Source organism: Paraburkholderia sp. JHI2823, from assembly GCF_038900695.1.
In the GTDB taxonomy this organism is placed as follows: Bacteria; Pseudomonadota; Gammaproteobacteria; order Burkholderiales; family Burkholderiaceae; genus Paraburkholderia; species Paraburkholderia mimosarum.
The window spans coordinates 1-57,127 of the sequence record NZ_JAYMRY010000029.1; the positions used below are offsets into that span (position 1 = coordinate 1).

Consider the following 57,127-nt stretch of genomic DNA (forward strand, 5'->3'; position numbering starts at 1 on the left):
CGATACGATCCGTGCAGACCCGCGGCGCTTTCGCATTCCTCTGTCAAAACCGCATGCCCGCACGACAACCGCCGGCAGTTCCGCCGCCGCTGCCGCCAACTGCTCCACAGAACAGACCGCAGCCGGAAAGGCTCACGGCCAGCAGGCAACACAGGGCGGCGAGGCCGAGCCGGCGCGCGGTCGGTCGTTTGGACGAGGGGCGTCGTTTCATCATGGAGGGCGAAGAAAAGAGCGAACCAGGGGAGGGCCCCAGCGGGTGACCTCACCCTACGCCTCGACCGCCGCGTGTGTCATCGGACGAATCCCTGTTTTCTGTGTGCGCTCATTCATCCCGCATCGTTTGCCCGTCTGTCAAGGTGTGATCGATTGGCGACGCGCCCGCCCGGCGCGCGCGGTCTTCCAGGTCTTACCCTGATAGAATGCGTGAGCCGCAACGTAGTGGATCGCTGATGAAATTGCTTGATGCTCTCGTCGAACAACGGATTGCCGCCGCAGCCGCGCGCGGCGAACTCGACGACCTGCCCGGCGCCGGGGCGCCGCTGGAACTCGACGACGACCTGCTCGTGCCCGAAGAAGTGCGCATAGCCCACCGCATCCTGAAGAACGCGGGGTTCGTGCCGCCCGCAGTCGAACAGCTGCGAGCCTTGCGCGACCTCGAGGACGAATTCGCCACTGTGGGTGACAAGGCCGCGCGTTGCCGTCTGCGCGCTCGCATGCTCGCGCTCGACATGGCGCTCGAATCGCTGCGCGGCGGGCCCATGGTCGTGCCGCAGGAATACCGCCGCCGCATTGCGGAGCGCCTGTCCGAGCGCGTTGCCGGCGAGCCCGTGTCCCCGGGGCTGGCGGCGGGGGCGGCGTGACGGGCACGCGCGTCCCGCCCGAGGCGCCGCAAAGCGAGCGCAATGAGGCACACGCGGCGGCCTCGTCGGATGACTCGGTTCCCGCCGATGCATCCCTGGCCACGCCCCAGCCCGATTGCGGCACACGCGACCGCCATTTCATGCGCCTCGCGCAGGCCGCCGCCGATGAGGCGCGCGCAGCCGGCGAAGTGCCCGTAGGCGCAGTGCTCGTGTGCGGCGACAAAGTCATCGCCTCGGGCTTCAATCATCCGATCAGCGCGCACGATCCTTCCGCGCACGCCGAAATGGCAGCCCTGCGCGCAGGCGCTCAGGCGCTGGGTAACTACCGCTTGCCCGGCTGCGAACTCTATGTGACCCTTGAACCGTGCCTGATGTGCGCCGGCGCGATCATGCATGCGCGCATCGCGCGGGTGGTGTTCGGCGCCCACGACCCGAAAACGGGCGCGTGCGGCAGCGTGGTCGATGCTTTTGCCAACGAGCAACTGAATCATCATACGAACGTTACGGGCGGCGTGCTGGCGGACGAGTGCGGCGAGGCGCTGCGCGCGTTCTTCGCCGAGCGCCGCCGCGCGAGCCGCGAGGCGCGCCGGGCGGCGCGCGCGCAGGCCGAGGAAGCGCTGACGCGCACCGGTGCCGCCGGTGCGGACGAATCTCCGGGCTGAATCGCATTCACATGACCATTCATCGCACCATCGACCTGATTGCACCTTCCGGTTATCCGAACGATTCCGATGCGGTGCATCGTGCGCTTGCGCGGTTGCGGGCGCAGGGCCATCGCGTCGATGGCGTGCAGGCTACGGAACGGCGCTATCAGCGCTTCGCCGGGACTGACGGCCAGCGCGCCGCGGAGTTGAACCGGCTCGCCGACCCGTCGCGCGACCTGCCCGACATCGTGCTCGCCGTGCGCGGCGGCTATGGCGCGGTGCGCATCCTTCACGGTCTCGACTACGAAGGGCTGCAGCGGCGCTTGACCGATCAGCCCATCGCGTTCGTGGGGCATAGCGACTTCACTGCCATCCAGCTCGCGCTGCTCGCGCGCGCCGGGCTGACGACTTTCGGCGGCCCGATGCTCGTGAGCGACTTTGGCGCGGAGAGTGTCAGCAAGTTCACGATGCATCATTTTTGGGAGACGCTATCCAGGCCGACGTACACGCTGAAGGTGAAGGCGCCCCAGACGCATTCGACGAACGTATCGGGCACCCTTTGGGGCGGCAATCTGGCCGTACTGACTTCGCTGATCGGCACGCCCTATATGCCGGTGGTCGAAGGCGGCATCCTGTTCGTCGAGGACGTCAACGAGCAGCCTTTCCGCATCGAACGGATGATTTATCAGCTGCACCTGGCCGGTATCCTTGCGCGCCAGCAGGCGCTCATCCTCGGCGATTTCTCGGGCCACAAGGAATTCGACTACGACAACGGCTACGATCTGCGCGAAATGGTCGAGCAGGTGCGCGCCGTGGCCGGCATCCCGGTGATTACGGGCCTGCCATTCGGCCATATTCCGGATATGGTCACGCTGCCGATGGGCGCGCCCGGGCAGTTGATTTCCACGCCGCACGGCTTCGAGTTGACCGTCAGCGGCTATCCGCATCTGGGTTGATTGCAGGCAGGTTCAAGCGCTTTCGGGCGCTTTTTTCATTGAGATTCGTGCAACTAACGGCCAAGTCTGCCCGCGATCGACCTGTGCAAGTAGCGAAGCCGTCGCGGGAAATTGTTGACAAAAAACTCGGCCAAATTGGGGCGTCGAATCACCATGCGGGTGCTCAATTCCCAGATATGAAGCGGCATTCACCGATACGAGGCATCTGTAGGCCAAAGCGTCCGTGGGGATCTTCCCCAGGTTCGCCGATAAAATTGTTGACAATATTTATGTCCAATCTAGGATACCCAACATAGAGATATGAGCCATGCGAAAGACCGATATCGCCGCCGAAGCAACTGGCATGAAGCCCGAGACGGTCGCCGCGCGAATCCGCGCTGCGATTCTCGAGCACCGGCTGCCGCCCGGCGCGAAGTTGACAGAAGCGCAGTTGTGCGAAGTATTCGGCGTGAAGCGCGGCCCGATCCGGCAGGCGCTCGCGCTGCTGGCGAAGGACCATCTCGTGGACCTGGAGCCCAATCGCGGTGCGTTCGTCGCGAGCCCATCGCTGCAGGAAGTGCACGAGGTGTTCGAAATGCGGCGGATCATCGAGTTGGCCGTGGTGGGGCGCATCTGCAGCGCACAGCACGGCAACCGTCGCCTGAAGAGCATCGGCGAGACGATCCGGCGTGAGCGCAAAGCCTTCGAGAGTCGCGACTTCCCCACGTGGATTCGGCTCTCGGGCGAGTTCCACACGTCGCTCGCCACGCTTACGGGCAACACGGTGCTGTGCGATTGCCTGAACGGCCTCGTGGCGCGCTCGACGCTCATTTCGGCGCTCTACGAATCGCCGGGACGCAGCCCTTGTTCGTTCGACGATCACGAAGCGATTCTGGCCGCGCTCGAAGCCGGCGACGAGAAGAAGGCGGTCGATCTCATGGTGCGCCATTTGCAAGGCGTCGAGCTCCGCATGCTCGACCGCCCGGCGGGCGCATCGGTGGATCTGCAGGAAGTGTTCAGCACGCGTGAGCCAACGGCACTCGCACGCTGATCGGCCGCGAGGCCGGCAAGAAAGCGAATTGCAGTAAAGCGCGGCGGGCCACGACGAGGCCCGCCGCGGCTGAAAAGGATGGAGTGGGGCGCATGCACGGCATGCGCACGGCCTGGGCAGGCACGGTGTTGCAAGGGCGCGCGCAAGCGGCGACCGGCGCAGTGAGAGCCGCAGGCTGGACCATTCGGGGATATCGCGGCGGCCGCGCCCAGCGCCGGTTCGCACGCGTTTCGAGGCGTTCAGGCGTCTTTTTTCCGTCGGCGTATCCATCCCAAGGAGCGGATCATGGCTCAGTTCAGCGCATCACCAGGCAGCCCGGCAGTGCCCAACTTCGAATCCCCCGAAAGCAGCGAGTCCGCGGACCACCCGCGCTTGCCGGCCGGCTACAGCGAGCGGCTCTACAATCACGACCTCGCGCCTCTCAAGGAACAGACCTGGGGCGCGTACAACATCTTCGCGTTCTGGATGTCCGACGTGCACAGCGTCGGCGGCTATGTGTTCGCGGGCAGTCTCTTCGCGCTCGGCCTCACGAGCTGGCAGGTACTCATTGCGCTGCTCGTCGGCATCTCCATAGTCAACGTGCTCTGCAACCTCATCGCAAGGCCGAGCCAGCGGCACGGCGTGCCCTATCCGGTGGCGTGCCGCGGCACTTTCGGCGTGCTCGGCGCGAACGTTCCCGCCGTGATCCGCGGCCTGATCGCCGTGGCGTGGTACGGCATCCAGACCTATCTCGCTTCGAGCGCGCTCGTCATCGTCGTGCTGAAGTTCGTCCCGCAACTGATGCCGTACGCCGATGTCCACAAGCACGGCATGCTCGGGCTTTCGGCGATCGGCTGGGCCGGCTTCATGACGCTCTGGGTGCTTCAGGCGTTCGTGTTCTGGAACGGCATGGAGACCATCAAGAAGTTCATCGACTTCGCGGGGCCCGCGGTTTATGTGGTGATGTTCGCGCTCGCGGGCTATATGGTGTATCGCGCGGGCTGGCAGAACATCGGCCTGAATCTCGGCGGCGTGAAGTATCACGGTGCCGAAGTGATTCCAGTGATGATCACCGCGATCTCGCTCGTGGTGTCGTATTTCTCCGGGCCGATGCTCAATTTCGGCGACTTCTCGCGCTATGGCAAGTCGCTCAAGAGCGTCCACAGGGGCAACTTCTGGGGGCTGCCGGTCAACTTCCTCGCGTTCTCGCTCGTCACGGTCATCACGACTTCTGCCACGCTGCCTGTATTCGGAGAACTGATTACCGATCCGGTGGAGACGGTGGGCCGCATCGATCATCCCACCGCCGTGATTCTCGGCGCGCTCACGTTCACGATTGCGACCATCGGCATCAACATCGTCGCGAACTTCGTCTCGCCCGCGTTCGACTTTTCCAACGTGGCGCCGCGCCTGATCAGCTGGCGCGCGGGCGGCATGCTCGCCGCCGTGGCGTCGATCTTCATCACGCCCTGGAACCTCTTCAACAATCCGGCTGTGATCCACTACACGCTCGACGTGCTCGGCGCGTTCATCGGGCCTTTGTACGGTGTCCTGATCGTCGACTTCTATCTCGTGAAGCGCGGCCGTCTTGCCGTGGACGACCTCTACACGGTGTCGCCGAATGGCGCGTACTGGTACCGCAACGGCGTGAACTGGCGCGCGGTGGCGGCGCTGCTGCCCGCCGCGGTGATTGCGGTTCTTTGCGTCATGGTGCCTTCGTTCAGCGGTGCCGCCAACTTCTCGTGGTTCGTCGGCGCGGCGCTCGGGGCGTTGTTCTATCGCGCCGCGACCTTCGGCGAGCGCGCTCGCGCCAACGCATGAGCGGCATGCGATATCGGGCATCGACGAAGGAACCGACATGCGTATCAAACTGATCAATCCCAATACCACCCAGCGCATGACCGCCGCGATGGAGCAGTGCGCGCGCGCGATCATCGCACCGGGCACCGAGCTCGTGGCGGTGAGCCCGACGATGGGCCCGCCATCGATCGAAGGCTATTACGACGAGGCGCTCGCGACCCCCGGCCTGCTCGCCGAAGTGGAGGCGGGCGAGCGCGAAGGCTTCGACGGCTACGTCATCGCGTGCTTCGGCGACCCGGGCCTCTACGCGGCGCGCGAACTGGCGCGCGGCCCGGTGGTCGGCATCGCCGAAGCCGCGATGCATGCAGCGAGCGTGCTGGCGCCGGGCTTCTCGGTCGTCACGACGCTCTCGCGCACACGTGCAATGGCCTGGCATCTTGCGGAGCGCTATGGCATGACGCGCTTTTGCCGCAACGTTCGCGCCATCGACGTCGCCGTGCTCGAACTCGATGAGCCGGGCTCGGCTGCGCGCCGTGCGATCGTCGACGAGTGCCGCCGCGCGCTCGAAGAAGACGGCGCCGACGCGATCGTGCTCGGCTGCGCGGGGATGACGAGCTTGTGTGCGCAAGTGGAGGAGGCGTTGGGCGTGCCGGTGATCGACGGCGTGACGGCCGCCGTGAAGTGGGTGGAGGCGCTGGTCGCGCTGCGCCTCACGACGGCCAAGCGCGGCGACTTCGCGCGGCCGCTCGCCAAGCGCTACGACGGCGACTTCGCGCGCTTCAGCCCCGGCACGCCTGCGCCTGTCACGGAAACGCCGCCGCCGGTGCGGCCGCTGCGTTACGGGTAAACGCGCAACGCGTGCAGGCCGGCGCGGCCGGCCGGTCCCACGACCGGCTGGCCGGCACATACACCTCGCTTGACCCGTACTATCCGGGCGTGCGTATGGGCGCGTACCGGTGATTTCGCTACACTGGTCCAGTCCTGTCAGCAGGCTGCGCGGACGTTGCGCCGTGCCTCGTGCGCTTCGCGGCGCCTCGCCGTTGCGCGGAATTTCCGGTTCATCCTCTCTTCGATTGATTCGACCAGCATGCCACTCGATCCCCACTATCCCCGCGATCTGATCGGTTATGGCCGCCATCCCGTGCAGGCCAACTGGCCCGGCCGGGCGCGCGTCGCGGTGCAGTTCGTGCTCAACTATGAAGAGGGCGGCGAAAACTGCGTGCTCCATGGCGACCCCGCCTCCGAGCAATTCCTCTCCGAGATCGTGGGCGCCGCTGCTTATCCGGCGCGCCACATGAGCATGGAGTCGATCTACGAATACGGCTCGCGAGCCGGCGTATGGCGCATCCTGCGCGAGTTCGAGAAGCGCGGCCTGCCGCTCACCGTGTTCGGCGTGGGCATGGCGATCGAGCGTCACCCCGAGGTCGCGCGCGCGTTCGTCGAACTGGGTCACGAGATCGCCTGTCATGGCTATCGCTGGATTCACTACCAGGACGCGTCGCCCGCACGGGAAGCCGAGCACATGAGGCTTGGCATGGAAGCGATCGAGCGCGTGACGGGCGTGCGTCCGCTCGGCTGGTACACGGGCCGCGACAGTCCGAATACACACAGGCTGGTCGCCGAATACGGCGGCTTCCTTTACGACTCCGACTACTACGGCGACGACCTGCCGTTCTGGATGGACGTGGAAGTCACGGGCGGCAAGACCATGCCGCAACTGATCGTGCCTTACACGCTCGATACGAACGACATGCGGTTCGCCACGCCGCAAGGCTTCAACACGGCGGACCACTTTTTCACATACCTGCGCGACGCATTCGACGTGCTGTATGAGGAAGGCGACGAAGCGCCGAAGATGATGTCGATCGGCATGCACTGCCGCCTGCTCGGACGCCCCGGGCGCTTTCGCGCACTGCAGCGCTTTCTCGACCACATCGAAAAACACGAGCACGTGTGGGTCACGCGCCGCGTGGACATCGCGCATCACTGGCGCGAACATCACCCCTATCAACCGCAGCAGAACGACCACCGCGGGGCCGCCGCATGAAGGCCATGCACTACACCCTCGACCAGCTCAATCAAGCTTCGACCGATGCCTTCGTGGCGGCGCTTTCGGGCATCTTCGAGCACTCGCCCTGGGTAGCCGCCGCGGCCGCGCAACAGCGTCCGTTTGCGAGCATCGACGCGTTGCATCGCACGATGTCGCAGGCCGTGGAAACTTCGGGCGAAGCAAAACAGCTCGCGCTCATCAACGCCCACCCGGAGCTTGCGGGCAAGGCCGCCGTGCGCGGCGAGCTGACCGCCGAATCCACTCGCGAGCAGAGCGGCGCGGGCCTTGACCAGTGTACGCAGGAAGAATTCGACAAGCTGCTCGCGCTCAACGGCGCGTATCGCGAGAAGTTCGGATTCCCATTCATTCTCGCGGTGCGCGGCTATGACCGCCACGGCATCATCGCGAATTTCGAGACACGCATGAACAACAGCCGCGCGGATGAGATGCGCGCGAGCCTCGACCAGATTTACCGCATTGCGCGATTCAGGCTGAATGAACTGATCGACGCGTGACGTGGCGATGCGCCCCCCGGTTTTTCGCGCGAGGGCGCAGCGCCGTTTTTGACCTGCATAAAAGACATGAAGGAAGACAACGATGGCACTCCCGACTCTCGACCCCAATGCGCCTGATTTCACGCGTCGTTTCGTGAATCTCGCGGACCCGCGTCTGGGCGCGCAGGCGCTAGAGGCGAGCGACGACTTCTTCGCGCCTAAGGAGCGCATGCTCAGTCCGGAGCCGGCCGTCTTCATTCCGGGCAAGTACGACGAGCACGGCAAGTGGATGGACGGCTGGGAAACGCGTCGCAAGCGCACGACCGGGTATGACTGGTGCGTCGTGAAGCTCGCGCGCCCCGGCGTCATCAAGGGCCTCGACATCGATACGAGCCACTTCACGGGCAACTACCCGCCGGCGGCATCGGTGGAAGGTGCGTACGTGGCCGAAGGCGCACCCGGCGCCGCGACGCAATGGACGGAAATCGTTCCTTCGACTTCGCTCAACGGCAACAGCCATCACTACGTGGAAGTGTCGAGCGAGAAGCCGTACACGCACCTGCGCGTGAACATCTATCCCGATGGCGGCATCGCGCGCCTGCGCGTGTATGGCCAGCCGCAGGTGGACTGGGCGGGCGCGAGCCGCACCGAACTCTTCGACCTCGCCGCGATGGAAAACGGCGCGTACCTCGTAGCGGCGAACAACCAGCACTTCGGCCTCGCTTCCACGCTGCTCATGCCGGGCCGCGGCGTGAACATGGGCGACGGCTGGGAAACGCGCCGCCGCCGCGAGCCTGGCAACGACTGGGCGATCATCGCGCTCGCGCAGCCGGGCATCATCAGGAAGATCGAAGTGGACACGGCGCACTTCAAGGGCAACTACCCCGACCGATGCTCGTTCCAGGCGGCGCGCGTGACGGGCGGCACGGACAGCTCGCTCGTGACCCAGGCGATGTTCTGGCCGATGCTGCTGGACGAGCAGAAGCTGCAGATGGACAAGCAGCACTACTACGAAAGCGAGCTCGCGGCGCTCGGCCCTGTTACGCACGTGCGCTTCAACATCATCCCGGACGGCGGCGTGTCGCGCGTGCGTCTGTGGGGCACGCTCGCGTGATTTGCTGACGAGGCCACCATGAGTGAAACCAGGACCACGCTCACCATCGAACCGCTGACGAGCGAGGCATTCGCGCCGTTCGGCGACGTGATCGAGCTCGCGGGCGCGAAGCAGATCCCGATCAATCTCGGCACGACGATCCGTTTTCACGATCTCGCGAAGATCGACGTCACGGACGAGGGCGGACGACCGCTCGTGAACCTCTTTCGCGGGCAGCCGCGCGAGCTGCCGTTCGAAGTGAGGATGCTCGAGCGGCATCCGCTGGGCAGCCAGGCGTTCGTGCCGCTCAACGACAAGCCGTATCTCGTGGTGGTCGCCCCGGCGGGCGAGCTGGACGTCACGAAGATTCGCGCATTCGTTTCGCGCGGCTGGCAGGGCGTGAACTACGCGAAGGGCGTTTGGCATCATCCGCTGATCGCGTTGGGGGAGGTGAGCGATTTCATCGTCGTCGATCGCGGCGGCGACGGGCTCAACCTCAACGAGCAGGATTTGCCGGAGTCGCTCTGGTTGACGCAAGAGGCGATGAAGGCTGCGATGCGCTGAGTCGCGAAGTTATGCAGCAGTACGAAGGAGCCACGGTTGGGACCGTGGCTTTTTTGCGTTCGGCGTGCGAAGCGCAGCGGCGGGTGCGTAGGGCGTAGGGCAGCTTTGTCGTAGCGCTGCTCGCACTGCGCTTCATGGGAGGATGAGGCGCCTGGATGCCTTGTTCGGGCTGAGTCAGTGAAGTGGTCGCGCGGGTGTGCACCCCAAGAGGTTGCCGCTGGGATCACGATCTGTCCTCGTGCAGAGCGTGCGCTCGCTACGAGTCAATGCCTTGCGCAACACCTGCTTGAAGGGCGCACGCTTTCGCCTTCGTTGCATCTCGTGGCCGGACACCCGATTTCACCGGGAGCCCGGTGCAGGCCTGCGATTTGCCGCGCGATCCACGCGATCCACGCGACGCAGACGCCGCAAAAAGAGAAAGGACCCGAAGCGCATCGCACTTCGGGTCCCTCCGCTCATCTCAGAGCCCACGCAGCGCGATTCGCTCCGCGCGCGGCCATCTACATCACTGCTTCGCTCCGCCCTGGAACCAGGCGGCAATTTTCATGCGCTCATCGTCGGTCATGTGCGTGACGTTGCCAAGCGGCATCGCCTTGAGCGTCACGGCCTGCTGATACAGCCGCTGGGCGTTCTGCGAGATCTCGTCGGGCGTATCGAACATCACGCCGGCGGGTGCCGCGCCCATCATAGTCGGGTGGGCCGAGTGGCAAGCCGCGCAGCGCTGCTGCAGGATCGGCTGGATGTCGGCCACCTTGAGCGACGGTGCGTTGGCCGCTTCGGCCTGCGGCACGACCGGGCGGGGCAGCGTCCACACCAGCGCGACGAACATCAGCGCCACGCCGCCGATCGGCAGATACCACAGCTGCTGGCCGCGGTGACGCATCACGAAGAACTGGCGAATCAGCGCGCCGGCCAGCATGATCACCACGAGCACGGCCCAGTTCCAGGCGTGGGCATAGGTCATCGCGTAGTGGTTGGAGAGCATGGCGAACACCACGGGCAACGTGAAATACGTGTTGTGCACCGAACGCTGCTTGCCGCGCTTGCCGTAGATCGGGTTCGGCACTTCGCCCTTAAGCATCGCCGCGACCATCTTGCGCTGGCCGGGGATGATGACGAAGAACACGTTGGCCGACATGATCGTCGCGAGCATTGCGCCCATGATGAGATACGCGGCGCGGCCCGAGAAGATGTGGCATGCGAGGTAGGCGGCGATCACGACGTAGACGCCCACGCATACGCCGAGCAGCTTGTCCCGCGTGCCGAGCAGGCGGCACAGCGAGTCGTAGACGATCCAGCCTGCGGCGAGGAAGCCGAGCGCCGCGAAGATCGCCACCACGGGCCCCATGTCGAGCACGTTCTTGTCGATCAGATACGTGTTCGGCGCCATGAGGTAGAGCACCGTGAAGAGCGACGCGCCCGAGAGCCATGTCGTGTACGACGGCCACTTCGACCAGTGCAGGTCGTCGGGCATTTCGGGCGGCGCGACGGTGTACTTCTGCATGTTGTAGAAGCCGCCGCCATGCACGTGCCACAGCTCGCCGAACACGCCGCGGCGGCGCTGGTTCGGGTCCGTTGGCGGTTTGAGGCTGTTGTCGAGCGCGACGAAATAGAACGACTCGCCAATCCAGGCGATCGCCGCGATGACGTGGAACCAGCGCAACGCGAGGTTCAGCCAGTCGGTAATAAAGCCTTCCATGAAACGCCTCCACTCCTGATGCGATGCGCGCGCGCCCTGGCGCTTGCGCTAACTGCGGGGTATGAGCGCGTCGCGCAGCCCGCGGCCGCTGGGCGACCCGTGCGCTGGCGCGCTACCGTTGTTGTTCGTATGACCTTGGCGGGCTCGATGAATCAGGCTTGATGATCGCCCGGCATGCCCTGTGATTGCTCGTCGTGCCGTGCGCCCGTAGATCGGTCAGCTGCCCCGATAGGTGCTGTACGACCACGGCGAAACGAGCAGCGGCACGTGGTAGTGCGAGCCGGTGTCGGCGATGCCGAAACGCAGCACGACGCGGTCTACGAAGCGCGGCTCGGGCAGGTTCGCGCCGAGCGCGGCGAAATAGTCGCCCGCATGGAACACGAGTTCGTATTCGCCTTTCGCGAGCGCTTCGCCTTCCAGCAGCGGTGCGTCGCAGCGGCCGTCGTGATTGGTGGTGACGGTCTTGAGCGCGCGTCGCGCGTCGCCCGAGAGCGCAAAGAGCTCGACCTTGATGCCCGCGCCCGGACGGCCGTTGGCGGTGTCGAGCACGTGGGTAGTCAGCTTGCCCATTCGCAGTTTTCCTTGTGAGTGCCTGGTGCGATTGCGAGGTTTCAGCGGCGGCTCTCGATCCCATGATGCATTGCGGCGGATCGAGGCTCCACGTCAGTGGCTACATACCCGTCGGCGGATCGAACCGAGCGCCGTGAACGCATTTTAAGAACGATCGCAACCGGCGCGCGCGAGCGATAGGAAAGATAAAGCGTCGCGCATGAGGGTGCGCCCTGGGTGCTGCCTCGGTGTGCTTCGCATTGCTCCCCGCATTTGCACGCGCCATGCAGGCATCGTAGCGACGTCAAAAATCGACCTTTATATGTTCTGCGTAAAGGTGGGTATCGCAGCGGCGAGAATTGCCACGACTATTTTGGCTACGGATCGTTGAGGCCATGCGCAGCGCGTGCTGCGCGTCCCGAAGACGGCGGTGGACGCCGGGTAACCGGGCCAGCGGCGTTCTTCCCGGGACGCGTCGGCACGGGAGCCTGGGCGACCGGCGGTGCCGGCGGGCGCGGCGAGGGCGTCGGGTTCATACGCCGCGCGCGAGCCAAATCGAGTGAAAATGGCTCGCGTTGGCACGACAACGGAGCGATCAAGGACGATGGAACGCACACTCGCGCAAGGGCAGGATCCGCAAGACCCGCAACGCCGGGCAAAGACGTTGCTGGTGAAGAACGCCGACATGCTGGTGACGATGGACGGCGCCCGCCGCGAGATCCGCGGCGGCGGCATCTACGCCGAAGGCAACCGCATCGTCGCCGTGGGCCCGACGGCCGAACTGCCCGCCACGGCCGACGAGGTCATCGACGCGAGCGGCCATCTCGTGACGCCCGGGCTCGTCAACACGCATCACCACATGTACCAGAGCCTCACGCGGGCCGTGCCCGCGGCGCAGGATGCCGAGCTGTTCGGCTGGCTCACGAATCTCTACCGGGTGTGGGCGAACCTCACGCCCGAGATGATCGAAGTCTCCACGCTCACGGCGATGGCGGAACTGCTGCTCTCGGGCTGCACGACGTCCAGCGATCATCTGTACATCTACCCGAACGGCAGCCGGCTCGACGACAGCATTCGCGCGGCGCAACGCATCGGCATGCGTTTTCACGCGAGCCGCGGCAGCATGAGCGTCGGCCGCAAGGACGGCGGTCTGCCGCCCGATTCCGTGGTCGAGTGCGAGGACGCGATTCTCGCCGATACACAACGCCTCATCGAGACCTGGCACGACGAGGGCCGGTACGCGATGCTGCGCATCGTGGTGGCGCCGTGCTCGCCGTTTTCGGTGAGCCGCGACTTGATGCGCGAATCGGCGGTGCTCGCGCGGCATTACGGCGTGTCGATGCATACGCACCTTGCCGAGAATGCCAACGACATTGCATACAGCCGCGAAAAGTTCGGCATGACGCCCGCAGAATACGCCGAGGACCTCGGCTGGGTAGGGCGCGACGTGTGGCATGCGCACTGCGTGCAGCTCGACGACCACGGCATCGGCCTGTTTGGCCGCACCGGCACGGGCGTCGCGCATTGCCCCTGCTCGAACATGCGGCTTGCATCGGGTATCGCGCCCGTGAAGAAGATGCGGCTCGCGGGCGTGCCGGTGGGGCTCGGCGTGGATGGCTCGGCGTCGAACGACGGCGCGCAGATGGTGGCCGAAGCGCGCCAGGCGATGCTGCTCGCGCGCGTGGGCTTCGGCCCGGATGCGATGACGGCGCGCGAGGCGCTCGAAATCGCCACGCTGGGCGGCGCGCGGGTGCTCGGCCGCGATGACATCGGCGCACTCGCACCCGGCATGGCGGCCGACTTCGTGGCTTTCGACCTGCGCCAGCCGCTCTTCGCGGGGGCGCTGCACGACCCGGTTGCAGCGCTCGTGTTTTGCGCGCCTTCGCAGGTGGCGTTGAGCGTGATCGGCGGGCGCGTCGTCGTGAAAGACGGCGTGTTGCAGACGGTGGAGCTCGGGCCGGTGATCGAGCGGCACAACCGGCTCGCGGCCCAACTCGTGCAAATGGCGCGCTGAAGGCGGGCTAGCGGGATCAGGCGGGATCAGGCGGGATCAGGCGGGATCAGGCGGGAACAAAACGCAGCGGCGGCGCGCCAGGACGCTCGCCGCCGCGCGGCGCACGGGACTGTCGGATAGGCTCAGGCGGCCGCTGCAACGCGCGGCCGTGGTCCTCAAGGCTTGTCGATCAGCGTTTTCGTCGCTTCGGCGACGAGGCCGCGCAACCAGCGCACTTCGTCCGAGTAATGACAGCGTTCGTGCCACAACTGGTAGTACTGCATCGGCGGGAAGTCGAGCGGCGCGGGCACGACCGTGAGCGGCAGGAAGCGCGCATAGTGGTCGGCGAAGAGGCGCGTGGTCGTGAAGATCAGGTCCGACTTGATGAGCACGTAGGGCGCGAGATTGAAGTACGGCAGCGTGACGACCACGTGGCGCTTGAGGCGCTCGCGCGCGAGGTGCACGTCGATGGCGCCGCGCTGGCCCACGGAATAGGGCGTGGGCGCGAGGTGCGGCGCGTTGAGGTACTGGTCGAGCGTGAGCGCGCCGCGCTTGGCGAACGGGTGCGTATTGCTCATCAGGCAGACGATCTGGTCGACGAACAGGTTCGAGAGGTGCAACTGCTCCGGCGGCTCGGGCCAGTTGCCGATGACGATATCGAGCTTGCCTTCCTCGAGCGCGAGTTCGTAGTCGAACGCGGGGCCGAGCGAGTGGAATTCGAGCGTCGCGTTGGGCGCGGCCTGGCGAAAGCGCTCGACGACGGTCGGCACGAACAGGACGTTCAGATAGTCGGGGCAGCCGATCCGGTAACAGCGGATGGACGTGGCCGGATCGAAATTGTGCTGCTGGAAGCGGATGCGCTCGATCTCGCGCAGCGCGTTCTGTACGGGTTCGAGCAGGCGCAGGCCATACTCGGTCGGCACCATGCCGGACTTGCCGCGCACGAGGAGCGGGTCGCCCGTGATGTCGCGCAGGCGCCGCAGCGCCGCGCTGATGGCGGGCTGGGACTGATTGAGCTTGACGGCGGCGCGTGTCACGCTGCGCTCCATCAGGAGCGTGTGCAAGACGCGCAAGAGGTAAGTGTCGATCGCCTCGCGTTGCTGACTCATGAATTCTCCGATTATATGTTCGGGCTGATCGATAAGGCTTGGGGGTATATCGTTTTTAATATGGACAAAAAGTGGCGTCAAGCGAGGCTTATCCCGAGCGGGCTGCGCAGCGCGGCACTCGCCGCGGCAACGGCGAATTTTGTCGGCTCGACGTTGGCTGGGCTAACAGGTATCGTCACCCCCGCGCGGCGGTGCACGACGCCCGTGCGAGGCAGCACGATTCAAACGGCTTTCAGGCAGCAATAACGGACAACGGCGGAACTTTCATGGGCGATTCTCCTTCACGTCAGGCAACGGGCATGCATGACGACGTGCGAGCCCCGGGCGTGCCGCGCCTCGCGCTTGCCGGCATCACGAAGCAGTACCCGGCGGTGCGCGCGAACGACGACGTCACGCTCTCGGTCGCGCCTGGAGAGATCCACGCCTTGCTCGGCGAGAACGGCGCGGGCAAGAGCACGCTCATGAAGATCGTCTACGGCGCGGTGCGGCCGGACGCGGGCGAGATCCGCTGGGAAGGCGAGGCCGTCGAAATCGCGAGTCCGGCCGCGGCGCGCAAGCTCGGCATCGGCATGGTGTTCCAGCATTTTTCGTTGTTCGAAACGCTGACGGTGGGCGAGAACATCGCGCTCTCGCTCGACGAGCCGTTCGACCTGAAAACGCTCGGCAAGCGCATTCGCGAGGTGTCGGTGCAATACGGCCTCGACATCGATCCGCAGCGCCATGTGCACAGCCTCACGGTGGGCGAGCGTCAGCGTGTGGAGATCGTGCGCTGCCTGCTGCAGAACCCGCGTCTTCTGATCATGGACGAGCCGACTTCGGTGCTCACGCCGCAGGCGGTGCGCAAGCTGTTCGGCACGCTGCGCCGCCTCGCATCGGAAGGCTGCAGCATTCTCTATATCAGCCACAAGCTCGATGAGATCCAGGAGCTGTGCGACACGGCCACCGTGCTGCGCGGCGGCAAGGTCACGGGCAACGTGATTCCTCGCGAGGAGACGCATGCGTCGCTCGCGCGGCTGATGGTCGGACGCGAGCTGCCCGACTACACGCGCCGCGCCCACACGCCCGGCGACGTGCTGCTCGAAGTCAAGCATCTGTCGATGCCGAGCGACGATCCGTTCGGCACGTCGCTCGCCGACGTTTCGTTCGGCGTGCATGCGGGCGAAATCCTCGGCATTGCGGGGGTTTCGGGCAACGGCCAGGCGGAATTGCTCGCCGCGCTCTCCGGCGAGGCGCAGGCGAGCCGCCACGGCGCGCCAGCCGATACGGTCAAGATTTGCGGCAAGCCCGCGGGACGCCTTTCGGCGGGCGCGCGTCGCAAGCTCGGTTTTGCGTTCGTGCCGGAAGAGCGGCTTGGGCGTGGCGCGGTGCCGGCCATGTCGCTTGCCGAAAACGCCTTGCTCACGGCGCATCGCGAAGGGATGGTGCGTTCCGGGTGGCTCAGGACCGGCGCGATGCGCGCGTTCGCCGAGCGTTGCATCGGCGCGTTCGACGTGCGCTGCGGCGGTCCCGATGCGCTCGCGCAAAGCCTCTCGGGCGGCAACCTGCAGAAGTACATCGTAGGGCGCGAAATTCTCCAGGCGCCGAAGGTGCTCGTGGTCGCGCAGCCCACGTGGGGCGTGGACGTGGGCGCGGCGGCCTTCATCCGCCAACAACTGCTCGATCTTTCGGCGCGCGGCGTGGCGATACTCGTGATCTCGGAGGAACTGGAAGAACTCTTCGACATCTGCGATCGCATTGCGGTGCTCGCGGGCGGGCGCCTTTCTCCCGCGCGTTTGACAGGCGAGACGAACGCCGAAGAAATTGGCCGCTGGATGGCGGGCCTCTTCGGGGAGCGCGCCAATCATGGCGACGGCGGTGGCCGCCCGGACGGCGAGCCCCCGGCGCAGACCGTAGCGAACGCCTGACGCGCGGCCGCAACAACGCGCTCCAGCCACACGGGGCGCGCGCAACATCCACCCCGAGACTGATCACCCACTTCTTCACCATGATCCTCCCGTACCGACTCGAAGCCCGCACGACGCCGTCACGCACGGTGCGCATCGCCGTGCCGTTGATCGCGGCGCTGCTGACGCTCGCCATCGGCTTCCTGATCTTCGGCCTCGTGGGCCGCGATCCCGTGCAGGCAATGCACGCGTTCTTCATCGAGCCGCTTTCGACCATCAATGGGTGGTCCGAACTGTTGCTCAAGGCCTCGCCCTTGTGCCTGATCGCGCTCGGTCTCGCGGCGGGCTATCGCGCCAACGTCTGGAACATCGGCGCGGAAGGGCAAATGGTGCTGGGCGGCATCGCGGCGAGCGGCGTGGCGATCTACTTCGATCAAGCAACGGGCTGGTGGATCCTGTTCCTCATGATGCTCGCGGGCGTGCTGGGCGGCATGGCCTGGGCGGCGATTCCCGCCTGGCTCAAGAGCCGTTTCAACACCAACGAAATTCTCACGAGCCTGATGCTCACCTATGTCGCCACGCAGTTGCTGATCTGGCTCGTGAGCGGCCCATGGCGCGATCCGAACGGCATGAACTTTCCGCTCTCCGAAATGTTCAGCGGCGACGCACTTTATCCGACCTTCGGCGGCGACTGGCGCATCCACTGGCTGCGCGGCACGCGGCTGAACGCATCGATTTTCCTCACGCTCGCGGCGATTCCGCTCGTCTGGCTCTTCATGCGCCGCAGCTTCGCGGGCTATCGCATGAGCGTGGGCGGGCTCGCGCCGCTCGCCGCGCGCTACGCGGGCTTCTCGGAGAAAAAGACGATCTGGACATCGCTGCTGCTTTCCGGGGGGCTCGCGGGTCTCGCGGGCATGGGCGAGATTGCCGGTCCCATCGGCCAGCTGCAGGCGACGTGGTCGCCGGGCTACGGTTTCACGGCGATCATCGTCGTGTTCGTGGGGCGTCTGCATCCGGTCGGCATCGTGCTCGCGAGCCTGTTGATGGCGCTGCTCTATCTGGGCGGCGAAGCCGTGCAGACTTCGCTGCAATTGCCGCAGGCGCTTTCCGGGGTGTTCCAGGGGCTGCTGCTGTTCTGCCTGCTCGGCGCGGACCTCTTCGTGAACTATCGCGTGCGCCGCCGCCATCCGGTCGCCGCCGCGAACTGACCAGCCCATCCAGAGAAAAACGACACGGGTCTAACGACATGGATATCCAGCAAGCCAGCTCGCTCGCATCGAGCGCCGTCACTGCCGCCATCCCGCTCATGTTCGCGGGCGTGGGCGAGCTCGTGACCGAGAAGTCGGGCGTCCTCAATCTCGGCGTGGAAGGCATGATGCTGATGGGCGCCGTTACGGGCTACGCGGTCACGACGATTACGGGCAGTCCGTGGCTCGGTCTGCTCGCGGGCATGGCGGCGGGCGTCGTGATGTCGTTGCTGTTCGGCTTTCTCGTCCTCACCATGCTCGCCAACCAGGTTGCCACGGGACTCTCGCTCACGATCTTCGGCGTCGGGCTTTCGGCATACGTGGGCAAGCCCTATACCTCGGCCGCCGCGTCGGCCACCATCGCAGCGTGGCCGATTCCGGGGCTCTCGCAACTGCCCGTGGTCGGGCAGGCGTTCTTCAGCCTCACGCCCGTCGATTACCTCGCGTTCATCATGTTCGCCGTGGTCGCGTGGTTCCTCTATCGCACGCGCGCCGGACTCGTGCTGCGCTCGGTGGGCGAGTCGCCGCAAGTCGCGCATTCGGTGGGCTTTCCCGTGATCGGCGTGCGCTATGGCGCAACGGCCTTCGGCGGCGCGATGGCCGGCCTCGCGGGCAGCTACTACTCGGTCGTGCAGCTGCATTTGTGGCAGGAGCAGATCACGGCGGGGCGCGGCTGGATCGCGCTCGCGCTCGTGGTGTTCGCGACGTGGCGGCCGGGGCGCCTGCTGATCGGCGCGCTGCTCTTCGGCGCGGTCACGGGCGCGCAGTTTTACGCGCAGGCCGTGGGGGTGCCGGTGCCCACGCAGTTTCTTGCCATGCTGCCGTACGTCGCGACGATCGTCGTGCTCGTGCTCATTTCGCGCAATCCGAACACGATCCGCCTGAACGCGCCGGCCTCGCTCGGCAAACCGTTCTTTGGGGCCGCCTAGGTGGCGCCGCCCAGGTGGGGCCGCCTGAGCGACGGACGTCATCCGCAATGCTGACCAACACGCGTCGAACGCTCGCAGTTATCCCATCCACGACAGGAGAATCCTCGATGAAAAAAACCATCCTGACCGCTTTCGCCGTCGCCGCCACGTGCGGCATGGCGGCCCTCGTGCCCGCGGCCCAGGCCGCCGACGCGCCGGGCGTCGCGTTCGTCTATCTCGGCAATCCGGGCGATGCCGGCTGGACCTTCGCGCACGATCAGGGGTCGAAGGCCGCCGAGCAGAAGTTCGGCAACAGGATCAAGATCACGCGCGTGGAAAACGTGCCGGAATCGGCGGATTCGGAGCGCGTGTTCCGTGATCTCGCCAGCAAGGGCAACAAGATCATCTTCGGCACGAGCTTCGGCTATCAGGACTTTCAGCTGAAGGTCGCGAAGGACTTCCCGGACACCGTGTTCCTGCACGCCACGGGCTACAAGAAGGCGCCGAACTTCGGCACCTACGACGTGCGCATGTATCAGGGCGCGTATCTCGCGGGCGTCGCGGCAGGCTACGCGACGAAGACCAACACGCTCGGCTTCGTGGCGTCGGTGCCGATTCCCGAGGTGGTGCGCAACATCAACGCGTACACGCTCGGCGCGCGCTCGGTGAACCCGAAGGTGCACACCAAGGTCATCTGGATCAATAGCTGGTTCGATCCGGGCAAGGAGAAGCAGGCCGCCGAAACGCTGATCGGCCAGGGCGCCGACGTGCTGCTGCAAAACACCGATTCGAGCGCCACGCTCGCCACCGCCGAAGAGAAGAAGGTCCACGCGTTCGGCTGGGATTCGAACATGAAGAAGTTCGGTCCGCACGCGCATCTCGGCTCGGTCGAAGCGAACTGGGGCGTCTATTACGTCGCCGCGATCCAGCAGGTGCTGGACGGCAAGTGGAAGAACGATCCCGTGTGGTGGGGCATCCCGCAAAAAGCCGTCGATCTCGGCGACGTCAACACGAGCGAGCTTTCGGCCGATGCGCAAAAGGCCGTCGCCGCGAAGCGCGAAGCGATCGCGGGCGGCAAGTGGGACGTCTTCACGGGCCCGATCAAGGACCAGACGGGCGCGGTGAAGGTGCCGGCCGGCAAGACGCTGACCGATCCGGAACTGCAGCGCCTGAACTGGTACGTCGAAGGCGTCGACGGCTCGCTGCCGAAGTAAGCGTGTCTCCGGCGCTCGCGCCGCCTGCCGGCGCGGCGCGAGTCTCTTCGTCGGATGATTGCAGCGTCTGCACGCAACGCGGCTGCGCGAGCCTCACGGGCAACGCGCAGCCGTTTTGCTTTCGGGCCGCCTTCAGTCGTCGATGCGGATGCCGACCTTGATCGTGACCTGCCAGTGCGAGATCTGGTCGTTTTCGATCAGTCCGCGCGTTTCCACGACTTCGAACCAGTGCAGGTAGCGCAGCGTCTTCGACGCGCGCGCAATGGCGCAGCGGATCGCGTCGTCGCTGGATACCGTGGACGAGCCGGTAAGCTCGATCTGCTTGTAGACGTGGTCGCTCATGGCAGTGTCTCCTCGGAGGCCGCGCGGCTAGGGCGCGTCAATCGAGTATAGGTAACGCGCCACGATCCGGACGCAACATGGCCGTGTCCGGGGCCGGTTATCATGGCGCCTCGCACGAAGTCGGGCCTCGCCGTGCGCTTGCGACGAGGCGCGCGACGATTGGAGCAGACGAGGCAGGAGACGAAAAAGATGGACGAGCAGGTATTGGGCTTTTGCGGACCGGGACTGATGGGGGCGCCGATGATCCGCCATTTGCTACGCGCGGGGCACGCGGTTCGCGTGTGGAATCGCACGCCGGCGAAGGCCGAGGCGTTGGTTGCCGAAGGCGCGCAGGTGGCCGCGACGCCCGCCGAACTCGCGCGCGCCGCCGATGTGGTGCTGCTTTGCGTCGCGGATGCGGCAGCCGTCGAATCCGTGGTTTTCGGCGAAGAGGGCCTGCTGACCGATGCCCCCGGCAAAGGCGTGCGCGTGCGTCGTATCGTCGATCATTCGAGCATCCCGCCCGACGCGACGCGCAGGCTCGCCGAGCGCGCGGCGGCATATGGCGTAGGCTGGATCGACGCCCCGGTGTCGGGCGGCGTGGCGGGCGCGCAGAACGGCACGCTAGCGGTCATGGCGGGCGGTGCCATGGCGGACGTCGATGCCGTCACGCCGATCCTTTCCGCCTACGCAGCGCGCGTCACGCATATGGGCGCCGCCGGCGCGGGCCAGACCACGAAGCTGTGCAACCAGGCGATCGTCACGGCCACGGTCGCCGCGATTGCCGAGGCAGTCAGCCTTGCGCGCCGCAGCGGCATCGACGCGGCGAAGCTGCCCGAGGCGCTCGCGGGCGGCTGGGCCGATTCGACGCTCTTGCGCACGTTCGTGCCGCGCATGACGCAGGACGGGCTCGAGCCCATCGGCGCGCTCAAGACATTCCAGAAAGACGTAGACACGGTCGCCGCGGCCGCCGCGCAAACCGGCACGCCGATGCCCGTCTCCGGCACGGTCCAGCAATTGCTGCGTCTCGCGGCAGCGATGGGTCTTGCCCAGGCCGACTTCTCAGGTTTCATCGACGTGCTGCAGACGCCTCGCAAAGGCGAGGCCTGAGGCCATCGAGTCGCAGCGGGCGATGCGGCCCCGGTTGTAACGAACGCCGCTGAGCCGGCCTCATTCGGCGCCGCTTGCTGTGTCACGCTCGCGAGGCGGGGCCCTTCGCGCTTATGCGATCCGCACCGGTTTCGCGCGCCGTGCCGGTGCTCGCGAGGTACCGCCGTGCGGCCCTTATTGCTGGTCATTGCATGGTCCTCATGCGGCTGGAACTTGCGCGTGAAGTGGCATAACCTGCTAAAATTACAGGTTTTTCGTCGATCTACTTACCGGGACGCGCTGTGCTCTCTACCGCCAACATCACCATGCAATTCGGGCCGAAGCCCTTGTTCGAGAATATCTCGGTCAAATTCGGCGAAGGCAACCGCTATGGCCTGATCGGCGCGAACGGTTGCGGCAAGTCCACGTTCATGAAGATCCTGGGCGGCGACCTCGAGCAGAGCTCGGGCAACGTGATCCTCGAACCGAACGTGCGTCTGGGCAAGCTGCGCCAGGACCAGTTCGCGTACGAAGACGTGCGTGTGCTCGACGTCGTCATGATGGGCCACACCGAGATGTGGGCCGCGATGACCGAGCGCGACGCGATCTATGCGAACCCCGAAGCGACGGACGACGACTACATGCACGCCGCCGAGCTGGAGGCGAAGTTCGCCGAATACGACGGCTACACAGCCGAAGCGCGTGCGGGCGAACTGCTGCTCGGCATCGGCATCGGCACGGAATTCCACAATGGCCCGATGAGCGGCGTGGCGCCGGGCTGGAAGCTGCGCGTGCTGCTCGCGCAGGCGCTGTTCTCGAAGCCGGACGTGCTGCTGCTCGACGAACCGACCAACAACCTCGACATCAACTCGATCCGCTGGCTGGAAGATGTTCTGAACGAGTACAACTCGACGATGATCATCATTTCCCACGATCGCCACTTCCTGAACCAGGTCTGCACGCACATGGCGGACATGGACTACGGCACGCTCAAGGTCTGGCCGGGCAACTACGACGACTACATGCTGGCGTCGGCGCAGGCGCGCGAGCGCCAGCAGGCCGCGAACCAGAAGGCGAAGGAGCGCGTGGCCGACCTGCAGGACTTCGTGCGCCGCTTCTCGGCCAACAAGTCGAAGGCGCGTCAGGCCACCAGCCGCCTGAAGATGATCGACAAGATCAAGATCGAGGAATTCAAGCCCTCGTCGCGCCAGAACCCGTTCATCCGCTTCGAGTTCGAGAAGAAGCTGCACAACATCGCCGTGGTCGCGGAAGAGATCACGAAGACGTACGAGCGCCGCATCTTCAACAAATTCAGCATCAGCGTCCAGCCGGGCGAGCGTATCGCGATCATCGGCGAGAACGGCGCGGGCAAGACCACGCTGCTGCGTTCGCTGCTGGGCAACCTGCCGCTCGATAACGGCTCGGTGAAGTGGGCCGAGAACGCGAACGTGGGCTACATGCCGCAGGACACGTACGAAGAGTTCCCGAACGACGTCACGCTGATGGAGTGGATCGACCAGTACCGCCAGGAAGGCGACGACGAGCAGTCGGTGCGCGGCACGCTGGGTCGTCTGCTCTTCAACGCGGACGACATCCGCAAGTCGGTCAAGGTGCTGTCGGGCGGCGAGAAGGGTCGCATGATCTGGGGCAAGCTGATGCTCGGCCGCCACAATGTGCTGCTCATGGACGAGCCCACGAACCACATGGACATGGAATCGATCGAATCGCTGCAGATCGCGCTCGAAAAGTTCGAGGGCACGCTCGTGTTCGTGTCCCACGACCGCGAGTTCGTGAACGGTCTCGCCAACCGCATCATCGAGGTGAGGACGGACGGTACGATCAAGGACTACAGCGGCAACTACGAGGATTTCCTGGCGAGCCAGGGCTTGCATTGAGTTTCGATCGGCCTGATCGAGGCGTGAAACGAAAACGGGCGGCGCGTGAGCGTCGCCCGTTTTGTTCTTGAGGCCAGGCGGTGCGTGTTTCTATCGGCTTTACGTAAGCGTCAACCACGCTAGAATGCAGGATCGCCGCGGCAAGACCGCGCTGAAACTGCGAACGCTGAACACGAATACGGAGACAGAAGCCCATGAACCACTACACGCAGTTCTACATCAACGGCCAATGGGTCGCGCCGCACGGCAAGGGCACGATCGACGTGATCGACTCGGGCACCGAAGCGGTCATGGGCCGCATTCCCGAAGGCGTCGAAGCCGACGCCGAGGCGGCCGTCGCCGCCGCGCGCGCCGCCTTCGACGGCTGGGCGGCGACGCCCGCGGCCGAGCGCGGGGCCTTGCTGCAGAAAATCGCCGACAACCTCAAGGCCCGCACCGACGAACTCGCGCAAATCATCGCAGGCGAAGTAGGCATGCCGCTCAAGCTCGCGCGCGCCATTCAGGTGGGCGGCCCCGTGTACAACTGGGGCGCTTATGCGAAGCTCGCGAGCGCGTTCCAGTACGAGGAGCGCGTCGGCAATTCGCTCGTCGTGCGCGAGCCGGTGGGCGTCGTCGCGGCCATCACGCCGTGGAACTATCCGCTCAACCAGATCACGCTGAAGGTCGCCGCGGCGCTCGCCGCAGGCTGCACCGTCGTGCTCAAGCCTTCGGAGATCGCGCCGCTCAACGCGTTCGTGCTCGCCGAGGCGATTCACGAAGCCGGCCTGCCCGCAGGCGTGTTCAACCTGGTGACGGGCTATGGCCCGGTGGTCGGCGAACTCCTCGCACGCCATCCTGACGTCGACATGGTGTCGTTCACGGGCTCGACGCGCGCGGGCAAGCGCGTGTCGGAAGTGGCGTCGGCCACCGTCAAGCGCGTGGCGCTGGAACTGGGTGGCAAGTCGGCCGCCGTCGTGCTCGACGACGCGGACCTTGCAGCCGCCGTCAAGGGCACGGTGGCCGCGTGCTTTCTCAACTCGGGGCAAACCTGCTCGGCGCACACGCGCATGATCGTGCCCGAGTCGCGCTACGAAGAAGCGCGCGACCTTGCGAAGCAGGCCGCCGAGGCGTTCACGGTGGGCGATCCGCGCGACGAGAAGGCGAAGCTGGGCCCGCTCGCCTCGAAAGCGCAGCAGCAGCGCGTGCAGCAGTACATCGAGCGCGGCCTGGCCGACGGCGCCGAGCTCGTCACGGGCGGTCCCGGCATGCCGGAAGGCGTGACCCAGGGCTTCTTCGTGAAGCCGACCGTATTCGGCCGGGTACCGCGCGATGCGGCCATCGCGCAGGAAGAGATCTTCGGGCCGGTGCTCACGATTCTCACGGCGAAGGACGAGGACGACGCCGTGGCGATTGCCAACGACTCGCTCTACGGCCTCGGCGGCGCGGTCTGGGCCGGCAGCGACGAGCGCGCGGTGCGCGTGGCGCGCCGCATCCGCACGGGCCAGATCGACATCAACGGCGGCACCTGGAACATGGCCGCGCCGTTCGGCGGCTTCAAGCAGTCGGGACACGGCCGCGAGAACGGCGCGTATGGCCTGGAGGAGTACCTCGAATACAAGTCGATGCAATTCAAGGTCCCGAAATCCTGATGAGGCATCTCGTCGCGCCATCGCAAATCTTTTAGTGCGACGTGTTGATAAAAGTCATGAACGCGGATTCCCTTGCGGGTGTCCGCGTTTTTTGCTTGATGTTTGTCAATGTCATATATGGGGTACGCGCGACCATAAGCGCTTTGTCATCGACAGAGCACAACATGTTTCCTGCACACTCCTTCGCGCCGCTTCAGATCCGCGGCCGTCAACTCCTGCCAGTCGTGCAGGGCGGCATGGGCGTCGGCATCTCGGCGCACCGGCTGGCCGGCAGTGTCGCGCGCGAAGGTGCGCTCGGCACGATCGCGAGCATCGACCTGCGCCACCATCACAGCGACCTCATCGACATGTGCCGCGCCGACCCGCGGCATGAAACGCTCGCTCGCGCGAACCTCATCGCGCTCGGCCGCGAGATCGCGCAGGCGCGCAAGCTTGCCGGCGGCAACGGCATGATCGCCGTGAACGTCATGAAGGCGGTGAACGCGCATGCCGACTACGTGCAGGCCGCGTGCGAGCATGGCGCCGACGCCATCGTGATGGGTGCGGGCCTGCCGCTCGATCTGCCGGATCTCACGGCGGGCGTGGATATCGCGCTCGTGCCGATCCTTTCCGATGCGCGCGGCGTCGCGCTCGTGCTCAAGAAGTGGATGAAGAAGGGCCGCTTGCCCGACGCCATCGTGATCGAGCATCCCGCCCACGCGGGCGGCCACCTCGGCGTGACCGACATTGCCGACATGGGCAACGGGCGCTTCGCGTTCGCGCAGATTTTCGAGGAGCTCGAAGGCGTGTACACCACGCTCGGCATTACGCGGCGCGACGTGCCGCTCGTCGTGGCGGGCGGCATCAACAGCCACGAGGCGGTGCGCAAGTGGCTCGAGGCGGGCGCCAACGGCGTGCAGGTGGGCACGCCGTTCGCCGTGACCGAGGAGGGCGACGCTCACCCCGAGTTCAAGCGTGTGCTCGCCGATGCGAAGCCCGAAGACATCGTCGAGTTCGTGAGCGTAACGGGGCTGCCCGCGCGCGCCGTCAAAACGCCGTGGCTCGAACGTTACCTGCGCAACGAATCGCGCATTCGCGCCAAGATCGGCTCGCTCAAGCTCGCGTGCCCGACGGGCCTCGAATGCCTTTCGGCTTGCGGGCTGCGCGACGGCATCGAAAAGTTCGGGCACTTCTGCATCGACACGCGCCTTGCCGCGGCGTTGCGCGGCGACGTGTCGAACGGCCTGTTCTTCCGCGGCCGCGAGGCGTTGCCGTTCGGCAATGCGATCCGCAGCGTCCGTGACCTGCTGGAGCTGCTCCTGACGGGCGTTGCGCGGCCTGCGGCCGCACAGCGGGCGGCCTTTGCGCTGGCTTGAGCACGTGTCGAAACTGCGTCGGACCCCGTCTCCTGACGCCAGGTACGCCTCACGGAGGTCGGACTAACAGATAAGGGGAAGCCAACTCTCTCCCGAACGCCGGCTCGACCGGCGTTTTGTCTTTCAGGCGCGGTCTTTCTGGAAGCGCATGGCGGTGCCTTCGCGCTCGATGCGCTCCCACACGGCGCGTTTTTCCTCGTCGCTCAGGAACACCCAGTTGGAGACTTCCCCAGCGGTGCGGCCGCAGCCTTTGCAGATGTCGTCGAAGAGGGTCGAGCACACGCCGATGCAGGGGCTGTCGGGGAGGTCGTGGAGATTGGATGCCATTGAGGAGCCTTGGGGCGCGCCGATGCGCTCGGCGCGCCGGCTTCTGGACGAAACGCCGCTATGTTAACCGATACGGGGCGAGGCAGCCCTGCGCTCACTTTCGACGTGCCGCGACGATGCATGACGAATCCACCGCGCGACTGCAAGCCGACGGCAAGCCGATAGCAAGCTGGAGCGCGCGAGCCGGGGCGGGCTGCCCGGCACGTCGCGCGCATGCGCCACCGAAGCGGTTTTCTATGGACACGGCCCGTGAAACGGCTAAAATTGCGCGCGATTTACCGTCCGCGCGCGGATCGCCGAGATTTGACGGCCCATGTTCCGTTTGCGCGACACGTCGGCGTTTTTTTTCTTGCCGGGCATGTTTGATGGTAGGTTCGTGAAGTTCAGGGGAGTCGCGCATACGTGACACGATGCGCGGCGCGAGGCGAGGCAGCGGCCGGCGGAAACCGGTCAGGATCGGAGAACGGGATGAAGAAAGGAGTTGTGGCGCAACTGGCCGTGCTCGCACTGTGCGCGGCGCCGTGGATGACGTCGGTGGCGAAGGACACGCAGCTGAACGTGTACAACTGGTCCGATTACATCGCCAAGGACACGATTCCGAACTTCACCAAGCAGACCGGCGTTCAGGTCAAGTACGACAACTACGACAGCGACGACACTCTCCAGGCCAAGCTGCTCGCGGGCAACTCGGGCTACGACATCGTCGTGCCGACCAGCAACTACGCGGGCAAGCAGATCGCCGCCGGCATCTTCTCCCCGCTCGACAAGTCGAAGATCCCCAACCTCAAGTATCTCGATCCGCAACTGATGGCGCTCGTCGCCGGCGCGGATCCGGGCAACAAGTACGCGGTGCCCTGGGCGTACGGCACGACCGGCCTCGCCTATAACGTCACGAAGGCGCAGCAGATCCTCGGCAAGAACGTGCCGCTCGACAACTGGGACATTCTCTTCAAGCCCGAGAACATCTCGAAGCTGAAGGCCTGCGGCGTGTCCGTGCTCGACGCGCCGGACCAGATGTTCGCGGCCGCGCTGCACTACATCGGCAAGGATCCGCTCTCGACGAATCCGGACGACTATCGCGCGGCACTCGCGATGATGAAGAAGATCCGCCCGTACATCACGCAGTTCAACTCGTCGGGCTACATCAACGACCTCGTGGGCGGCGACATCTGCTTCGCCTACGGCTGGTCGGGCGACGTCGTAATCGCGAAGCACCGCGCGATCGACGCGAAGAAGCCCTACAAGATCGAGTACTTCATCCCGAAGGGCGGCGCGCCGATCTGGTTTGACGTGATGACCATCCCGAAGGATGCGCAGCACAAGGAAGCCGCGCACGAGTGGATCAACTACATCGAGACGCCGCAAGTCCACGCGGCGATCACGAACGCGGTCTATTACCCGAGTGCGAACGCGGAAGCGCGCAAGTACGTCGACAAGGACATCGCCAACGATCCGGCCGTGTACCCGCCGCCCGAAGTCCTGAAGACGCTGTTCCTGCTCAAGCCGCTGCCGCCTGAGATCCAGCGTCTGCAGACGCGTCTGTGGACCGAGTTCAAGTCGGGCCGCTGACACGGCAGTGTGCGGTAATTCCCGTTTTACCCCGAGCCCTCGGCAAGCTGCCGGGGGCTTTGTTCGTCAACGCCGTCCAGCATATGCGCAGAAACAGGCAGGGCAGAGAGAATCATGAGTGACCAGTCGAGCGCGCCGGCAGCCGCCGGTGCGCTGCCTTCGGGCTTCGCCGCGGCAAATCCGGCCGCGGACAACTTCGTGCAGATCGTCGATGTCGTCAAGAAGTTCGGCGAGACGACGGCCGTCAAGGGCGTCAATCTGTCGGTGAAAAAGGGCGAGCTGTTCGCGCTGCTCGGCAGTTCGGGCTGCGGCAAGTCCACCTTGCTGCGCATGCTAGCGGGTCTCGAAACCGTCACGTCGGGCAAGATCCTGATCGACGGCGAGGATCTCGCCTCGATGCCGCCGTACCGCCGCCCGGTCAACATGATGTTCCAGTCGTACGCGCTCTTTCCGCACATGACGGTGGAGGCGAACGTCGGTTTCGGGTTGCGCCAGGAAGGCGTGAAAAAAGGCGAGCTGAAAGACCGCGTGGCCGCAGTCCTCGAACTCGTGCAGATGACACGCTTCGCGAAGCGCAAGCCGCATCAGCTTTCGGGTGGTCAGCAGCAGCGCGTGGCGCTCGCGCGTTCGCTCGTCAAGCGCCCCAAGCTGCTCCTGCTCGACGAGCCGATGTCGGCGCTCGACAAGCAGATTCGGCAGCGCACGCAGATCGAACTCGTCAATATTCTCGACAAGGTCGGCGTCACCTGCATCATGGTCACGCACGATCAGGAAGAGGCGATGACGATGGCCGGACGCCTCGCCGTGATGAGCGAAGGCGAGATCGTCCAGCTCGGTACGCCGAACCAGGTCTACGAGTTCCCGAACAGCCGCTTCTCGGCGGAGTTCATCGGCTCGACCAATCTCTTCGACGGCAACGTGGTCGAAGACGAGCCCGATCACGTGTTCGTCGAGTGCGCGGACCTGCCGGTGCGCCTTTACGTGAACCACGGCATCACGGGCCCGCTCGGCATGCCCGTGACGATCTCGGTGCGGCCCGAGCGCATCGCGCTCACGCGCAAGCCGCCCGAAGGCGTGTTCAACTGGGGCAAGGGCGTCGTGAAGAACATCGCGTACATGGGCGGCTACTCGCTCTATCACGTGAAGCTCGATTCGGGCAAGACCGTGATCGCGAACATGTCGAGCCTCGCGCTCTCCGAGATCGACTCGCCGACGTGGGAAGACGAAGTCTATGTGCGCTGGAGCGCTTCGGCCGGTGTGGTGCTGACATCATGACTGGCGTGCTCAGGAACATCGTCTACTGGCCCGTCAAGCGTTTCAATCTGACGGGCCGCACGGCCGTGGTGGCGGGCCCTTTCTTCTGGCTGCTGCTGTTCTTCCTCGTGCCGTTCATCCTGGTGGTGAAGATCAGCTTCTCCGATCAGCAGCTCGGCATTCCGCCGTATACGGAGCTGACGTCGTACGCGGAGGGCGTGTGGCACATCGCGCTCGACTTCTCGCACTACGCGTTCCTGCTCCAGGACACGCTGTACTTCGCGACTTACGTGAATTCGGTGGTCGTGGCGGCGATCTCGACGCTGCTGTGTCTGCTGATCGGCTATCCGATGGCGTATTACATCGCACGCTCGAATCCCGCTACGCGCAACGTCCTCATGATGGCCGTCATGCTGCCGTTCTGGACGTCGTTCCTGATTCGTGTGTACGCGTGGATCGGCATCCTGAAGAACAACGGACTGCTGAACAATTTCCTGATCTCGACCGGCATCATTCATTCGCCGCTCGAGCTGTATCACACGAACACGGCCGTCTATATCGGCATGGTGTATTCGTACCTGCCATTTCTCGTGATGCCGCTCTACGCGCACCTCGTCAAGATGGACCTCACGCTGCTCGAAGCCGCCTACGATCTCGGCGCGAAACCGTGGCGCGCGTTCGTGGAAATCACGCTGCCGCTCTCGAAGAACGGCATCATCGCGGGCTGCCTCCTGGTGTTCATTCCGGCGGTGGGCGAGTACGTGATTCCTGAACTGCTGGGCGGCGCGAATACGCTGATGATCGGCCGCGTCATGTGGAACGAGTTCTTCGACAATGCCGACTGGCCGATGGCCTCCGCCGTGACCTGCGCGATGGTCGTCCTGCTGCTCGTGCCGATGGCGCTGTTCCAGCACTACCAGGCAAAGGAACTGGAGGGCCGCGGCAAATGAAACCCAATCGCGTACTGCAGTTCATTGCGCTCGGCCTCGGCTTCGCGTTCCTGTATATCCCGATCCTGAGCCTGATCGTCTACTCGTTCAACGAGTCTCAGCTCGTGACGGTGTGGACGCGTTTTTCCACGCGCTGGTATCAGGCGCTCCTCACGGACGACGAACTCATCACCGCCGCGTGGCTCTCGCTGCGCATCGCGCTGCTGACGGCCTTCGCCTCGGTGGTCATCGGCACGTGGGCGGGTTTCGTGCTCGCGCGCATGGGGCGCTTTCGCGGCTTCACGCTCTTCTCGGGCATGATCAGTGCGCCGCTCGTGATTCCCGAAGTGATCCAGGGCATTTCGCTGCTGCTGCTCTTCGTGGAAATGGGCAAGCTGATCGGCTGGCCCGCGGGGCGGGGCGTCTTCACGATCTGGATCGGCCACGTGATGCTGTGCATTTCGTATGTCGCCATCATCGTGCAGTCGCGTGTGCGCGAATTGAACCCGTCGCTCGAAGAGGCCGCGCTGGACCTCGGCGCGACGCCGTTCAAGGTGTTCTTCCAGATCACGCTGCCGCTCATCTCGCAGGCGCTCGCCGCGGGCTGGCTGCTCTCGTTCACGCTCTCGATCGACGATCTCGTGCTCTCCGCGTTCCTTTCGGGCCCGGGCTCGACCACGCTGCCGCTCGTCGTGTTCTCGCGCGTGCGCCTCGGCCTGAACCCGGAGATGAACGCGCTCGCCACGCTGTTCATCGCGGTCGTGACCGTCGGCGTGATCGCCGGCAACCACTTCATGCAGCGCGCGGAGCGCAAGCGCATGGCGATGGCGGTGTGATCGTCGTGACGCCTCGCGGCGCATGACAGAACGGCGCGCGGGCAATGTCCGCGCGCCGTTTGCTTTGGAGCGTCGAGCGCTGGAGGCTTACAGCCGATACCCCATGCGCAGCCCACCCCAGTGCCGCCCGTTCACGAAGATCGGCGCGGACGCGTCCTTCATCATGACGAACGTGCCGCCGCCCATGTCGCGGCGGTAGGTTTGCAGCAGGAAAGGCTTGGTGTGCGAGCCCGCGGCGCGGCCGGCGCGGTCGCTGAAGATGCGGTGATTGCGGCAGTTCGCTGCGTTCCACACCGGATCGGCGCCTTGCGGGTGCGAGAACTTTCGGTTGTGCGTCGGAATGTAGCCGCGCGGATCGATCGCCACGCAGAACGCGACGCGTTCGTCGAACGTCAGCAGCGGCTCGAGGATCGCGGGCAGCACGCGGTCGGTGAAGGCCGTGAAGCGCGTGAGGTGCTGCTGGGGGTTCGTGTTCGGCACCGGCGCATAGGCGTCGTCGAACAGCGCCGTCTCGCCGATTTCGCCGCGCGCGAGCGCGCCCTCGAACAGCTTGCCGACCTGGGCGGCCGCGTGCTGCACGGTCTCGATGAAGCGCGTGTCGTCGGTCTCGACGCCGGTGGCGGCGGATAGCTCGATGAGCGTTTCCGACACTTCGAGCAGCTTGCCGAGCTGATCCTTCGCCTGGACGAAATTGCGGCCCGAATCCTCGACGCCCGCGACCATCTCGCTCACCTGGCTTTCCAGCCCGTCGCACTTCGTTTCGATCTCGCCCGTGAGCTGGGCGATGTGGCCAGCGTGCTCGTCGAGCTGCAGGATCGCGTCCCCGGTGCTGTGCACGGCCTCGCCGATCGTGTGCGTGCCTTCGCGCACGCGATGCGCGCGTTCGGTGTTCGCGGTGCCTTCGGCGATGAGCTGTTCCGTCTGCTGCGTGAGCTGCCCGAGCGTCTGCTCGATCTGACCGGTCGCCTGGGCGGTTTTGGCCGAAAGGTTCTTCACCTCGGCCGCGACCACGGCGAAGCTCTTGCCCGAGTCGCCCGCACGCGCCGCTTCGATGGCGGCGTTGAGCGCGAGGAGCTGGGTTTGGCGCGCGATCAGCGAGATTTCCTCCGAAACCTTAGACACATGCGCGAGCGCGCTCTTGAGGGCCCGGATCTGCGTCTCGATGACGGTGACGCCTTCCACGAGACCGTGAATGTCGGCGAGCGATTCCTCGATGGTCTGCTGCGACTGCTGCACGGTGGCGGCGGTGCCGGTGCTCAGCTCGCGCATGGCGCGTGCCGCCGTGGCGATCTGGTGATTGCCGGCGAGGGTGTGCGCCGCCGATTCGCGCAGGGCGTGGCAGACCTCGGTCTGACGCTGCACGCGCGCGGCGACTTCGTCGACATGGCCCGCGACGTCGCAGATCTCGATGCCGAGCCTGCCAGCCTGTGCGGCAATGTCGCCGACGATCCCGGCGGATTTTCCGGCGCGGCGGCGACCGCGCAGGCCCAGCAAACGCAAACGTGTCATCGGGTGTCTCCATTGTCGGCGGCACCGCGCGTCCTGGCGCCTCGTGCCATCCCATGCATCGCTCCCGGCGCGTGATGGCAAAGCTGGCCACTGCGGACGACTGCGGGGAAGCTGCGTGCCCGGTCGTCAGCAGGTCCGATCGCCGGGCTATCTGAACTCGTTAACGGCGTGTAACACGGGGACTTGAGCGCGAGGCAGGCGCGGGGGCTATGATCGGGAACTCGGGCGCTTCCAGCGCGGACCGGCGCGAGCCGGCAACGAAGGGCGCAAGGGCGCGACGACGCAAGCAAGGTGATCGAGGCAATGTTCGAGGGAGCAGTTCAGGCAATCAGCGGCGGGAGTGCGCCGGTCGCGCTCTGGCAGCAACTGGTTCAGCTCTGGGAACTGATCGTGACGGTGTTGCGCTTCCTCTGGGAGCTTTTGAAGCTCCTCGGCGGCGGCGGTTGAACGACGAAAGGGCAGACGATGATCGACGATTCCACCCGGCGTTTTACCGACCGGGTTGCAGATTACGTGAAATACCGGCCGACTTATCCGCGCGAAGTGGCGACCTTCGTGCACGTGGAATGCGGTATCGCGCCGGGCGCGCCCGTGGCCGACATCGGCGCCGGCACGGGTCTCTCCACGAAACTCTTTCTCGATGCGGGCCACCCGGTGACCGCCGTCGAGCCGAATGCGGCCATGCGCGCCGCGGCGGACGAACTGCTGGGCGGCTACAAGGGCTATCGCAGCGTGGCGGGCACGGCGGAGGCGACGACGCTCGACGCCGCGAGCGTAGACCTCGCGAGCGCCGCACAGGCGTTCCACTGGTTCCGCAAGACCGAGACGAAGCGTGAATTCGCCCGCATCCTGAAACCGCGCGGCAAGATCGTGCTGTTCTGGAACAGCCGTCTGCTCCATGGCTCGCCGTTTCTGGAGGGCTACGAGGCGCTCCTGCAGCGCTTTTGCCCCGACTATGCGCGCGTGGCCGAGACGTATCCCGACTCGGCCGCCATGGCCGACTGGTTCGGTGAGGGCTTCGAGCACCAGACGGTGTTCCCCAACGCGCAACTGCTCGATTTCGACGGCCTGCGCGGCCGGCTGATGTCGTCGTCGTACGCGCCGCGCGCGGGCGACGAGCGACACGAACCGATGCTCGCGGCGCTGCGCGCGCTGTTCGAGGCGACACAGAAGGACGGCAGCGTGAACTTCGCCTACGAGACGCGCGTCTACGCGGGGCGGCCGCAACCCGCGTGAGCGCGGCGAGGCGCACTCGCGGCTAGCGCCCGAACGTGTAGTCGCCGGTGCGCACGCGGCGCGTTCTGCGGCGGAACATGAACGTGAAGCCGGGCCACAGCGCGGTGTTCTTGCCGGCCCGCGTGAGGTAGTAGCTGTGGCACCCCGATTGCCACACGGTGCGCGCGAAGCGCGTCTGCAGCCGCGCATTCCAGGCGCGCTGCGCCTCGGCGCGCACGTCCATCGTGCGTGCACCCGAGCGTTGCAGCGCACGGATGCAGCCCGCGATATAGGCGATGTGCGACTCGATCATGTAGATCATCGAGTTGTGCCCGAGAGCGGTGTTCGGCCCGATCACGAAGAAGAGATTCGGAAAGCCCGCGACGCTCGTGCCGAGATAGGCCTCGGGTCCGTCGCGTCGCCACATCGTGCCGAGGTCCTGGCCGCCGATGCCCGTCACCTGGAACGGCGCGTCGACATCGTTGACCTGGAAGCCGGTGCCGCACACGATCGCGTCAAAGGGGCGATGCGTGCCGTCGGCGGTGACGATGCCATCGGCGACGACTTCGCGAATTGGGCTCGTCACCAGTTCGACGTTGGCTTGCGCGAGGGCCGGGTAGTAGTCGCTCGATAGCAGCACGCGCTTGCAGCCGAATAGATAGTCGGGCGTGAGGCGCGCGCGCAGTTCGGGGTCCTTGACTTTGTGCGCGAGATAGCTGAGCGCGAACCGGGTGGGCGTCTTGAGCAGGCGCGGCTCGACCGAGAAGCCGAGCGCGCGCGATTCGTGCTGCCAGTAAATCGCGGCGCGCGCCACGCGATGCGCGAGCGGGACGTGGCGATAAATCCAGCGCCAGCGCTCGCCAATCGCCTGGTCGCGCCGCGGCATGATCCACGGCGCCGTGCGCTGGAACACCGCGAGCTGCGCCACACGCGGCTGGATCTGCGGCACGAACTGGATCGCGCTCGCGCCCGTGCCGATCACGGCGATACGCTTGCCTTCGAATGCATAGTCGTGGTCCCAGCGCGCCGAGTGAAAGAGCTTGCCCGCGAAGCGCCCGATACCCGGGACTTGCGGCAGTGCCGGGCGAGAGAGCGGGCCGTTCGCGGCGATCACGATGTCGGCTTCGATCGTCCTGAGCGCGCCGTCGCGTTCGATTTCGACCTGCCAGATGCCGTGCGCCTCGACAAAGCGCGCGGCACGCACGCGCGAGCGATATTCGATGAAGCGCTCGACGTCATACTTGTGCGCGCAATGGCGCAGGTAGTCGAGAATCTCCCGCTGCGGCGCGAAGGTGCGCGTCCACGCCGGATTGAGCTCGAATGAAAACGAGTAGAGGTGCGAAGGAATATCGCACGCGGCGCCCGGATACGCGTTGTCGCGCCAGGTGCCGCCGAGGCTCTCCGCGGCCTCATAGATCGTGAAGGAGTCGATTCCCATGCGGCGCAGCCGGATCGCCATGCCGATGCCGGAAAAGCCGCTGCCGATGATGGCGATGCGCGGCGCCGCCCCGTTGCCGAGCGCTTCAGTGACCATGTTGGCGTCCGCCATTTCGTGTGATGAGCGGTGCGACGCGTCGTATCGTGCACCGATGCAAAACGGGCTCCGCGAGGGAGCCCGTCGTTGTTTTCCGATTGCGCTTTAGCGTTGCTCCGGCGGCATGCGCCAGGAGGTCTGGGCGCTCAGGAGTTGTTCCAGTCGTCCGAGCTGTCGTTGCTGCCCATATCGACGCCACCGCCGCCCGAGCCGTCGTCCCAGTCGTTCGAGCCCTGGCCGAAGTCGAGGCCGCCGCCGCCGTTGCCGTCGCGCTGCACACGGCGGCCTTCGTCGTCGACGATCACGTCGCGCTCGATCACGCGATCGCGGCCGTGGTTGAGCGCCTCACCGAGGAGCACGCCCGTCAGCAGGCCGCCCATGCCGCCCATGCCACCGCCGCCTTGCTGGACGATGACCGGCGGCTGCTGTTGCGTCGGATATTGCGGCGGGTACTGCGGCTGACGCCCGAACGCGGCGTCGGCTTCACGCGCATAGCTCGATTCGCTGCCGTAGTTGGGCGCGGGCTGGGCAGGCTGCGCATTCGGGTCGGGCCGGCCTTCGGCGCGCGCCTTGAGGCTCGCGAACTGACGTTCGAGATCCTCGATCTCATACGGCGGCCGCGGATTCGCGCTATTCGAGAGCGTTTCGACGAGCGCGCGCAGCTGCGTTTCGAGCCCTTCGACTTCCTTCTCGAGCGCTTCGTGGCCGGGCGCAGTCGAGAGTTTCACATCGAGCTTGAGCGAGCGCACGCCGTTGAGCAACTCGGTGGCGCGCTTGAGCTGATCGCGGCGGTCGTCGCCGGCTTTCGCGTCTTCGGTGGACTTCGCGCGGCGCAGCGTCCAGCGCAGCACGAGCGCAACGCCGATCAGCACGATGGCAATACCAATCCACATGCCCATACCAGGACCTCGCTTCTGTGGTGCAGCCACCTGCTGCTGCGCGAATGGGTTGCCCGTGCTGCTCGTCGTGACGGCGCCGGCGCGCGTGGCATCGGAACGGATCTTCGCTTCGACCTGCGCGAAACGCTGCGGCTGGGTGAAGCGGATTTGCGGGTCGAGCGACTTTGCCTGTTCAACCTGGGCGAGCGCGTCGGCGTAACGTCCTTCGCGATCGAGCACCTGGCCGTACAGGTAGTGGGCGCGAGCGTTGTCCGGATGCGCCTGCAGGACTTCGGTGAGGCCCGAGTCGGCGCGTTGCCAGTCACCCTGGGACATCGCGGATTCGATCTGCTGCACGCTCGGCACGGCGAACGCAGCGCCGCCCGTCAAAGCGAGCGAAGCGAAGGCGAGAGTCGCAGCGGCAAGAAACTTTTTCATGTTGCAGGCCGGGCCGATTGAGCCCGTCTCCATGGCATTCGATACGGGGATGCGGCGCCATATGGCTTTGCTGCGTGGCGCCTGCCTGGCATTTCAGCAGCATGGCCCATGCCGCGCCGCATCCTGCACACCGGCGCTTTTTACTGCGCCGGCGTGTTCATCTGCTTCTTGAGCGCTTCGAGTCGCTCGTCCACCGAAGGGCCCTTGTTGAGCGCCGCGAGCTTTTCGTCCAGTGCCTTGCCGCTCGACTGGTCGGCCGAGTTCAGGCGAGCGTCCGAGCGCGCGTTCGAGAGCGAGACTTTGTCTTCCAGCTTCTGGAAATCGGCGTCGAGATTCTTGCCGCCGATGCCGCCCAGCGCCGTCGCCGCGACGTCCTTCGCCTGGGCGATCTGCTGCTTCGCCTGGAGGATATTGGAGCGAGAGTTCAGGTCGTTGCGCCGCTGGCGCATGTCGTCGATCTGCTGCTTCAGCTGATCGACCGACGGTTCGAGCTTCGCGAGCTCGGCCGCGAGGGCGTCGCGTTCGGCTTCGGCGGTCTGCTGCGCGCCGAGCGCTTCACGTGCCAGCGCTTCGTCGCCCGATTGCAGCGCGCGCTTCGCGCCGTCTTCGTACTTCTTCGCCTTGTCGGCGGCCACGTCGCGCTTGCTTTGCTGCGTGGCGACCTGCGCCTGGATCTCGACGAGCGAGTTCTCCGCACGGGCGATGCTGTCGTCGAGCTCACGCACGATCTGGCGCGCGTCGCGCGACGGATCCTGCACCGAATCGGCCGCGTCGTTGAGCAGGCCCTTCACGGTGCGGGTGATGGAGTCGAAAAGCGACATGAATTCCTCCAATGAAATGAGATCGGCCGTTTTCGGGCCGAGGTGCGTGCATGCGGTTGCGCTTTGCGGGGCCGGCTGGCGCGACTGATGTGATGAATCGGCGCTCCATGCACCAGCTTACGCTGCTTTGCATACGCCGCGCATGCAGCGCGCAAATCGGGGCAAGTGCCGTGATTGCAATAGCGCGATCGCGTTTTTGTGCATTCGCGCGTTCGTCGTAACGCGGATTTGCTGCGAAACATGATGCGTCGATTCGAGCAAGGCACGGCATCGACCGCGGATATTACACCACGGCCCGTCTTAAAAGGGACTTAAGGGATCGGGCGCGTGGGCGGCCCCGGTGTGCCGCGTGGCCGGGCTCAAAGCGCGCTGCCCGTGATCGCTGCGCGCGGAGAGCGTAGGTCCGGCGCGGACGCCGTCGCTGCGCGCCGGTAGCGTGGCCCCCCGCGCGGACGCCACGCGCTCAAGCGAACTTGCCGCCTTCCGGTGCGGCGTCGTCGCGGTGGGCGTCTTCGAGCGGGGCGCCCGCGTTGCGCCACGAGCGGGCGAACGGCGCCGAGCTCAGCGGTTGCAGCGGGGCGTCTTCGTGCGGTTGGGCTGCAGCGTCGGCGAGCGCCGCGCTTTGAGCGGCAGCCTCCGCTTCGGCGTTCATGCGCGCGACGGCCTGCGCGATTTCGCGTGCGGCCTGGCTCACTTCAGGCTCGTCGGTGTGAGCGGCGGGCAGGGGCGCGCCGCTCGCGAGCGGCGTTCCCTCGCGGGTGCCAGCCACGTCGTCAACGGCTGCGGCGGCGCCGCCATCTGCGAGCGCGCCATCGTATTGCGCGGCCGCGTTCGCTGGGGCCCCGCCTGGGGCCGCCGCGCGCACCGCCTGCGGCCGGATCGCCCCTGTGCGGCTCGCGCGCAGCGGTCTGGCCGCCTTTTGCAGTACCTGCGCGAGCGCGTCGGGCTGACGCGGAGCGTTCAGCCGGTCGACCAGGCTTGCGGCCTTCACCTGGTCGCTCGTGACGCTGAACGCGATCACGGCACGGCGCATGAGCTCGCTGACGCTGATGCCGAGCCCGTCGGCGGTGGCGGAGATCGCGCGCTTTTGCGCGGCCGTGACGAAGACGACAATGCGTTCGCTGGGCTTGTTCATATCGACGGACCGTTGGCTCGGCTTCGTATGACGTCGGTTCCTGCCAGCGCGATGGCTTTTCGAAAGCGTCAATGCGTGTGGGGTGCCTGGGCGCAAAACAGGGGCGTGAAGATCTTTCATCATATGACGAGAGCGCCGATGCGCAATCAGAAGCTGCGCGGGTGGGGAGACGCTTGCCGCAAGAATCTCCTGTCAAAAGCCGGCATTCGTCTAATCTGTAACTCGCCGAGTCGATCCGTTACGAAACTTTTCGCGCCTGGCGCGAGAATCCGAGCAAGACCTCGCCGGCGAACGCAAAAAATAGGGCTGGAAGGATTGTCCAGGAAACTCTTACAAAAAAAGCGCGACCCGCCGCCCGCGATTTCATTAGAATGCGCTGTTACATTTCGCGGATGGCGCCCGAACGGGCGAGTATTCGCCTGTAGCGCGCCGCAGTGCGCGCCGTGCGGCCGGACGGGGGCGTTGCCGGTCGCGCCGCGTCGCGGGCTTTGAGCCGGCGACGTCGTAGCCGCATTGGCGCCATGACGCCGTGGTCGAGATCCATGCGCGCGCGTTGCGCGCAGCCGGCGCGCGCGAGACGCGCCCATCATTCCAGTCATGCCTATCATCAAACGACCGCCTTCATCACAGTACCCGTATCAGGATCAGGATCGGGAACCCTCCCTCAACACCGGACGACCGGCGCCGCGCCGCACCCAGCCGGACGGTGACGGCTCGCGCGGCGAACCGCCGCGCCGGCGCTCGATCGGTGCTTCGATTGCGCTCTGGTTCGCCGGCCTCATCGCGACGCTGTGCGTCATCGGTGCGCTGCTGATCGGCTACGTGCTCGTCGTGATGGGACCGCAACTGCCTTCGCTCGACGCGCTCACGAACTACCAGCCCAAGGTGCCGCTGCGCATCTACACCGCCGATCACGTGCTGATCGGCGAGTTCGGCGAAGAACGGCGCCAGCTCGTGCGCTTCCAGGACATTCCGGACATCCAGAAGAAGGCGGTGCTCGCCATCGAGGACTATCGCTTCTACGAGCACGGCGGCGTGGACTTCGTCGGCATCCTGCGCGCGGGCGTGGCCGACCTCATGCACGGCGGTGCGTCGCAGGGCGCGAGCACGATCACGATGCAGGTCGCACGCAACTTCTTCCTTTCGAGCGAAAAGACCTATACGCGCAAGATCTACGAGATGCTGCTCGCCTACAAGATCGAGCGCGCGCTCACGAAAGACCAGATTCTCGAGCTATACATGAACCAGATCTATCTGGGTCAGCGCGCCTATGGTTTTTCGGCGGCGGCGCGCGTGTACTTCGGCAAGGATCTGAAGGACATCACGCTCGCGCAGGCTGCGATGCTCGCGGGTCTGCCGAAGGCGCCGTCGGCGTATAACCCGATCGTCAATCCGCACCGCGCGAAGATTCGCCAGGAGTACATCCTCAAGCGCATGCTCGCCCTCGGCTATATCACCCAGGCGCAGTACGACGAAGCGATCAAGGAACCGCTGCAGACGAAGACGGCCGGCACCGAATACAGCGTGCACGCCGAATACATCGCGGAAATGGTGCGCCAGATGATGTACGCGCAATACAAGGACGAAACGTACACGCGCGGCCTCACCGTGACGACGACGATCGATTCGGCCGACCAGGACGCCGCCTACGCGGCTGTCCGGAAGGGCGTAATGGACTACGAGCGCCGCCACGGCTATCGCGGGCCGGAGGGCTTCGTGCAGTTGCCGGCCGACGGAGACGACCGCGAGCAGGCGATCGAAGACGCGCTCACCGATCATCCGGACAACGGCGACCTCGTCTCGGCGGTCGTGATCGATGCGGGTCCGAAGTCGGTGACAGCGCAACGGCTCGACGGGACTTCGGTGACGGTAACGGGCGACGGCCTGCGCTTCGTGGCCGCCGCGCTGTCACCGCGCGCCTCGCAGGCGCTGCGCATTCGCCCGGGCTCGATCGTGCGCCTGATGACCGACGCGAAGGGCAACTGGCAGATCACGCAGCTGCCTCAGGTGGAAGGCGCGCTCGTCTCGCTCACGCCGCAGGACGGCGCGATTCGCGCGCTGATCGGCGGCTTCGACTTCAACAAGAACAAGTTCAACCACGTCACCCAGGCCTGGCGTCAGCCGGGTTCGAGCTTCAAGCCGTTCATCTACTCGGCTTCGCTCGAAAAGGGCCTCGGACCGGCGACGATCATCAACGACGCGCCGCTCTTCTTCCCGCCCAGCACGCCGGGCGGCGATGCATGGGAGCCGAAGGACGACGACCAGCCCGAAGGCCCGATGCCCATGCGCCTCGCGCTCCAGAAGTCGAAGAACCTCGTGTCGATCCGCATCCTCTCGTACATCGGCACGAAATACGCACAGGACTACGTGACGCAGCGCTTTGGCTTCGATGCGGACAAGACTCCGCCTTATCTGCCGATGGCGCTCGGCGCGGGCCTCGTCACGCCGCTGCAGTCGGCGGGCGCGTATAGCGTGTTCGCGAACGGCGGCTACCGCATCAACCCGTACCTGATCGCCGAAGTCGACGACTCGCACGGCCAGCCGGTCCTGCGCGCGCAGCCGCTCGTGGCGGCCCGCAACGCGCCGCAAACGCTCTCGCCGCGCAACGCGTACGTGATGAACAGCTTGCTGCATTCGGTGGCGACGGCGGGGACGGGGGCGGGCACCAACGTGCTGCATCGCGACGACCTGCAGGGCAAGACCGGTACGACCAACGACGCCAAGGACGGCTGGTTCGCGGGCTATCAGCGCACGCTGGTAGCCGTGGCGTGGATGGGCTACGACCAGCCGAAGAGCCTTGGCAGCCGCGAGTTCGGCGCGCAGCTCGCGCTGCCGATCTGGGTGGAGTACATGCAGCGCGCGCTGCGCGGCGTGCCCCAGGAACAGCCGGCGATGCCCGAGGGCCTCACGACGCTCAATGGCGAGCTGTACTTCTCGGACATGACGCCGGGCAACGGCTTCGTGTCGAGCATCGGGCTCGACTCGGCGAATCCGGCCGGCGCGAGCGACGCGAGCGGTGCGACCGGCACCATGGGGCCGGGCGGTATGACGCCGCCTGACGTGACCACGACAGAGAAGAAGCAGATCCTGGATCTCTTCGAGTCGAACAAGCCATAACGCGGCGACTTCACTCGCAATCAGTCAGTTTCACGAAATGAACACGGCGCGTCGGCAACGGCGCGCCGTGTTTTGTTTGGTGGACGAAATCTGCTTGCGCAGCAACGGGTTGGCCGAGCTGTCCAGGGCTTTTCCACAGGGCTGCCAACAAAATCTGTGGGTAACTCTCACGCTCACTTTTCCACAGATTTTGTTGAAGCCCCTGTTCATAACCCTGGGATATCGAAGCTAACTGCCTGACACCAAAGGCTTTGCCTGCTTGCACGCGTTCCGAAGCAGCAAGCACCTCAAAACACATTGTTGTAACGCAGTCCGATGGTTCGGCTGTGCGAATCGCGTGACCATGAGACCGCCCAGTGCGCGAGCCACGCCCCCGAGAGCGCGCCGAGCGCATCGGCGAACAGATCCTTGTACGAGAAGCCGGCCGTGGGACAGGTGCCGTTCAGGATCTGCAGTGCGAGCCCTGGAACCGTACCGATGAGCGTGCCATAGACCACGGGATGATCGGTGTCGCGCGTGAGCCAGCCGCCTGCGGCGCCGAATGGTACGGAGACCGCAAAGTGCTCCAGTTTGTCGGTGCCAGTCCAGCTATCCGATTCGAACCGGAAGCCGCTGCGTGCGGTGGAGCATTCGAGGCCAGCACGCGCCGAGGCGCTGAATATGATAAGTAGTGCGATGAAAATAATCCGGTTCGCGCGATGCGTCATGATCTGCTCCATTCGATTGCCGTGCATTGCGCCTTCTTTTGGGCTCGTGCCGCCCAGATGGCGAGACCAGACCCTCAAGTGCCGACTCAATGAAATATGTAGGAATGCGTAGTACTATGCGCCACACCGATCAGAAAAGCCTGACTTGTGGCGCAGTGTAGCAGTTCTGTCTTAATAATAAGAATCAGAAATTCCTGACAGATAAACAGAGAGACGTCCGCGCGAGAAGAGGGCTATCCGTCGAACGAGACCTGGCGAGCGGAGCGTGCTGCGTCGATCGCGTCTTCCAGTCTGTCGTTGCCCCAGAACATTTCATCGCCGACGAAGAAGGTCGGTGCGCCGAAGATGCCAAGATCGCGGGCCCTCTGCGTGCGCTCGCGCAGACGTTGCCGGTTCGCATCACTGCCGGCTTCCGCGATGAGCCGCTGTGCGTCCAGGCCCAGCGCCGTCAGCATCTGCGTGACGGCTTCCGGCGAATCGACTTCACGGTCGTCGCCATAATTGCGCGTCATCACGGTACGGCACCAGGCCGGTAGCCAGGGTTCGCCATCGGCGAGTACCGCGATGCGCGTGGCCAGCACGCTGCGGCGGGGGAATTCGCTGGGTTGTCGCCACGGCAGCGCGTACTTGCGGCATTGGCGCCGCATGTCCTGCCACACGTACGCGCCTTTCTCCTTCTGCACGACAAAGGGCGGTCCTTTCCAGCCGAGCGCCTCGAGAATCGGGCCGAGCAGGAAGGGCCGCCAGCGAACCTCCACGCCGGCGCGCCCGGCGAGCGCTTCGATGCGCATGACGCTCAAATAGCTGTAATTGCTGGCGAGGTCGAACCAGAAGTCGAGCGAAGGCGTGGGCATGGTGTCGTCTCCATCGTGGGTTGCCGGCCCATTTGGCGCGTTGCCGACCATGGTATCGCGACGCGCTCGCCGCGTTGGTCGCAGCGCAAACCGCGAGCGTTACTGGCTTTTCGCGGCGGTTTCGGCGTCGGCCGCGCGAGCGCCGCCAAGCGTCGCCGGATTGACCGGCGGATTGCCCATCGCCTGGAAGAGCGCCGCCGTATCGGAAAGCCGTGCGCCGCGATAGCGGATTTCGTCGAGTCGCGCGTTGCGCCATTGCTGCTCGCTTTGGCGCACCGCGTACCAGGGCACTGCGCCGAACTGGTAGCGCGCGTTCGTATCGTCGTACAGGGCCTGCGCGGTGCGCGCCGACGTGCTGGCCGCCTCGAGGGCCTGGGCGTCGTGATCGAGCGCGGCGAGCCGGTCGGCGACATCCTGGAACGCCGTCAGCACGGTTTGCTTGTAGGTGTCGTTGGCCGCCTCATAAGATTGCAGCGCCGCTCGCCGCTGAGCGACGAGCGCGCCGCCGTGGAAGATCGGCTGCGAGAGCGAAGCGCCGATTGCCCACAGCGCGCCCGCGCCCGAGGTGACGACGGGCCAGCTGAAACCGCCCTGGCCGAGCGCCGCCGAAAGCGTGATGCTCGGGTACATCTGCGCGGTCGCCGCGCCGACGTCGGCCGCGGCCGCCTTGAGCGCGGCTTCGGCGGCTTCGATATCGGGCCGGCTTCTCAGGAGTTCCGAGGGCACGACTACAGGAACCTGTGCGGGCAAGCTCAGGCTCGCGAGATCGAGGTCGGGCGGCGCCTGGTCGGGCGACCGGCCGATCAGCACGGCGAGGGCGTGCCGCTGCGCGATCCATTGCTGGCGCAGCCCCGGCAGGTTCGCCGCGAGCGAAGCAGCGCTCTGCTGCGCGTTGAGCACATCGGCGCGCGAGGCGGAGCCGAGCGCGTAGCGCTTTTGCATGTCGTCAGCCTGAGCATTTGCGAGCGCGATCAACTGCACGGTCGTATCGACCTGCTCGTGCAGTGTAGCCGCCCCGAGCGCGCTGGCGACGATGTTCGCCGCGAGCGCGCGGCGCGCCGCCTCGAACTGGAACGCCTGCACGTTCACGCGCGAGGCGAGCGCCGCGTTGTTCAGGCGCGTCGCGCCGAACACGTCGAACGTATATCGAACGTCGATCAAGCCAGCGAAAATCGCGTATTGCAACTGGTCGATGCCGAACTGCGGGATCGCGGGTTGCTGCTGCCGCTGGGCGATGCCGATGGCGTCGACCGTGGGCAGCAGCGAGCCGCCGATCTGGCCGCGCAATTGTTCGCGCGCGGCCTGCAGGTTGTGATCGGCGGCCGCCAGATTCGGGCTGTTGGCGAGGCCTTCGTTCACGAGCGAGTCGAGCGTGGGGGAGCCGTAAAGCGTCCACCATTGCGGCACCGGTTCGGCACCCGTCACGAACTGCTGTGAGATACCCCCGGCCACAACCGTTTGCGCCGGTTGCGCCTCTACGCCGTAGCGTTGGGGCTGCGGCATGGCAGGCGGCTCGCCGGTTGGACCCATCGCGCATGCGGCCAGCGCGAACGCGAAGCACGCGGCCAGCGAGCCGCGCGTCCGTCTGAAAAACAATGCATGCGGGCGCACCGTTGTCCACGCGCGCGACGCCGAAGTCGAAGAAACCATCTTCATGATGCCTCGTCCGGCGCGTTGCCGGTCTCGTCAGTTTCGCTGCTGCGCACCCGGAACGCCGCAGCGTAGGCCGCGGGCAAAAAGAACAGCGTGAGCACGGTCGCAATCGTGATGCCGCCCATCAGCGCGGTCGCCATCGGCCCGAAGAAGTTGGAGCGCAGGAGCGGAATCAGCGCGAGCACGGCGGCCGCCGCGGTCAGCATGATCGGCCGGAAACGGCGCACGGTCGCACCCACCACGGCGTCGAAGCGCTTGTGCCCCGCGCGGATATCGGTTTCGATCTGATCGACGAGGATCACCGAGTTGCGCATGATGATCCCGAACATCGCGATCACGCCCAGCATGGCGACGAAGCCGAAAGGCTGCCCGAACGCGAGCAGCGCGATCACGACGCCGATCAGCCCGAGCGGCGCGGTCAGCACGACCATCAGCACGCGCGTGAGGCTCTGCAGCTGGATCATGAGCAGCATGAGGACGGCAACGGCGAGCACCGGCAACTGCGCGAAGATCGACGCCTGGCCCTTCACGCTTTCCTCGACGGAGCCGCCCACCTCGATGTGGTAGCCGGGCGGCAGCGCGCGCCTGAGCGACGCCAGTTGCCGCTCGACCGCATGCGTGACGTCGATGCCTTGCGCCCCCGCGCGCACGTCGGACTGCACGGTAAGGGTGGGCTGCCGGTCGCGCGACCAGATCACGCCGTACTCCAGATCGTTGGCGAGGTGCCCGAGCGCGCCGAGCGGCACCGCTCCGTTGGGTGTGGGCATGGCGAGCGAAAGCAGGCGGGCGGGATCGACGCGCTCGTCGGCGGGCGAGCGCAGATCGACGCTGATGAGCTTGTCGCGTTCCCGAAACTGCGTGACCGTATAGCCCGAGTGGGTCATCTGCAGGAAGCTGGCGATGTCCTGCGACGAGACATTGAGCGCGCGCGCCCTTTGCTGATCGATCTGGAAGTGCAGCGAGCGCCCCGCGGGCTCGTCCCAGTCGAAGCTCACGTTGTCGGTGCGCGGGTCGTCGCGCAGCGTCGCCGCCACCTTGTTGGCGATCTCGCGCACGGTGGGGATGTCGTCGCCGCTCACGCGGAACTGCACCGGGTAGCCGACCGGCGGCCCGTTCTCGAGCCGCGAGAGGCGCGTGCGGATGGAAGGGAAGCGCTCGCGCAGCATGGGTTCGAGCCAGCTCGCGAGCTTCTCGCGGTCTTTCACCGATTTCGCTGTAATCACGAACTGCGCGAAATTGGGCTGCTCCAACTGCTGGTCGAGCGGCAGATAGAAGCGCGGCGCGCCCGTGCCGACGAAATCGATGAAATGGTCGATCTCGGGGCGGCCCTCGAGCGCCGCTTCGAGGCGCTTTGTCTGGCGCAGCGTCGCATCGATCGAGGCGCTCTCGGGCAGGCGGACATCCACGAGCAGCTCGGGCCGGTCGGAGCTCGGGAAGAACTGCTGCGGCACGAGCGTGAACGCAGCGAGCGCCGCCACGAAGAGCGCGACGGTGAGCGCGAGCACGACGAGATGACGCTCGATGCACCAGCCGATCCAGCCGCGCAGGCGCCGGTAAAAGCGCGTGTCGTAGATATCGTGCTCATGATCCTCGCCGTGGGCGGCGTGTGCCGTGTCCATGGCGTTCGGATCGCGCTTGCGCTCCGGCAGCAGCCGGTAGCCGAGCAGCGGAATCAGCACCACGGCCGCGAACCACGAAGCGATCAGCGCGATGGCGGACACCTGGAAGATCGAGCGCGTGTACTCGCCCGTGCTCGACCTCGCGAGCACGATCGGCAAGAAGCCCGAAACCGTGACGAGGGTGCCTGTGAGCATCGGGAACGCGGTGCTGGTGTACGCGAACGCGGCGGCGCGGGTGCGGTTCCAGCCCTGCGCGAGCTTCACGGCCATCATCTCGACCGAGATGATGGCGTCGTCCACGAGCAGGCCGAGCGCGAGCACGAGCGTGCCGAGCGAGACCTTGTGCAGGCCGATGCCGAAGAGGTACATCGTGAGCGCGGTGACGGCGAGCACGACGGGAATCGTGATCACGACGACCATGCCGGTGCGCACGCCCAGTGAAACGAGGCTCACGAGCAGCACGATGCCCACGGCCTCGGCCACGGCCTGGACGAAGTCGTCCACCGAGCGCGAGACCGCGTCGGGCATGCTCGATACCTCGACGAGCTTCAACCCTACAGGAAGTTGCGCGCGCAACTGCTCGACGCGCACATCGAGCGCCTTGCCGAGGCGGACGACGTCGCCGCCCGGCTGCATCGTGAGGCCAATGCCGAGCACCGGCTGGTTCTGGAAGCGCATCTGCGTGGCGAGCGGCTCGTCGTAGCCGCGCCGGATCGTGGCGATGTCGCCGAGGCGAAACGTGCGGTCGTTCACGCGGATCAGCGTATCGGCAAGCCCATGGAGATCCTCGTACTGGCCGCTCGGGCGCACGTACACGCGGTCGTCGGCGGTCGTGAGCGTGCCCGCGGGCGAGACGCTGTTCTGCGCGCCGATCACCTGGCCCAGCTGCGTGGGCGAGATGCCAAGGCGCGTGAGTTGCGTGTTCGGTATCTCGATGTAGATGCGCTGCTGCGGATCGCCGAAGTAGTCGACCTTGCCGACGTCGGGCACGCGCAGCAGTTGCTCGCGCAACTTGTCTGCGTAGTCGTGCAGTTGGGCGGGCGAGAAGCCGTCGCCCTCGAGCGCGTAGATGTTGGTGTAGACGTCGCCGAACTCGTCGTTGAAGAAGGGGCCTTGCACGCCTTGGGGCAGCGTATGGGCGACGTCGCCTACCTTCTTGCGCACCTGGTACCAGGTCTCGCGCACTTCGCTCACGGGTGCGGAGTCCTTCATCGTGAAGAACACCAGCGACTCGCCGGGCCGCGAATAGCTGCGCAGGAAGTCGATATACGGCGTTTCCTGAAGCTTGCGGCCGATACGGGTCGTCACCTGATCCTCGACCTGGCGCGACGTGGCGCCCGGCCAGAAGGTCTGGATCACCATCACGCGGAATGTGAAGGGAGGATCCTCCGACTGCCCGAGCCGCGTATAGGCGAGCGCGCCGAAGATCGTAGCGAGCGCAACGATGAAGGTGACGAGCGCCCGATGCCGCAGCGCCCACGCCGAGAGATTGAAGCGCCCCTCTTCGTGAGCGCCGCCGGGTTCGGTATGCGCGGTGGAACCGGTGGTGGAACCAGCGGCGGAGCCAGGTGCGGAGCCTTGCGCCGCGCTCATGACGCGAAGTCCTCGGGATGCAGCGGCGCGATCGGGTGCACCTGCTCGCCGGCGTGAACCGTGTGAACGCCTTGCAGCACGATAGTCTCGCCGTCCCGCAGTCCTTGCGCAACGGTGATGGTGCGCGCGTCATAGCGCGTGACGCTCACGCGCCGCAATTGCAGCACGTTGTCGGGCGCGTGCACGACCCAGACGGCCGGCGCCGCGCCGTCGTGAAAGAGGGCGGTGGACGGCACGGTAAACGCGGGCGGCCCGTTGGCCTCGCTCGGCGCCGCGAAAGCGACGTTGGCGGTCATGCCCAGTCGAACGTCGGCATCGGGATGCTCTAGCGTGAGTCTCGCGCGCCACGTGCGGCTTTGCGGGTCGGCCGCGGCCGCGAGTTCGCGCAGGCGCGCCGTGTAGTGGCGGCCGGGCAGCGCGCCGAGCGTGACCTGCGCGGCGTCGCCCGTGTGCAGCGCCGCCACGGCGCGCTCGGGCAGATCGCACACCACGTCGACATCACCTGTCCACGCGAGCTGATAGACGGGCTGGCCGGCCTGCACGTTCTGGCCGGTGTCGGCGTTTTCGGCCGTGATGACGCCGGCGTGATCGGCGACGATCCTCGTGTAGCGCAGCTGGTTGCTGGACAGCGCGAGCTGCTGTTGCGCCGCTTCGCGCTGGGCGGCAGCCGAGGCGTAAGCGTCCTGCGTTTGTTCGAGTTGCGCGCGGGCGACGAGGTTCGCCGCGGACTGCGCGATATCGCGATCGAGCTGTTGCTTCGCGAACACGAGGCGGTGCTGCGCAGCGTCGAGCTGGGCCTGCGCGCTGGCCGCGTTTTTCTCGAAGTCGGCCGGGTCGAGCCGCGCGAGCGTCTGCCCTGGCTTGACGCTGTCACCGAGGCGCACGCTGCGCTCGATGATCTTGCCGTTCACGCGAAACGAAAGCGGTGTGGCGTAGCGCGCCTGGATATCGCCGGGGTAGACGGGGCTCACACCGCCGCCGTCGGGATGCACGATCATCGTGACGACCGGGCGCGGCGGTGGCGGCGCTTCGTTGCGGTTGCCGCACGCGCCAAGCGCCGCAACGCCGAGCACGAGCAGCGCGTTGGCGGCGTGGCGCCACGGCGCATGCCGTGGCGAACTGAGTAGCGGCGAAGCGGCCACCTTGCTGGATTTACCGGGATGACTGCGCATTCTGCTCGATGCGCCACAACCGCAACGATTCACTTGGACCTCGATACGCCTTGCGCGCACGCAGACAGCAAAACCAGCCTGCCGATTGCGCCGCCGTTGAGCCGGGGGTGCGGCGCGCTCGTGCCGCACCCGGACCTGGGATGACAAGCCGAATTCTAATACAACCTTGTATCTGAATGCGTTACTGAATCCGAGGAAGGTTTCGGTGCTAGACTCCCCCACGACACATCACGAAGCCCTCGCCATGACGCGCATCCGACTCACCCGTGAACAAAGCCGCGACCAGACGCGCGAGCGCCTGCTAGATGCCGCGCAGGGCCTGTTCATGAAAAAAGGATTCGTAGGAACGAGCGTGGAGGACATCGCGCTCGCGGCGGGGTACACGCGCGGCGCGTTTTATTCGAACTTTTCCGGCAAGGCCGATCTGCTCGTGGAATTGCTGCGGCGCGATCACGATGCCATGCAGACGGACCTGCGGGGCATCTTCGAGTCCGAGGCCTCCCGCGAGCAGATGGAGGCGCGCGTGCTCACCTATTACAGCCGCATGCCACAGGACAACAAGGCCTTCCTGCTGTGGGTGGAAGCCAAGCTGCTGGCCGCTCGCGACCCGCGCTTTCGCGTGCGCTTCAACGCCTTCATGAAGGAAAAGCGCGAGAGTCTTGCCGCGTACATCGAGGAGTTTTCGGCGCGCGCGGGCACGCCCGTGCCCCTCGATCCGGAGTTGCTCGCGGTGGGGCTGATCGGCCTCTGCGACGGGGTGCAATTCCTTGCGACAGCTGATCCGCAGCACGTCACGCCGCCCGTAGCCGAAGCTGTACTGGCGAAGTTTTTCGCGCGGGTGGTATTCGGTCGCGATGCGTGAGCAAAGAACCTGCTCGACGTGCACGACTCAGACGCCGAGGCCAGGGCCGTAGTTGCTGCCGATCAGCCGCGTGACGGACGCGACGTCCTGGTAATCCTGCTCGGGCATGCCGTCGAGGATGGCGAGCACTTCGTTGCTCGCGCCGGCCGTGCGCGCGGCATCGACGAGTTCGTCCTTGTTGGCGGGCCAGCGCACTTCGCGCAGCACGTCGGCGAATTGAAGATCGATCGGTTCGTCGGGAATGCGGGAGGCTGGCATGCGTGGCATCCTTTGCGCGGGCTCCGGCTTGCGCGGTCCGCGTCGTTGTCTCGTTCGTTGTTCGGATTGTTTGGCTTATTCGGCTTGTTCGTCGCTCGTCCGGAGCGTGTCCGGAACCTCTGCGGGATTGGCAGCGCGCGGCGCTCGCGCTCCGGGTCAAGCATACACAATCTACCTCACACGCCGTCGCGACGCGCGCACGCGCCGCTCGTTTGCCGCTGCGCCGCGCTCGCTGGCAACCGGTGCGCCAGCCGCGCGCCGGAGAGGCTCAGGTGTGTTCATGCAGGTCCGGGCTCAGCGTCTTGTCGAGACGGCGTGATTTGGGCAGCGTGAGGTATTCCCAGTGCTGTCGACCGTTTGCGGTAACGGGTACGTCGGGGGCGGGGGGCGCCACAGGGGCGTCGTAGGCGTGGGACTGTCCAGTCGGTAGCGGTATGTGCGCGCTGACCTGGCCGACCGGGGACTCCTGCGCGGTGCGTACCGGAGCGGCGAAACACGACGCCGACAACAGCACGGTGGTCATCAGTGTCGAGGTTTTCATCGCTCGACCTCCTTTCTCATGCGGCCCACAGGTCGCAGCAAGCGCCGTACCGCGTCCGCCAGCCGTGGCGGCGGCGCAGGCAGCCGCGCCGACCGGGACGGCCGGCGCGCCGCGACGCCCGGCGCAAGTAGCCGCATGGACGGCTCATCTGCGCGAGGCGCATACGGAAATACCATAATGGCAGGAAATGCGCCGGCGCGTCTCGAACGCGTGTGCTTTTTGTGGCCGGCGGCGGGTCGAGGCAAGCTCAAAGAAGCGGCGGGCGCAGCGCTTCGAAGCGCGTCCAGGGCCACGACGGGCGATCGCGCATATAGCCGTTGAGCCAGTTCCATTGCGGATGGCGCTGCATGAATGCCTGGGCGTCGAACGGGCGGCCGCACGGATGGCCCCAGCGTGCCCAGAACGCGAGATCGCGCGCCATTTCGCTGTCGACCACCTTGCCGTCGTTGGCGCCCCACGGGTTGAACGGTCCGTGGTCCGCGCCGCCAAAGCGCGCGTCGTCGAGTTCGAGGTGACCGCAGATCGTGCGCGAGCACGGGTTGTCGCTGCGCTCGAGGTAGACGTCGTGGTGATCGGCGATCATGGCCTTGGCGAGTTCGGCGTCGATCGCGCCGTGGTGCTCCTCGGCGAGCTGCATGAAGCGCAGGCGGCGCGCGCCGTTACGGCGCACGTCGATGTAGTCGTCGGCCTCGCCGGTGCATTCCTGGTTGCGGATCTTGAGGTCCGTCGCCGCATTGAAGCCGCTATAGAAGCCGTCTTTCGTGCTTTCGAATCCGGCGTGCTGCAAGCCCAGTTCATAACGCGCAATCTCGCCCGTCTTGGTGTCGCCGATCAGCCAGCTGTTCACATAGCCCGCGTTGTTCGCCTGCGCGAACATCTCGCACCACTCGCCAATGCTCGACGCATACTGTGTCGCCCGCCGCGAGCGGTAGAACTCGGGGGCGCCGTTCGCGCGATAGCCGACGAAGTTCGAGATGGTCGTCTCCGTCACCATCAGGCCGGCGCTGTTGATCCAGAAGTCGGTGAGGCTCGATATGCAGCCGGGCAGGCCCTGCATGAGGATGCGGTGCCCCGTGTCGGGCACGATATCGAACACGATGTTGAAGGCGTCGCCGGCCGCGTAGCGGTCCCACGAGTTGTGCGCCATCACGATGCGGCCGTCGCGCGTCGCGCTGCCCGTGGCGATGAACGCACTGCAGTGGTGGCCGCGCCGCCCGCGCCACGGACGCACGCCGGGCTGTCCATGCTGCGCTGCAGAATGGACCGGCCACCAGCTCTGCAGCAGATCCATGTAGCCATTCCAGGCGAGCACTTCGGCGAACTTGAGTCCGGCGCCATCGGCGATGCCCTGGATTTCGTCGGCGAATTCGGTGTCGAGGCGCGGCGCGAACTGCACGACCGCTGCGTTGATGAACGTGTCGAAGTCCTCGCCGGTGTCCCACTTCGCGAGGTAGCGCGCCGTGCGGATCGCATTGCGGATCTCGTTCGCGAGCAATTTGCCGTGCTGCTCGCCCCGGTCGTAGGGCTCGCCCTGCAGGTGCACGAATATCCAGCCCGCATGGTCGCGGCGTACGGCTTCGAGTGAGGGTTCGCTCATCTTCGCTCCGGTCATCCCCGCGTCGATTTTCACGGCCTCTGGCGCACGTGTCCGTACGCGCACGCACGGCGCGCGCCGCGCCGCGCGTTTCCCTCTGAATTCTAGAAAATCCGCCGCGCTTTGCCACGCCACTCGCGTGGCTAGCGCTCGGCGTTCATGCGCTGATAGGCGTCGAGCAGCGAGGTCTTGTACACCACGCCCGCGAGCGTCGGGTCGCGCGTGCTCTCGACCACGGGCAGGCGTTCGCCCTGGAAGGACATGAAGTGCTGCAGGCCGACGGCGAGCGGCATGTCGGGCGTGAGCACGTCGAACGTCGCCTTCACGTAGTCGCGGGCGCGCTTGTCCGTGGTGTCGCGCTTTTGCAGCAGGTCCGAGGTGATGTCGGCCAGCGCGACCGCGCCGAGAAAGCGCCCCGTCTCATCGGTCACGTACAGGTACTTCACCGGGTATTCGAGGAACACGCGCGTCATGTCCTGCACCGTCGCGTCTGCGCGCACGACCGTTTGCGCGGGGCGCACGAGCTCGCGCATCTGCGTCATGCGCAAGCGCATGCGCTCGGCTTCCTCGCGATTGCGATGGAGCGTGATCTCGTACATCGACGCCTTGCCGGTCGCGCGCGCGACGAAATACGCCACCACGCACGAGAGCATGAGCGGCAGCACCACCTGATAGCTCAACGTCATCTCGAAGATCATCAGGATCGCCATGAGCGGCGCCTGGGTGGCGCCCGCGAGGAACGCGCCCATGCCCACCATCGCATAGGCGTACGAAGCGGAGGTGCCGTCGGGCCAGAGCGCGTGCATGCCCTGGCCGAACAGGCAGCCGAGCACGGCGCCCACGAAGAGCGTAGGCGTGAACACGCCGCCCACGGCGCCGGAGCCGACCGTCGCGGCAGTGGCGACGAGCTTGAAAACGAGTACCGTGGCGAGCGCGGTCCAGGTCCAGGGCGAGTGCAGGATGGAGTTCACGACGCTATAGCCGTTGCCCCACACCTCGGGCGTCCATACGGAGAGAATGCCGACCACGAGGCCGCCGAGCGCGAGCCTCACGGGCAGCGGCGCGTGGATGCGGCCGAAGCCTTTCTTCGCCGTGTCCAGCATCACGAGGAACTGCGGGGCGAGCGCCCCGCAGAGCAGGCCGAGCGCCACGAAGAGCAGCACCTCGACACCGGTCACCGCCGGAAACACCGGCATTTCATACGGCGGCTTGTAGCCCGCGAACTCGCGCATCGTGATGTTGGCGACCACGGAGGCGACCACGATCGGCCCGAAGCTCTCCATGACGATGGCGCCGAGCACGATCTCGGTCACGAAGAAAGCACCCGCGATGGGCGCGTTGTACGCCGATGTGATACCGGCCGCCGCGCCGCACGCGACGAGCAGGCGCAGCCGCGACGGATCGAAGTGGACCCAGCGGCCGACCAGCGAGGCGGCGAGCGCGGCGAGCTGCACCATCGGGCCTTCACGGCCGATCGAGCCGCCGCTCGCGATCGTGAAGAGCGACGAGAGGCTGCGCCAGATGCTCTTGCCGACCGGCATCACACCGTCGCCGATCGCCACGGCCTCGATGTAGTCGGTGTGCAGCGGCTTTTGGCCGTTGCCGGGCGACTCGCGTCTTGCGACGACCAGCAGGCAGCCGGCGATGAAACCGCCCACGGCGGGCATCCAGATGCGATGGTGCCACGGCAGCTGCCGCGCCATTTCGACGAGGCCGCCTTCCATGCCCGTGAAGAGCCTCTGCACATACGCGATGCCTTCGCGAAAGATCACGGTCGCAAACGCGCCCGCCATGCCGACGATGACCGACCAGATGAGCATCGTGTGGGCGTCGGACAGGCGAAAAAGATCGCGGGCGCGGGTGCGCAGTTTCAGGAGGAATGACAGCACGGCGGGCGGGCCAGGTAACAGGTGAAAGAAAGCCGCGCGTGCGCAGGGCTCGTGATGCAGCGCGCGCGGCGGCAAGAATAACAGGCGCGCCGCGACAACGGCGCGGCGCGTGCGCTATTACGAGCACGAGCGGCTGCGCTCGTATCCCACGGTGCGCGCGCATTCAGCGCGCGGCGCGGTCGAGTTCGGGGTAGTGCCGGAAGATGCCGGTTTCGTTGAACGGCAGCCGCCGCTCCGAGGCGAGATAGGCGGCGATATGCGGGCGTTCGGCCACGGCGTCGCGCAGCGCGACGACATGCGGATAGTGGTCCGCGAAATGCTTCGTCGCTTTCGGGAACGCGTAGCGCAGCCCCTCGACGATCTGAAACATCGAGAGATCGACGTAGCTGAGCGCGTTGCCCACCATGTGGCGCGGGCCATCCGGATTCTGCGCGAGCACGCGCTCGAAATAGCGCATGAATTTCGGCATGCGATGCGCGATGAAATCCGCCGCTCGCGCCTTCGCGGCGTCCTTCTGGTCCTCGTAGTAGAGGCCGCTCGCGATCGGGTGATGCGTGTCGTGCACCTCGGTCACGAGGTCGGCGATCGTGAGCTGCAGGCCATTGGCGACGATGCGCAAGCCCTCGTCGCGCGGCGCGAGCTTGAGCTTCGGGCCGAGGTAGAAAAGGATGTTGGCCGTTTGCGGGACGATGAGGTCGCCGTCCTTGAGAAAGGGCGGCGCGTAGGGCGGGTATGGCCCGCTGCTCTCCAGCTCGCTCATCATCGCGCCGATACCCAGGCCGTCCTCCTTCTCGCCGCGCGCGACGTCCACATACGGCGCTTGTGCCTCTTCCAGCGCGAGCCGCACGAATTCGCCCCGGCCCTGCAGGCCGTCCCAGTAATAGAGCTCGTATGCCATCGGTCGTCCCCTTGCTTCGATTGCCGTGCTTTTCACGGGCTGCGCAGCGGTTGCACGCCGGGCGCACAGCCGCGCACAGTATCGCTCGCAACCGTTGCGCCTGGTTTGCGCGTGACGCGCGTTCGGCACCTGGCCCAATGCGGACGTACGTAGAAACGCAAAATGCCCCGTGGCAGACGGGGCGAGCGGCCGGAAGCACCGGCGCATAGGGGTTCGGGCGGGGCGGCGGAGGGCGCTGCGCCGCCCATCGGCGCGCGGTCATCCGAACAGGCGTTGCACGCCCCAGGTGATCGCGAGACCACCGCCGACCAGCCAGAGGTAGATGATGAAACCGGCGGTCAGCGCCCGCGGGCCGGCCTGGCGGATCTGCGAGACGCGCGTCTCGATGCCGAGGGCCGTCATCGCCATGGTGAGCGCGAAGGTGTCGAGCGTATTGATCGCGTGGGTGGCCGATTCGGGCAGCACGTGGAGCGAATTCACGATCACGAGCGCGAGGAAGCCGAGCGCGAACCAGGGCACCGCGAGCTTGCGCGCGCCGCCGTGGGCGGCGTGGTCGCCGGCTTGCGCCTTGCTGCGCGCCGCGCGGTTGAGCCACACGCCGAGCACGAGCAGCACCGGCACGAGCAGCATCACGCGCGTCATCTTGACGATGGTGGCGATGTGGGTGGCTTCCGGGCTCACGTTGCTCGCCGCGCCGACGACCTGGGCGACTTCGTGAATCGTGCCGCCGAAGAAGAGCCCGGCGCCGAGCGTATCCAGATGGAGCCAACCCGCGCGGAACAGCAACGGGTAGAGGAACATCGAAAGCGTGCCGAACAGCACGACGGTGCCCACGGCCACGGCGCTCTTGTGCGGCTTGGACTGGAGCGTGGATTCGAACGCAAGCACGGCCGCCGCGCCGCAGATCGCGCTGCCCGCCGCCGTGAGGATGGCGGTGTCGCGGTCGAGTTTCAGAAGCTTCATGCCGACCCAGGTGCCGATGACGAGCGTGCTCACGACGATCACCGCCGATTCGACGAGCCCCGGCACGCCCACCTGGGCGATTTCCTGAAGGCTCACGCGCAGGCCGAAGAACGCCACCGCGATGCGCAGCAGCTTGCGTGCGGAGAAGTTCACGCCGGCGGCCCAGCTTTCTGGCAGGCCATCGCGCAGCGCGTTGCCGTAGATCGCGCCCGCGACGATGCCGACGATCAGTGGGCTCATGCCGAGCCCGGCGATGGCGGGGAGCGATGCAATGCTGGTGACGGCCGCCGCGAAGAGCGCGACGAACAGCACGCCGTTGAGTTGCCCGCGTGTGGACGGCAACGAATGCGCAAAAGTGGGGGAAGACATGGCGGCCTCGACAAATGGGGTAGCGAACCGGTCGCTATCGAATGGCCTAATCCTAATTTAGGTATATCGATATGAAAAATCGTCATTTGTGAAGTAATATATAGGTCAACACGATGATTCACCGCGATGACCCCGGAACAACTGATAACTTTCGCTGCTGTCGCCGAGCACCTCAACATCAGTCGCGCGGCGCTGGCGCTGCATTTGTCGCAGCCGGCCGTATCAGGCCAGTT

50 protein-coding genes (1 of these 50 cut by a window edge) are annotated in these 57,127 nt (G+C 65.9%); 28 read left to right on the forward strand and 22 right to left on the reverse strand.

All coding sequences use genetic code 11. The features are described 5' to 3' along the window. The first annotated feature begins 449 nt into the window (after positions 1-449). From VSR34_RS26030 to VSR34_RS26075, 10 genes are all read left to right on the forward strand, one after another. Positions 450-860, forward strand: coding sequence for a DnaJ family domain-containing protein (locus VSR34_RS26030; RefSeq protein ID WP_028211456.1), 411 nt, complete (start codon positions 450-452; stop codon positions 858-860). Between the two features lie 95 nt (positions 861-955). Next, complete coding sequence (gene tadA, locus VSR34_RS26035) at positions 956-1,522, forward strand: tRNA adenosine(34) deaminase TadA (RefSeq protein ID WP_036045186.1); 567 nt, start codon at positions 956-958, stop codon at positions 1,520-1,522. 11 nt (positions 1,523-1,533) lie between these two features. Beyond that, positions 1,534-2,460: a muramoyltetrapeptide carboxypeptidase gene (gene ldcA, locus VSR34_RS26040; RefSeq protein ID WP_028211457.1), complete on the forward strand. Its 927-nt coding sequence runs from the start codon at positions 1,534-1,536 to the stop codon at positions 2,458-2,460. A gap of 307 nt (positions 2,461-2,767) precedes the next feature. Further along, complete coding sequence (locus tag VSR34_RS26045) at positions 2,768-3,490, forward strand: GntR family transcriptional regulator (protein ID WP_028211458.1); 723 nt, start codon at positions 2,768-2,770, stop codon at positions 3,488-3,490. A 285-nt stretch (positions 3,491-3,775) separates the two neighbouring features. Next, positions 3,776-5,290, forward strand: coding sequence for an NCS1 family nucleobase:cation symporter-1 (locus VSR34_RS26050; RefSeq protein WP_042288886.1), 1,515 nt, complete (start codon positions 3,776-3,778; stop codon positions 5,288-5,290). 37 nt (positions 5,291-5,327) lie between these two features. Next, entirely contained in the window at positions 5,328-6,116 is a 789-nt protein-coding gene (locus tag VSR34_RS26055; RefSeq protein WP_028211459.1) for an aspartate/glutamate racemase family protein, read from the forward strand. A 240-nt stretch (positions 6,117-6,356) separates the two neighbouring features. Further along, positions 6,357-7,316 (forward strand): allantoinase PuuE, encoded by a 960-nt coding sequence (gene puuE / locus VSR34_RS26060; protein ID WP_028231260.1) that lies wholly within the window; start codon positions 6,357-6,359, stop codon positions 7,314-7,316. Continuing rightward, positions 7,313-7,834, forward strand: coding sequence for a 2-oxo-4-hydroxy-4-carboxy-5-ureidoimidazoline decarboxylase (gene uraD, locus VSR34_RS26065; RefSeq protein WP_342963982.1), 522 nt, complete (start codon positions 7,313-7,315; stop codon positions 7,832-7,834). Before puuE ends, uraD begins: the two co-directional genes overlap by 4 nt. Positions 7,835-7,916: 82 nt before the next feature. Then, a complete protein-coding gene (gene alc, locus VSR34_RS26070) occupies positions 7,917-8,927 on the forward strand; it encodes an allantoicase (RefSeq protein ID WP_342963983.1) in 1,011 nt (336 codons plus the stop codon). 18 nt (positions 8,928-8,945) lie between these two features. Beyond that, positions 8,946-9,470: an ureidoglycolate lyase gene (locus VSR34_RS26075; protein WP_342963984.1), complete on the forward strand. Its 525-nt coding sequence runs from the start codon at positions 8,946-8,948 to the stop codon at positions 9,468-9,470. A gap of 505 nt (positions 9,471-9,975) precedes the next feature. On the opposite strand, the gene VSR34_RS26080 is transcribed toward VSR34_RS26075, so the two are convergent. Further along, the gene (locus VSR34_RS26080; protein WP_342963985.1) at positions 9,976-11,169 is read right to left on the reverse strand and encodes a urate hydroxylase PuuD; all 1,194 of its coding nucleotides are present in this window, start codon (positions 11,167-11,169) and stop codon (positions 9,976-9,978) included. 216 nt (positions 11,170-11,385) lie between these two features. Beyond that, a complete protein-coding gene (gene uraH / locus VSR34_RS26085) occupies positions 11,386-11,739 on the reverse strand; it encodes a hydroxyisourate hydrolase (protein WP_342963986.1) in 354 nt (117 codons plus the stop codon). 583 nt (positions 11,740-12,322) lie between these two features. Between uraH and VSR34_RS26090 the strand changes: the two genes are divergently transcribed. Next, the gene (locus tag VSR34_RS26090; RefSeq protein ID WP_028211466.1) at positions 12,323-13,732 is read left to right on the forward strand and encodes an 8-oxoguanine deaminase; all 1,410 of its coding nucleotides are present in this window, start codon (positions 12,323-12,325) and stop codon (positions 13,730-13,732) included. A 155-nt stretch (positions 13,733-13,887) separates the two neighbouring features. Here the strand turns inward: VSR34_RS26090 and VSR34_RS26095 are convergent, their stop codons facing one another. Then, on the reverse strand, positions 13,888-14,820 hold the full coding sequence (locus tag VSR34_RS26095; protein WP_028211467.1) for a LysR substrate-binding domain-containing protein: 933 nt from the start codon (positions 14,818-14,820) through the stop codon (positions 13,888-13,890). A gap of 299 nt (positions 14,821-15,119) precedes the next feature. On the opposite strand from VSR34_RS26095, the gene VSR34_RS26100 reads away from it, so the two are divergent. From VSR34_RS26100 to VSR34_RS26115, 4 genes are all read left to right on the forward strand, one after another. Further along, positions 15,120-16,724, forward strand: a complete 1,605-nt coding sequence (locus VSR34_RS26100; protein ID WP_238327764.1) for an ABC transporter ATP-binding protein — start codon at positions 15,120-15,122, stop codon at positions 16,722-16,724. 80 nt (positions 16,725-16,804) lie between these two features. Further along, positions 16,805-17,911 (forward strand): ABC transporter permease, encoded by a 1,107-nt coding sequence (locus VSR34_RS26105; RefSeq protein WP_028211470.1) that lies wholly within the window; start codon positions 16,805-16,807, stop codon positions 17,909-17,911. A 38-nt stretch (positions 17,912-17,949) separates the two neighbouring features. Continuing rightward, on the forward strand, positions 17,950-18,879 hold the full coding sequence (locus VSR34_RS26110; RefSeq protein ID WP_028211471.1) for an ABC transporter permease: 930 nt from the start codon (positions 17,950-17,952) through the stop codon (positions 18,877-18,879). A gap of 107 nt (positions 18,880-18,986) precedes the next feature. After that, positions 18,987-20,072 carry a BMP family ABC transporter substrate-binding protein gene (locus tag VSR34_RS26115; protein WP_028211472.1) on the forward strand — a complete coding sequence of 362 codons (1,086 nt, stop codon included), beginning with the start codon at positions 18,987-18,989 and terminating at the stop codon, positions 20,070-20,072. 132 nt (positions 20,073-20,204) lie between these two features. Here the strand turns inward: VSR34_RS26115 and VSR34_RS26120 are convergent, their stop codons facing one another. Further along, complete coding sequence (locus VSR34_RS26120; protein ID WP_028211473.1) at positions 20,205-20,414, reverse strand: dodecin; 210 nt, start codon at positions 20,412-20,414, stop codon at positions 20,205-20,207. 189 nt (positions 20,415-20,603) lie between these two features. Here VSR34_RS26120 and VSR34_RS26125 point away from each other — a divergent pair, with 189 nt between their 5' ends. From VSR34_RS26125 to VSR34_RS26140, 4 genes are all read left to right on the forward strand, one after another. Beyond that, positions 20,604-21,503: an NAD(P)-dependent oxidoreductase gene (locus VSR34_RS26125; protein WP_051390875.1), complete on the forward strand. Its 900-nt coding sequence runs from the start codon at positions 20,604-20,606 to the stop codon at positions 21,501-21,503. Positions 21,504-21,784: 281 nt separating this feature from the next. Beyond that, positions 21,785-23,377 (forward strand): ABC-F family ATPase, encoded by a 1,593-nt coding sequence (locus VSR34_RS26130; protein ID WP_028211475.1) that lies wholly within the window; start codon positions 21,785-21,787, stop codon positions 23,375-23,377. 194 nt (positions 23,378-23,571) lie between these two features. Then, entirely contained in the window at positions 23,572-25,005 is a 1,434-nt protein-coding gene (locus VSR34_RS26135) for an aldehyde dehydrogenase family protein (RefSeq protein ID WP_342963987.1), read from the forward strand. 164 nt (positions 25,006-25,169) lie between these two features. After that, positions 25,170-26,360, forward strand: a complete 1,191-nt coding sequence (locus VSR34_RS26140) for a nitronate monooxygenase family protein (RefSeq protein WP_028211477.1) — start codon at positions 25,170-25,172, stop codon at positions 26,358-26,360. 123 nt (positions 26,361-26,483) lie between these two features. On the opposite strand, the gene VSR34_RS26145 is transcribed toward VSR34_RS26140, so the two are convergent. Next, complete coding sequence (locus VSR34_RS26145; RefSeq protein ID WP_028211478.1) at positions 26,484-26,687, reverse strand: DUF1289 domain-containing protein; 204 nt, start codon at positions 26,685-26,687, stop codon at positions 26,484-26,486. Between the two features lie 468 nt (positions 26,688-27,155). Between VSR34_RS26145 and VSR34_RS26150 the strand changes: the two genes are divergently transcribed. The 4 genes from VSR34_RS26150 (at position 27,156) to VSR34_RS26165 (ending at position 31,275) form a co-directional block, all read left to right on the forward strand. Then, complete coding sequence (locus VSR34_RS26150) at positions 27,156-28,256, forward strand: polyamine ABC transporter substrate-binding protein (RefSeq protein ID WP_028211479.1); 1,101 nt, start codon at positions 27,156-27,158, stop codon at positions 28,254-28,256. Positions 28,257-28,367: 111 nt separating this feature from the next. Next, positions 28,368-29,531, forward strand: coding sequence for a polyamine ABC transporter ATP-binding protein (potA, locus tag VSR34_RS26155; protein WP_028211480.1), 1,164 nt, complete (start codon positions 28,368-28,370; stop codon positions 29,529-29,531). Beyond that, positions 29,528-30,460, forward strand: a complete 933-nt coding sequence (locus VSR34_RS26160; RefSeq protein WP_028211481.1) for an ABC transporter permease subunit — start codon at positions 29,528-29,530, stop codon at positions 30,458-30,460. The genes potA and VSR34_RS26160 overlap by 4 nt, the downstream gene beginning before the upstream one ends. Next, the gene (locus tag VSR34_RS26165; protein ID WP_028211482.1) at positions 30,457-31,275 is read left to right on the forward strand and encodes an ABC transporter permease subunit; all 819 of its coding nucleotides are present in this window, start codon (positions 30,457-30,459) and stop codon (positions 31,273-31,275) included. Before VSR34_RS26160 ends, VSR34_RS26165 begins: the two co-directional genes overlap by 4 nt. Positions 31,276-31,362: 87 nt before the next feature. On the opposite strand, the gene VSR34_RS26170 is transcribed toward VSR34_RS26165, so the two are convergent. After that, complete coding sequence (locus VSR34_RS26170) at positions 31,363-32,784, reverse strand: methyl-accepting chemotaxis protein (protein ID WP_036018716.1); 1,422 nt, start codon at positions 32,782-32,784, stop codon at positions 31,363-31,365. 303 nt (positions 32,785-33,087) lie between these two features. On the opposite strand from VSR34_RS26170, the gene VSR34_RS26175 reads away from it, so the two are divergent. Beyond that, positions 33,088-33,231: a hypothetical protein gene (locus VSR34_RS26175; protein ID WP_202905087.1), complete on the forward strand. Its 144-nt coding sequence runs from the start codon at positions 33,088-33,090 to the stop codon at positions 33,229-33,231. 18 nt (positions 33,232-33,249) lie between these two features. Then, the gene (locus VSR34_RS26180; protein WP_028211484.1) at positions 33,250-34,020 is read left to right on the forward strand and encodes a class I SAM-dependent methyltransferase; all 771 of its coding nucleotides are present in this window, start codon (positions 33,250-33,252) and stop codon (positions 34,018-34,020) included. A gap of 22 nt (positions 34,021-34,042) precedes the next feature. Here VSR34_RS26180 and VSR34_RS26185 read toward each other — a convergent pair whose 3' ends face one another. The 4 genes from VSR34_RS26185 to VSR34_RS26200 form a co-directional block, all read right to left on the reverse strand. Further along, on the reverse strand, positions 34,043-35,533 hold the full coding sequence (locus VSR34_RS26185; RefSeq protein WP_028211485.1) for an NAD(P)/FAD-dependent oxidoreductase: 1,491 nt from the start codon (positions 35,531-35,533) through the stop codon (positions 34,043-34,045). Between the two features lie 146 nt (positions 35,534-35,679). Further along, the gene (locus VSR34_RS26190; protein ID WP_342963988.1) at positions 35,680-36,849 is read right to left on the reverse strand and encodes a tetratricopeptide repeat protein; all 1,170 of its coding nucleotides are present in this window, start codon (positions 36,847-36,849) and stop codon (positions 35,680-35,682) included. A 140-nt stretch (positions 36,850-36,989) separates the two neighbouring features. Then, positions 36,990-37,670 carry a PspA/IM30 family protein gene (locus VSR34_RS26195; protein ID WP_342963989.1) on the reverse strand — a complete coding sequence of 227 codons (681 nt, stop codon included), beginning with the start codon at positions 37,668-37,670 and terminating at the stop codon, positions 36,990-36,992. 463 nt (positions 37,671-38,133) lie between these two features. Then, positions 38,134-38,805 (reverse strand): hypothetical protein, encoded by a 672-nt coding sequence (locus VSR34_RS26200; protein WP_081723435.1) that lies wholly within the window; start codon positions 38,803-38,805, stop codon positions 38,134-38,136. A gap of 597 nt (positions 38,806-39,402) precedes the next feature. Between VSR34_RS26200 and VSR34_RS26205 the strand changes: the two genes are divergently transcribed. After that, on the forward strand, positions 39,403-41,922 hold the full coding sequence (locus VSR34_RS26205; protein ID WP_028211488.1) for a penicillin-binding protein 1A: 2,520 nt from the start codon (positions 39,403-39,405) through the stop codon (positions 41,920-41,922). 10 nt (positions 41,923-41,932) lie between these two features. Here VSR34_RS26205 and VSR34_RS26210 read toward each other — a convergent pair whose 3' ends face one another. The 6 genes from VSR34_RS26210 to VSR34_RS26235 all read right to left on the reverse strand — a co-directional run bounded on the left by VSR34_RS26210 (position 41,933) and on the right by VSR34_RS26235 (position 49,520). Continuing rightward, positions 41,933-42,208: a hypothetical protein gene (locus tag VSR34_RS26210; RefSeq protein ID WP_156123872.1), complete on the reverse strand. Its 276-nt coding sequence runs from the start codon at positions 42,206-42,208 to the stop codon at positions 41,933-41,935. Between the two features lies 1 nt (position 42,209). Then, positions 42,210-42,656, reverse strand: coding sequence for a hypothetical protein (locus VSR34_RS26215; protein ID WP_342963990.1), 447 nt, complete (start codon positions 42,654-42,656; stop codon positions 42,210-42,212). Positions 42,657-42,862: 206 nt separating this feature from the next. Beyond that, a complete protein-coding gene (locus tag VSR34_RS26220) occupies positions 42,863-43,483 on the reverse strand; it encodes a 2-hydroxychromene-2-carboxylate isomerase (RefSeq protein ID WP_342963991.1) in 621 nt (206 codons plus the stop codon). A 99-nt stretch (positions 43,484-43,582) separates the two neighbouring features. Continuing rightward, a complete protein-coding gene (locus VSR34_RS26225) occupies positions 43,583-45,133 on the reverse strand; it encodes an efflux transporter outer membrane subunit (protein WP_342964010.1) in 1,551 nt (516 codons plus the stop codon). A 2-nt stretch (positions 45,134-45,135) separates the two neighbouring features. After that, positions 45,136-48,348: an efflux RND transporter permease subunit gene (locus tag VSR34_RS26230; protein WP_342963992.1), complete on the reverse strand. Its 3,213-nt coding sequence runs from the start codon at positions 48,346-48,348 to the stop codon at positions 45,136-45,138. Next, positions 48,345-49,520 (reverse strand): efflux RND transporter periplasmic adaptor subunit, encoded by a 1,176-nt coding sequence (locus tag VSR34_RS26235; RefSeq protein ID WP_342963993.1) that lies wholly within the window; start codon positions 49,518-49,520, stop codon positions 48,345-48,347. Before VSR34_RS26235 ends, VSR34_RS26230 begins: the two co-directional genes overlap by 4 nt. A 244-nt stretch (positions 49,521-49,764) precedes the next feature. On the opposite strand from VSR34_RS26235, the gene VSR34_RS26240 reads away from it, so the two are divergent. Continuing rightward, the gene (locus tag VSR34_RS26240; RefSeq protein WP_028211492.1) at positions 49,765-50,382 is read left to right on the forward strand and encodes a TetR/AcrR family transcriptional regulator; all 618 of its coding nucleotides are present in this window, start codon (positions 49,765-49,767) and stop codon (positions 50,380-50,382) included. Positions 50,383-50,409: 27 nt separating this feature from the next. On the opposite strand, the gene VSR34_RS26245 is transcribed toward VSR34_RS26240, so the two are convergent. The 6 genes from VSR34_RS26245 to VSR34_RS26270 all read right to left on the reverse strand — a co-directional run bounded on the left by VSR34_RS26245 (position 50,410) and on the right by VSR34_RS26270 (position 56,894). Then, complete coding sequence (locus VSR34_RS26245) at positions 50,410-50,640, reverse strand: DUF2795 domain-containing protein (protein WP_028211493.1); 231 nt, start codon at positions 50,638-50,640, stop codon at positions 50,410-50,412. A 268-nt stretch (positions 50,641-50,908) separates the two neighbouring features. Continuing rightward, positions 50,909-51,181 (reverse strand): hypothetical protein, encoded by a 273-nt coding sequence (locus tag VSR34_RS26250; protein ID WP_028211494.1) that lies wholly within the window; start codon positions 51,179-51,181, stop codon positions 50,909-50,911. A 247-nt stretch (positions 51,182-51,428) separates the two neighbouring features. After that, positions 51,429-52,778 (reverse strand): C45 family peptidase, encoded by a 1,350-nt coding sequence (locus tag VSR34_RS26255; protein ID WP_342963994.1) that lies wholly within the window; start codon positions 52,776-52,778, stop codon positions 51,429-51,431. Between the two features lie 140 nt (positions 52,779-52,918). Further along, a complete protein-coding gene (locus VSR34_RS26260) occupies positions 52,919-54,664 on the reverse strand; it encodes a ClcB-like voltage-gated chloride channel protein (RefSeq protein ID WP_028211496.1) in 1,746 nt (581 codons plus the stop codon). 163 nt (positions 54,665-54,827) lie between these two features. Next, positions 54,828-55,562 carry a glutathione S-transferase gene (locus VSR34_RS26265; protein ID WP_028231277.1) on the reverse strand — a complete coding sequence of 245 codons (735 nt, stop codon included), beginning with the start codon at positions 55,560-55,562 and terminating at the stop codon, positions 54,828-54,830. A 258-nt stretch (positions 55,563-55,820) separates the two neighbouring features. Further along, the gene (locus tag VSR34_RS26270; protein ID WP_028211498.1) at positions 55,821-56,894 is read right to left on the reverse strand and encodes a YeiH family protein; all 1,074 of its coding nucleotides are present in this window, start codon (positions 56,892-56,894) and stop codon (positions 55,821-55,823) included. A 126-nt stretch (positions 56,895-57,020) separates the two neighbouring features. Here VSR34_RS26270 and VSR34_RS26275 point away from each other — a divergent pair, with 126 nt between their 5' ends. Further along, a protein-coding gene (locus tag VSR34_RS26275; protein WP_028231278.1) for a LysR substrate-binding domain-containing protein crosses the window boundary here: on the forward strand, positions 57,021-57,127 show its 5' end (the start). It continues 826 nt past the right edge of the window; the window shows 107 of its 933 coding nt (coding positions 1-107); the start codon lies at positions 57,021-57,023; its stop codon lies beyond the right edge, outside the window.

What these genes read in the sequence shown, in the direction of transcription:
- VSR34_RS26030 (WP_028211456.1), top strand. Translation starts at nt 450, where the DNA reads ATGAAATTGCTTGATGCTCTCGTCGAACAACGGATTGCCGCCGCAGCC.
- ldcA (WP_028211457.1), top strand. Translation starts at nt 1,534, where the DNA reads ATGACCATTCATCGCACCATCGACCTGATTGCACCTTCCGGTTATCCG.
- VSR34_RS26045 (WP_028211458.1), top strand. Translation starts at nt 2,768, where the DNA reads ATGCGAAAGACCGATATCGCCGCCGAAGCAACTGGCATGAAGCCCGAG.
- VSR34_RS26050 (WP_042288886.1), top strand. Translation starts at nt 3,776, where the DNA reads ATGGCTCAGTTCAGCGCATCACCAGGCAGCCCGGCAGTGCCCAACTTC.
- VSR34_RS26055 (WP_028211459.1), top strand. Translation starts at nt 5,328, where the DNA reads ATGCGTATCAAACTGATCAATCCCAATACCACCCAGCGCATGACCGCC.
- puuE (WP_028231260.1), top strand. Translation starts at nt 6,357, where the DNA reads ATGCCACTCGATCCCCACTATCCCCGCGATCTGATCGGTTATGGCCGC.
- uraD (WP_342963982.1), top strand. Translation starts at nt 7,313, where the DNA reads ATGAAGGCCATGCACTACACCCTCGACCAGCTCAATCAAGCTTCGACC.
- alc (WP_342963983.1), top strand. Translation starts at nt 7,917, where the DNA reads ATGGCACTCCCGACTCTCGACCCCAATGCGCCTGATTTCACGCGTCGT.
- VSR34_RS26075 (WP_342963984.1), top strand. Translation starts at nt 8,946, where the DNA reads ATGAGTGAAACCAGGACCACGCTCACCATCGAACCGCTGACGAGCGAG.
- VSR34_RS26080 (WP_342963985.1), bottom strand. Translation starts at nt 11,169, where the DNA reads ATGGAAGGCTTTATTACCGACTGGCTGAACCTCGCGTTGCGCTGGTTC.
- uraH (WP_342963986.1), bottom strand. Translation starts at nt 11,739, where the DNA reads ATGGGCAAGCTGACTACCCACGTGCTCGACACCGCCAACGGCCGTCCG.
- VSR34_RS26090 (WP_028211466.1), top strand. Translation starts at nt 12,323, where the DNA reads ATGGAACGCACACTCGCGCAAGGGCAGGATCCGCAAGACCCGCAACGC.
- VSR34_RS26095 (WP_028211467.1), bottom strand. Translation starts at nt 14,820, where the DNA reads ATGAGTCAGCAACGCGAGGCGATCGACACTTACCTCTTGCGCGTCTTG.
- VSR34_RS26100 (WP_238327764.1), top strand. Translation starts at nt 15,120, where the DNA reads ATGCATGACGACGTGCGAGCCCCGGGCGTGCCGCGCCTCGCGCTTGCC.
- VSR34_RS26105 (WP_028211470.1), top strand. Translation starts at nt 16,805, where the DNA reads ATGATCCTCCCGTACCGACTCGAAGCCCGCACGACGCCGTCACGCACG.
- VSR34_RS26110 (WP_028211471.1), top strand. Translation starts at nt 17,950, where the DNA reads ATGGATATCCAGCAAGCCAGCTCGCTCGCATCGAGCGCCGTCACTGCC.
- VSR34_RS26115 (WP_028211472.1), top strand. Translation starts at nt 18,987, where the DNA reads ATGAAAAAAACCATCCTGACCGCTTTCGCCGTCGCCGCCACGTGCGGC.
- VSR34_RS26120 (WP_028211473.1), bottom strand. Translation starts at nt 20,414, where the DNA reads ATGAGCGACCACGTCTACAAGCAGATCGAGCTTACCGGCTCGTCCACG.
- VSR34_RS26125 (WP_051390875.1), top strand. Translation starts at nt 20,604, where the DNA reads ATGGACGAGCAGGTATTGGGCTTTTGCGGACCGGGACTGATGGGGGCG.
- VSR34_RS26135 (WP_342963987.1), top strand. Translation starts at nt 23,572, where the DNA reads ATGAACCACTACACGCAGTTCTACATCAACGGCCAATGGGTCGCGCCG.
- VSR34_RS26140 (WP_028211477.1), top strand. Translation starts at nt 25,170, where the DNA reads ATGTTTCCTGCACACTCCTTCGCGCCGCTTCAGATCCGCGGCCGTCAA.
- VSR34_RS26145 (WP_028211478.1), bottom strand. Translation starts at nt 26,687, where the DNA reads ATGGCATCCAATCTCCACGACCTCCCCGACAGCCCCTGCATCGGCGTG.
- VSR34_RS26150 (WP_028211479.1), top strand. Translation starts at nt 27,156, where the DNA reads ATGAAGAAAGGAGTTGTGGCGCAACTGGCCGTGCTCGCACTGTGCGCG.
- VSR34_RS26160 (WP_028211481.1), top strand. Translation starts at nt 29,528, where the DNA reads ATGACTGGCGTGCTCAGGAACATCGTCTACTGGCCCGTCAAGCGTTTC.
- VSR34_RS26165 (WP_028211482.1), top strand. Translation starts at nt 30,457, where the DNA reads ATGAAACCCAATCGCGTACTGCAGTTCATTGCGCTCGGCCTCGGCTTC.
- VSR34_RS26170 (WP_036018716.1), bottom strand. Translation starts at nt 32,784, where the DNA reads ATGACACGTTTGCGTTTGCTGGGCCTGCGCGGTCGCCGCCGCGCCGGA.
- VSR34_RS26175 (WP_202905087.1), top strand. Translation starts at nt 33,088, where the DNA reads ATGTTCGAGGGAGCAGTTCAGGCAATCAGCGGCGGGAGTGCGCCGGTC.
- VSR34_RS26180 (WP_028211484.1), top strand. Translation starts at nt 33,250, where the DNA reads ATGATCGACGATTCCACCCGGCGTTTTACCGACCGGGTTGCAGATTAC.
- VSR34_RS26185 (WP_028211485.1), bottom strand. Translation starts at nt 35,533, where the DNA reads ATGGTCACTGAAGCGCTCGGCAACGGGGCGGCGCCGCGCATCGCCATC.
- VSR34_RS26190 (WP_342963988.1), bottom strand. Translation starts at nt 36,849, where the DNA reads ATGAAAAAGTTTCTTGCCGCTGCGACTCTCGCCTTCGCTTCGCTCGCT.
- VSR34_RS26195 (WP_342963989.1), bottom strand. Translation starts at nt 37,670, where the DNA reads ATGTCGCTTTTCGACTCCATCACCCGCACCGTGAAGGGCCTGCTCAAC.
- VSR34_RS26200 (WP_081723435.1), bottom strand. Translation starts at nt 38,805, where the DNA reads ATGAACAAGCCCAGCGAACGCATTGTCGTCTTCGTCACGGCCGCGCAA.
- VSR34_RS26205 (WP_028211488.1), top strand. Translation starts at nt 39,403, where the DNA reads ATGCCTATCATCAAACGACCGCCTTCATCACAGTACCCGTATCAGGAT.
- VSR34_RS26215 (WP_342963990.1), bottom strand. Translation starts at nt 42,656, where the DNA reads ATGCACGGCAATCGAATGGAGCAGATCATGACGCATCGCGCGAACCGG.
- VSR34_RS26220 (WP_342963991.1), bottom strand. Translation starts at nt 43,483, where the DNA reads ATGCCCACGCCTTCGCTCGACTTCTGGTTCGACCTCGCCAGCAATTAC.
- VSR34_RS26225 (WP_342964010.1), bottom strand. Translation starts at nt 45,133, where the DNA reads ATGGTTTCTTCGACTTCGGCGTCGCGCGCGTGGACAACGGTGCGCCCG.
- VSR34_RS26230 (WP_342963992.1), bottom strand. Translation starts at nt 48,348, where the DNA reads ATGAGCGCGGCGCAAGGCTCCGCACCTGGCTCCGCCGCTGGTTCCACC.
- VSR34_RS26235 (WP_342963993.1), bottom strand. Translation starts at nt 49,520, where the DNA reads ATGCGCAGTCATCCCGGTAAATCCAGCAAGGTGGCCGCTTCGCCGCTA.
- VSR34_RS26240 (WP_028211492.1), top strand. Translation starts at nt 49,765, where the DNA reads ATGACGCGCATCCGACTCACCCGTGAACAAAGCCGCGACCAGACGCGC.
- VSR34_RS26245 (WP_028211493.1), bottom strand. Translation starts at nt 50,640, where the DNA reads ATGCCAGCCTCCCGCATTCCCGACGAACCGATCGATCTTCAATTCGCC.
- VSR34_RS26250 (WP_028211494.1), bottom strand. Translation starts at nt 51,181, where the DNA reads ATGAAAACCTCGACACTGATGACCACCGTGCTGTTGTCGGCGTCGTGT.
- VSR34_RS26255 (WP_342963994.1), bottom strand. Translation starts at nt 52,778, where the DNA reads ATGAGCGAACCCTCACTCGAAGCCGTACGCCGCGACCATGCGGGCTGG.
- VSR34_RS26265 (WP_028231277.1), bottom strand. Translation starts at nt 55,562, where the DNA reads ATGGCATACGAGCTCTATTACTGGGACGGCCTGCAGGGCCGGGGCGAA.
- VSR34_RS26270 (WP_028211498.1), bottom strand. Translation starts at nt 56,894, where the DNA reads ATGTCTTCCCCCACTTTTGCGCATTCGTTGCCGTCCACACGCGGGCAA.